Raw genomic sequence first — 57,671 nt, 5'->3', positions numbered from 1 at the left:
GTCGCTGGAACACCAGCCGAGCCTGGTTGTGCGGTAATCCACTCCGGGTAGCCATGTCCAGCGCGCGGCGGCAGTCACTCGGATCCAGCCGCACCGTCTGCTGCTCGAACTCCACCTCGACCGGCTCATCGGGCACGCGCACCCGCGACCGCACCGCGGCGGCGATCCGGTCGGCCATGTCGGCCCCGCCTTTGACCTCGGCGATCTCCGCCGGGTCCGTGCGGCCGATCCGGATGTCCGGACGGAGCAGGGCGATCGTGCCCGTCACCACGGCGTGTTCGCCCAGCCCGGGGAGCACCTGCCCGATGTGGTCCAAGAAGACTTCGCTGGGGCCGACGATCAGCACACCCCGTGTGCGCAGGTGCGGACGGGTGTACAGCAGGTAGGCCAGCCGGTGCAGTGCGACCGCCGTCTTGCCCGTCCCCGGTCCGCCCTGCACCACCAGCACTCCGGCGTATCCGTCGCGGACGATGTGGTCCTGTTCGGTCTGCAGCGTGGTCACGATGTCGCGCATCCGCCCGGTTCGATCCGCCGCCATCAACGCGGCCTCCCCGACCAAGGCGCCTTCCTCGGCGGTATCGGCCGTATCCGGAGCGAGCAGTTCGTCGTCCAGCGCGAGGACCACCCGGCCTCGGGTCGTGATGCGCCGTCGCCGTCTCACCCCGTGCGCCGCGGCCATGGTCGCGGTGTAGAACGGCTGAGCCGCCGGCGCCCGCCAATCGAGAAGCAACTGCTCGTCGTCCTCGTCGTGGAACAACCCCAGTCGGCCGACGTAGACACGGCGCCCGTCACGCAGGTCCAGCCGCCCGAAGCACAGTCCGTCCTCAACGGACTCCAGGCGAGCCAGTTCCGCCTGCCACAACGCCATCGCGTCCCGATCGGCATCCCGGGCCGCGGACAGCCGGGTCGCCGCGTGCGCGCGCAGGGTGTCCAGCCTGGCGTACAGGGCGGTCACGTACTCCTGTTCGAGGACAAGCTCGCGATCGGTCTCGTCGCTGGTCGGCACCCCTGAACTCCTCGCCGTTCGATGATCGATGACATCGAGGGTGCACGGCGATATCGCGAAGAAACAGTCTTGTTCTTCCCGGCGGCTTCAGCCGGTCGACACGAGGCTGGGCGGCCGGCAAGGGCGAGCCACGGCGCGACGGCCACGACCGACCTCGGCCGACAGGGTGTCGACCCGTATCCGCCCGCGGCTCCTGAGCGTCCGCCGCCAGCTGTGGGCGACTGACCACGACGCGAACTTCGAGTGGCGGACCGAGGCGATTCACGAAGTGTTCGTCACCGAGGACCGCGAAGCCGGTTCTTCCCCGACCTGGTTGGGCTGATCGGGCGCGCAGCTGATCAACAGCCGGGCGGTGTGCGCGATGTGGTCACGCAGCAGTTCCTGCGCGTGATCGGCGTCGCGCGCGAGAACGGCGTCGAGTAGCGCTCGATGCTCGGCGGCGACGTCGCGGCCGGGTTCGTTGCCGAGGGATACCGACCACTGCCGGTACAGCTCGGCCTCCTGTCGCAACGACCGCGCCGCGTCGAGCAGCCGCTGGTTGCGGCAGCCGGCCAGCAGCGCGTGATGGAAGGCCGCGTGCGCCTGCGACCACTCGTCGGACAGGTGGTCCGGATCGGCCGGATCGAGATACGGCGCGCGTTCCAGAAGGTGGTGCGCGGCAACGGCATCTGCCTCCCAGCGTGTGTCGCCTTCCCGCACCGACAGCCCCAACACCAGGGCCTCGATCTCCGCCCGCGCCTGCGTCAGTTCGGCCAGATCCCGATGGGACAGCGGCCGGACCAGATAACCCTGACGCGGCCTGGCCACCACCAGTCCTTCGGCGACCAGTCTCGTCAATGCCTCGCGGGTGGCTCCGACGCTCACTTGGTAGCGGTCGGCCAGGTCCGGGAACTTGAGCCGGTCGCCCGGTATCAGCCGACCGGCGAGGATGTCGGCGCGCAACGCCTGGTGGATGCCGTCGGTGCGGGTCGCTCCGCCGCTCTTGGTCATGGGTTCCAGTCTAGCACTTTACGAATCTGGGTTGAACTTTCGAAAGTTTGGGGTTAGTTTCGAATTCAGGCCGCCGGCACCGAGGTCAAGGCGGCCGAATCCCGGAAAGGGGTAGTCATGAAACTGGCCAATGTGGACGGACGCGCGGTCCTGCTGACCGCCGACGACACCGGAATCGACGTCGAAACCGCGTCGGGCGGCAAGTTCGGCCCCGGCCTCGCGTCCGTTTACGAGAACTGGGACGAGTTCCGGGCCTGGGCGCGACTGCCGCCCGCCGAACCCGGCGTCGTCTTCACCCGCGCGCAGCTGGGCTCACCCTCACCGGCCCCGCGTCAGATCGTCGCGATCGGCCTGAACTACGACGCCCACGCCGCCGAGTCCGGTTTCGAGGCGCCGGAAGGACTTCCCCCGACGTTCACCAAGTTCGTCTCCGCGCTGACCGGCCCCGACGCGGAGGTCGTGCTGCCGGCCGGTGGCGACGTGGACTGGGAGGTGGAGCTCGTCGCCGTCATCGGCCGGACCGCCACCCGGGTCGCGGAATCCGACGCGTGGGACCACGTCGCCGGGGTGACGATCGGACAGGACCTCTCCGAGCGCGTCACGCAACTGGCAGGCCCCGCCCCGCAGTTCAGCCTTGGCAAATCCTTCCCGAACTTCGCGCCGGTCGGGCCGTGGCTGGTCACGCCGGACGAGCTGGCGAACCGGGACGACCTGGCGCTCGGCTGCGCGGTCGACGGCGAGACCGTGCAGGACGGCCGCACCCGCGAACTGATCTACCCGGTCGCCAGGCTGATCTCCGCGCTGTCGCGGACCATCACCCTGTATCCGGGCGATCTCGTCTTCACCGGGACCCCGGCGGGCGTGGGCATGGGCCGCACGCCGAAGCGGTTCCTGAGGGCAGGCGAACGCCTCGTCAGCTGGATCGAAGGCATCGGTGAGATGCGCCAGACGTTCGTCGCCGCTCAGGAGGACTGACATGGGCATGCACCGCCTCACCCGGGTCACCATGGGTGTCCCGAACGTCGCGGAGACCATCGCCTACTACTCCGAGTTCGGGCTCACCCACCTCGGCGACGGGGCCTTCAGCACTCGCGACGGCGGCGAACAGCTGCGGATCCGGCACGCCGTATCCCGGCGGGTGCTCGAACTCGGAGTGGGCGTCGACGACGTCGACGACGTCGCGCGGGCCGCGTCACGGCTGGAACGACTCGGCGTGACAGGCGGCACGGACGGCACCGCGGTCACCGCGATCGAGCCGGTTTCCGGGTTCACCGTCCGCGTCGAAATCGCGCCGAGAATCGCGCAGCAGCCCGTCCCGGCCACCCCGTACAACGGGCCCGGCCGCGTCGAGCGGTTCGGCCGCGCGCCCGGAGTGCTGCGCGAGGACCCGATCCGGCCCAGGAAACTCGGCCACTGCGTGGTGGGCACGACCGATCTCGAAGCCACCATGGGGTTCTTCACCAAAGGACTCGGTTTCAAGGTCAGCGACTACATCGGGAACAAGGGCGCCTTCATGCGCTGCTCGGTCGATCACCACAACGTGCTGGCGCTCGCGGCGCCGGTGAACTTCCTGCATCACACGTCCTGGCAGGTCGACGACATCGACGACGTCGGGCGAGGCGCGGCGGCGATGCTGGCAGGCGACGCCGAGCGACATGTCTGGGGCCTCGGCAGGCACCACGCGGGATCCAACTTCTTCTGGTACCTCAAGGATCCGGCGGGGAACTTCAGCGAGTACTACGCCGACATGGACTGCATCCCCGAGGACGAGATCTGGACTCCGGAAGTCTTCGAGGGCGCCCAAGGCCTCTTCAGCTGGGGCCCGCCCCCGCCACCGTCGTTCCTGGCACCGGACGACCTCGCCGCGCTCATGACCGGTCAACACGCACCCTGATCAACAAAGGAGAAAGTCGTGCCAGTGGAATTGTACGTTCCCCAGATCCCGGACAACCTGAACATCCGATTCGTCGAAAACCGCATCGTCATCAACCGCCCGGCACAGGAGGTGTACGACTGGGTGACCACCTGGTCGAACCTGCCGAAATGGCTGCCGATGGCCCTCGGCACCGAGGTGCGACGCGGCACCGAAGGCGTCCCCGCCGAGATGGGCGACGTACTGCTCGAGACCATCCAGCCGGAGCTGAACGAGAAGCCGAAGCTCTACACCGTGGTGGCGCGGGTCCCCGGCAAGCTGTGGACAGTGGTCGGCCGGGACGTGCTCGACGACGGCTCCCTGGCCCCGGCGATGCACGCGATCGCCACCTTCACCACGTTCGACCTCGGCGACGGAACGACCCTGTTCTGCCGCCTGTTCGAACGACTGGTCCCGGACACCGAGCCGCCCGGCCCGCACCCCGTCGAGGACCCGGCACGCATCCAGCCCGGCCTGGAACTGATCAAGGCACACCTCGAAGGCACGGCTGGGTGACCTCGGTGGTTCGGGACCGCTACCTCCGGCGGTCCTGAACGGAACGCCGGTCGGCCAACGGCTCCGGGCTTCACGCTTTACGCGACGAGGACGTTCAGGGCGGGGCCGAGCAAAAGCCCGCCGTCCGCGACGAACTCCGAGCCGGTGACGAACGAGGCGTCGGCGGAGGTGAGGTAGAGGAGGAGTGCGGTGATGTCGGCCGGGGTTCCCAACCGGGGGATGGCATACGGCTCGGGGGAGTAGAAGTCGGCGATGGGCGGCTGGCCGGCGATCGGTTCGTTGATCAACGGGGTGGAGATGACGCCGGGGTGGATGGAGTTGACCCGGATGCCGTCCCGGCCCAGCTCCAGCGCGGCGGTCCTGGTCAGCCCGCGCAACGCCCACTTGCTGGCGACATACGGCGCGTAGAGCGAGGTGCCGACGTGGGCCATCGTGGAGGCGATGTTGACGATCACGCCGCCGCCGTTGCGGCGCAATGACGGGGTCACGGTCTTGATGCCGAGAAACGTGCCGGTGAGGTTGACGTCGAGAACGAGGTCCCAGACGCGCCGTTCGATCGCCTCGATCGGCACCGCGGGGTTCTGGACGCCGGCGTTGTTGACCAGAACCGCGATCGGACCGAATCGGCGTTCGGTCTCGTCGACCGCCGCCGCCCAGGCGTCTTCGTCGGTGACGTCGAGTTGGACGAACAGTGCCCGCTCACCGAGTTCGGCGGCGAGCTCCTTGCCGAGCCCTTCGGAGAGTGCGGCGATGACCACGTTCGCCCCCTCTTCGTGGTAGGCCCGGACGTGGCTGGCGCCCTGCCCGCCAGTGCCTCCGGTGACGAGAACGGTCTGCTTGTCGAAGCGTCCCATGACGCGGTCCTCCCTGCGAAACAGTGGTGAGTCGAGCGACTCACCTCGCCAACGCTACGGACTTGGCGAGTGGTGAGTCAAGTGACTCGCCTCGCGTAGGATGACGCCCATGACGAAGGAGCCCTCGCCCTACCACCGGCGCGTCGCCGAGCAGAAGCGGGCGGCCATCATCGAGGCCGCCACCCGGCTGTTCCTCGACGCCGGGTATGCCGGCGCCTCACTGGCCAAGGTCGCCGAGACGGCCGGGGTGTCGAAGGCGACTCTGTTCAAGCAGTTCCCGACCAAGGCGGCGCTGTTCGACGCGATCGTGACGGAGTCCTGGGCGGCCGAGGACGACGGCGAGCTCCACCCGCCGGCGGGTGACCTGCGGGCGGGCCTGACGGCGATCGGCCGCCGGTACGTCTCCCTCCTCGCCCGGCCCGGCATGGCGGCCCTCTTCCGCATCGTCATCGCCGAACTGCCGCGCTTCCCCGAGCTGGGGGAGTCTCACTTCGAGCGCGGGAAGATGCCTTACTTCGACTCGGTACGCCGCTATCTCGACACCGAGAACGCCCTGGGAACGGCGAAGCTGGACGATACGGAGCTGGCGGCGACCCAGTTCCTCGGGATGATCTCCAACTACGTCTTCTGGCCCCGGATGCTGCTCATCGACTGGTCTCCTGACGACGCATCGATGGCACACGTCGTGGACGAGGCCGTGCTGATGATGGAAGCCAGATATGGCGCGGCGAACACTGCCAACCGAAGCAGCCGTACGTAGCGCATGAAGGTTGATGGACGGGGCGACAACGTTGCTCCGGCCGAAGCAGGCTGGTCTACGAGGCGCGCCGTCGTCCTCTCAGGCGAGGGTGGCGCCGTAAGCGGTGAGCACGGAGCGCAGTGGCTGGAAGAAGCTGACCTTGCTGTTCCCGCCGGACAGCACCCCGTAGCCGATGCCTGCGTAGAACAGCGGGCCGCCGCTATCGCCGCTCCCGATGGGGATGTCGGTGGCGATCGTCCCGACAACCTGTTTGCCCCCGCCGAAGTTCACGGTCTGGTTGAGGCCGAGGACCTTCCCGCACGTCTTCTTCGTGGTCATCCCGCTCTTGCACACTTTCTGCCCCACTTGCGGGGTGCCCGCGCGCAGGATCAGCTGGGTGCTGCCGTCGTAGAGGTCGACCCGGCTGCGCCCGGAGCCGGAAAGGTCGCGGACGCGGCCGTAATCGGTCACCGGGAAATGGGTGTCCACGCTGGGGCCGATACCTTGCCAGTCCAGCCCGTGTTCGGTGCAGTGCCCGGCCGTGAGGATGTAGCGGACGCCCTTGACGAGGATCGCGAACCCCGCTGAGCAGTAATACGGTTCACGGCCGGGGCCCGGCGAGACCGTGTACATCGCATCACCGCCGTTCACCGTCGACTGCTGCGCCGCACCGGCCGCGGCCGGTGCGGCGGAGGCGACTGGGCAGGCCAGCAAGACGGCCGCGGCCGCGGAAATAAGCACCCCGGCCTGCTTACGGCGTGAGCTGCCGAACATGGTCAGATCCTTCCGTCCTTTGGAGACTGGATATGTGCGACCAGTCCAGTGCCGCGCGGTCCGCGACACAAACGGAGTCAGCCTGACGAGTGATCAGAAGCCGTCGGCCGCCACGATCGTGCTATCCGGCTATTTCGGTTGTCGTCCCGGCTGCTGAACGCCATGATGCGACCGTGATTCAGGTACGAGTCGGCTCCAACCAAGACTTTCTGCGGCTGACAGCCGATTCCACAGAGGACGGTCCGCCACGGTGCTTGCTTGCCGAACTGCAGCTCGACGGCTTGTCCGCGTCGGTTCTCCTCGCGCAACACTATGCGACAGGGTTCGCCGATCTCGCGGAGTTCTTTCAGGAGCACGGCGACGACTGGCGTGGCTGGGACGGGGTCCGGACCTGGGAGTCTCTCGAAAAAGAGCTGAGAATCGATGCGTCGCACCAGAGCGGCCACGTACAGTTGCGGGTCACCCTCCAGAGGTTTCGGCCCGACTGGGGAAACGACGGCTGGACCGCGACCGGTGATTTGACGATCGAACCCGGAGAACAACTCTCCCGAATCGTCCAAGACATCAAGGTACTGGTGACTGGCTCGTAGCGATTTCACCAGCACGACGGGAGATTTGAGAGCTGGCTACAGGTGATTCGCCGGGGTTTCGTAGATGATCTCCAGTCCGTCCTCGTCGTCCCATTGTTCGCCGACCCGGACGAAGCCGTACTGCGATGCCAATCGGTAAGAGGCGGTGTTGTCGGGGCTGATCGTGACCCGGACGGTGTGCACCAGCGGCTCCTTGGCGGCCCGCGCCAGCAACGATTCCAAGGCTGCTCGCGCGTAACCGCGTCGCCGGTATGCGGGGTCGACGGCGTAGCCGATCTCGACCATCCCCGCTGTGTCAGGAGGCCCGTGGTATCCGGCTGTTCCGACAGCCAGCAGCCGTTGCCGATCCCAGATTATGCCGGTGACCCAGGCCGCACTGCCGGGGTCGGACGCGACCTGTTCGGCGCGCCTGCGCCACAGCCCACGCCGGTCCGGTCCGGCCAGGTAGGCCGTCAGGGGTACCGGGCCGGCCGCGGTTGCTCCGGCCAGATCGCCGAGAGCGAGCGAGTCGAACACAGGGCCGGTCAGCTGCACGATGCGAACGTCCGGCTTCGGCATGGTCGATATCGCCGCGTGATGATCGTCTGGCATGGGGGCGAACCTGCCACGGACGAGAGCTTGACGCATCCGAAATTCCATGGCCACCGTGAACCAAACCCGGCCTGCGCGACAGCCGGGTTTGCCTTGCCCCCGACGTGGCACATCAGGGCGCACTTGGCAGGGCTCGTGCCGTACGGAACGATGACGCGGTGCTGGTTCAGGTGGAGCGGTCTTCCCAGGGGCCCGGCGATGCCGCGCCGGTCACCGTGATGACCTCGGTCGGGACCGTGCCGGCGTTTTGGGGCGGAAACCCGGAAGCGGCAGCGGGCGAGCACTACATCGAGTGGGAACTGGACGAGGAGTTCCGGTGGGAGTTCAACTGCTCGCCGGTCGCAGTCGAGGAACCGCGCCTTTTTCAGAACGAACGCGGAGTCTTCTGCCGAGGACGGCTCGGCCTCACCGGGTTCGAGGGGGCGCAGCCGTTCGCGCATCTTGAGCTGGCCGGCGCGATGATCGACCTCGGCCATATCGACGGCCTGCCTCCCGGGATGGACGGCGAATGGATCGAGATCAACCTGAGCTCTGAGAAGATCAAAATCTATCCCTACCAGCTATGACCGTCATTGCCGCCACCGCCGCTGATCGAGGTCGGGGCGTTTCAGCGCATCGTGGAGTTGGTGGACAGGGCGGGTGAACACCTTCTACCACTTGTGCTTCGTCGTCCAGGACATCGGACGGGCGACCGAGGACCTCACGTCGACCCTGGGCGTGACCTGGAGTCCGGTCCGCGCGGGCACTCTCGGGGACTGGGACTACAACATCGTGTTCTCCGTCGAGGGGCCACCGTTCTTCGAGGTGATCCAGGGCCCCGCCGGTAGTCCGTGGGACGCGACCGACGGTTCCCGCTTCGACCACATCGGCTACTGGTCCGAGGACGTCATGGCGGACAAAGAGCGTTTGGTGGATCGAGGCGCGCCGATCGAGTTCGACTCCTGCCCCTACGGTCGCTCCTTCACCTACCACCGCCTCGACAGCATCGGAGCCCGGATCGAGCTGGTGGACCTCTCGGTCCAGCCAGGGTTCCTCGAAACCTGGGCCCCGGACGCGGCGGCGATGCCCGCGCTCGACCTCGACGATCCGACCACCGGACCGGTCGCGCCGAACTATTGAGGGGCAGATGTGGCATGTCCGCGGAATGGGTCAGTGACTCCGCGTGGCACCGGAAATCGGGCGCCGACTGTGTGGATTTCGGTGCGTTGGACGCTCAGAAATCCACACAGTCCCGCGTGACTGGACCGGCCACCACGGCCAGGTGGCCCGAGAGGCTTGAGGGGGGTGTGGAGGGTTCCTTGCCGAACCGGCCACACGGGACGCCGCCACCGCCTAGGATCTGCCTGGCGTAGCCGGTCGTCCGGCGGAGAGTTCGTGGAAGGCAGGCATGACACCCCTTACGAGCACGGTCATCGAAACCATCCCGCGAGTGTTGCTGCTCGTGGTGGGGATCCTCGGCATGGTCTTTTCGATCAAAGGCCGGTCCAGGGGAGTTTCCGGCCTGATGGTGGCCGCTTTCGTCATCATGATCGTCACGACGGTGGTGAGCATCGCCTGGCAGTTCGTCGTGATGAACCTGTCGTCCTGGGCCGACGACCTCAGCGCCAGTGAGATCCGCTTGATCTTCATGGGGGTCGGCATCCCGCTCGACGCCGGCGCGGTGCTGTCCTGGCTCCTGGTCGCGGTCGGCGTCGTCAAGAGTGGCCGTTCGCTCCGGCAGCCGGGTCCCGCACCGTATCCGGCCCCCGCGGGCTACCCGATGACCGCGCAGCCGGGCTTCCCGGCCCAACAGCCCGTAAACCCCCAGCCCAGCCCGCAGCAGCCCATCCCGCCGACTCAGCAGCCGCCGACGCAGCAGCCGCCGAGCTGACGAGAGGGACAGCGCCGGTGGTCAGCGCGGCGCGCCGAACCAGCGGCCGAGCGCCGCTTCGAGGTCGTCCGGGTCACCGGCCCAGCACACGTAGCCGTCCGGGCGGATGAGCATCGGCTCGGTGTCGGCGCCCTGACCGGCGCGGTCGACCCGGTCCGGCCAGAGGTCGGCGACCTTGGCGAACCGGTCACCCGGGTCGATCAGGACGCCGCGCCCGGACCGCAGCAGTTCGTGCGCGCGGACGGGGCCGAGGTCCGCGTCCGGCGCGGCGCGGCCGACGAGCGGATGGCTCCCGGAACCCGGCATCGGGTAGGTGATGGCCATCCCGGACAGCAGGTCGCCCAGATGACGCTGAACCTCCGGAAGTCGCGTCATGGCGGCGAAAAGCTCCTTGGCGGCCAGCACTTCCGGATCGCGGGTGCCCGCCCAGTCCATCAACAGGCTTTGCGCCTGGACGTTGCGCAGCACGGCGGCTCCGACCAGATGCCGTTCCGAGTGATAGGTGTCCAGCAGGTCCCCGGGCGCCCATCCGTGCACGGCGCCACCCAGCTTCCAACCGAGGTTGAGCGCGTCCTGGATCCCGGTGTTCATGCCCTGCGCACCGAGCGGAAGGTGGACGTGCGCGGCATCGCCCGCCAGGAACACCCGTCCGTGCCGGTAGTGCTCGACTTGCCGGGCCGCGTTGGTGATGCGGCGGGCGTAGCGCAGTTCGAGCAGTTCCACCCGTGACCCGTACACCCGTCGCAGGCCGTCCCGGATCTCCTCTTCGGTGATCGGGACGTCCCGGGGCACCGAGCGGCCCGGCCCGCCGACGACCAGCCTGCGCAGCTCCCGGCCTTGCGGATCGGTACCGAGCGCGAACAGTGCCACCCAGTCCCCGTCGTCGTTCCAGGTATGCGACATCACCTGGTCGGCGCCGCTCAACCGGACGTCGGCGGCGATCACGGTGGCCGTTCCCGCTTTGCCGGGGAAACCGGCCCGCAGCAGGGATCGCACGGTGCTGTGGGCGCCGTCGGCGGCGACGAGGTAGCGGCAGCGGACGGTGGTGCCGCCCGCGAAGGTGGCGGTGACCCCGTCCTCGTCCTGGGCGAGGCCGATCAGTTCGTGGTCGCGCCGGACGTGGAGGCCCTGCGCGGCAAGGTGCCGCTCAAGGAATCCCTCGATGACCACCTGCGGCACTGATCGCCACGGCAGGCGGTGCCCGGCGTGTTCGGGAGAGAACGGGACGCCGGCGAAGTGACCGGCGCTGGTCGGGTAGTTCCCGTTGTCCAGCAACGGTTTCAGCAGGCCGCGCTGATCGAAGGCCTCCAGTGTGCGTGACTGCACACCGCCGGCTTTGGACAGATCGCTGCGCTGCGGCAGCCTGTCGGCCAGCACTGCCGGGACCCCCGCGAGAAGCAGTTCGTTCGTCAGCGTCATACCGGTCGGACCGGCGCCGACGACGAGCACCTCGGTGTCCATGGATTCTCCCTCTGGTCGTGTCGATCAGGGCGAGGACAACGTTCCGCCCGCCGAACCGGGTCAGGCCATGGATAGGCGAGAACGTGCTGATATCCGACACCGATTAGGCTCGAAGCCGTGGAATCCGACTACGACGAGCTTGATCGACGACTCGTGCACGCCCTCCAGATCAACGGCAGGGCTCCGTTCAGCACGATCGCCGAGGTTCTCGGCGTGTCGGATCGCACCATCGCCCGCCGGTACGCGCGATTGCGGTCGGCGGGGGCGGTGCGGGTGCTCGGCGGCGTCGATCCGATCGCGCTGGGCGCGGAGCTGTGGTTCCTGCGGGTGCGCTGCGCGCCCACCGCGTCGGGCGCCGTCGCCGAGGCACTGGCCCGACGTCCGGACACGTCCTGGGTGAGCCTCACCTCCGGCGGCACCGAGATCACCTGCACGGTCCGCACGGAAAGCGAGGAAGACAGCGAGACGCTGCTGCTGGCCAAGCTCCCGCGCACCCCGCGGGTGGAAGGCGTGACAGCGCATTCCGTACTGCACGCCTTCTACGGCGGCGCGGACAGCTTCGTCGCCAAGATCGGCTCGCTCGACGAGGAGGCGATCGCGCGGCTGCGTCCGCCACCGGTGCCGTATCGCCCGGGACCGGTGCGGCTCGACGACGGTGACCGGAAGCTCCTCGCCACGCTCTCCATGGACGGCCGGGCCGAGCTCGCCCAGCTGGCCGCGGTGACCGGCTGGTCGCCGACGACGGTCCGGCGACGGATGGCCGAACTGCGCGAACGCGGCGTGCTGTATCTCGACATCGACGTCGACGGGAGCCTGTTCGACGTCAGCACCCGGACCGTGCTGTGGCTCTCGGTCGCCCCCGCCTACCTGGAAGAGGCCGGTACGGCCCTGGCCGGGCATCCCGAGATCGCGTTCGCCGCGGCCACGACGGGGCCGACGAACCTGTGCGCCACCGCGGTGTGCGCGAACCAGCGGGATCTGTACCGGTACCTGACGACCCGGGTGGCCGCCTTGCCCGCCATCACGCAGATCGAGACGGCGCCGGTGATCAAGACGGTCAAGCGCGCCGCGAACCGGGCGCGGTGACCTCGCGTCAGTTCTTCCCGCTCAAGTAGGCGAGCACCGCGAGAACCCGCCGATGCCCGCTGTCCTCCGGCAATCCGAGCTTCGCGAAGATGTTCCGGATGTGCTTGTGCACCGCGCCGTCGCTCACCACCAGCAATTCGGCGATGGTCGTGTTGTTGTAGCCCTCCGCCATGAGCCCGAGCACCTCGCGCTCGCGCGCTGTCAGCCCTTCGAGCGGATCGGTGGCCCGGCGGTGTGACATCAGCTGGGTGATCACCTCGGGGTCCATGGCCGTCCCGCCCTTGACGACCCGGTCCAGCGCGTCGAGGAACTTCTCGACCTTCCCGACCCGTTCCTTGAGCAGGTATCCGACGGCGCCCTTGCCGTCGGCCAGGAGCTCCGCCGCGTACCCGGTTTCGACGTGGGCCGACAGCACGAGCACCGGCAGGCCGGGGTGCATCTTCCGTGCCTTGACGGCGGCGCGGAGGCCTTCGTCGGTGTGGGTCGGCGGCAGCCGGACGTCGGTGATCACCGCGTCGGGCCGGTCGTCGGCGACCAGTTCGAGGAACGCGTCCACATCGTCCACCGCCGCGACGACGTCGATGCCGGAGGTGTTCAGCAGCAGCACCAGGCCTTCGCGCAGCAGCGCGTCGTCCTCGACGATCACGACCCGCATGGCAACTCCACCTTCAGTACGGTCGGCCCACCGTGGGGGCTGGACAGCTTCAAGGTCCCGTCGAACGCCTCGGCGCGTTTGCGGATCCCGGACAGGCCGCTGCCGCCGGATTCGTCGGCGCCACCGTGGCCGTCGTCTCGGATCTCGATGAGGAGGGTGTCCGCGGTGCCGTCGAGCGTGATCCAGGCGTGCTCGGCCCCGGAATGCTTGGTGACGTTGGTCAGCGTCTCGGCGACGACGAAGTAGGCGGCCGCTTCGACGGCGGCGGGACGACGGCTGTCGCTGCGAACGTCCACAGTGCACGGAACGGGGCAGCGGTCGGCCAGCGCGGTGACCGCGCCGTCGAGGCCGCGGTCGGTCAGCAGCGGCGGGTGGATGCTCCGGACGACGGTCCGCAGTTCGGCCAGCGCGCCGGTCGCGGTGTCCTGAGCCTTGCTCAGCAACTCCCGGGCCTTTTCCGGATTCTTGTCGAAGATCGAGTCGGCGATCCCCAGTTGCAGCACCACCGCCGCGATCCTCGCCTGCGTCCCGTCGTGCAGGTCCCGTTCGAGACGGCGGAGTTCGTTGCCGTGCGCCTCCAGCGCGGCGGCACGGGTCGCGGCCAGTTCGACGACGCGGTCGGTCAGCACGACACCGGGCGCGGGGGCGAGCAGCTTGCGCGCGACGGAGGCCTGCCACCGCGCCACCGCGGGGGCCAGGAACACGAGCGCCATCATGCCGACACCGGTGATCGCGCTGAGCGCCGCCGTGGGCCAGGACGTCACCATGAACCCGAGTGAGCTTTCCAGCCCGCCGGGCACCGTCGGCCAGACGAACGCCGTGACGACCTGCCGGAGACCGCCGAGCGGCAGCGCTACGGCGAAGATCCCGATGACGAACCCGGTCGCGCCGTGGAAGGCGAGCCAGCCCAGGTCCCGCCGCGAGGCCGGATCGGTCACCGGGTTGCCCTCCCGGTACGGCGCGGGGATCGGCTCGTCCAGCAGGCGGGCGGCGCGCCGGCGTTCGAAGTCGACCGGACGGCGGATCAGCCGGAGCGCGACCGGCAACGCCGGGATCCCGACGCCGAACGGGCACATCAGCAGCACGAACAGCATGCCGACGAGTACGAACCAGGACACCATCGAAGAGGCCGCGCCGACAGTCAGGTACCGGATCGCGGACCAACAGGACCGCAGCCGGGTGATCACCCGGACAGTCTCCCATCCGGCGGGGACCGGCCTGAGGGTGGTGCCCGGCTTGCTCTCGCTCGCGTGAGCTGGGCCACTACGGGTACGGGCGATCGTGGAATCCCGGCTTCACCGTGACGAATACCCGATTCGTGGGCGCCGACAGCTTCGGAATTCGTCGTCGCCGGACGATCGAGACTTCGAAGATCGTTCTCAAGGTCCGTACAAGAGATGAATGATACTCCGCCGCAATCCCGTTTTCACCGTCGGCGGGGTCACGATCGGATTCGGGTACGCGATAACGGTTCGCTCGTATCGGCCGTGAATGCATCCGGAATTCAGGCTTGATTGTTTCGGCCCGAATGACATCGACGACGATGAGGCCGAGGTAAGCGGAGCGGCGACTCTTGCTCACCATGGTCGAATCCGCGATGCTTGCGTGGGGGTCACGGATCAGAGCCTGCCACTTCGGCTCGGCGGCGGAGAGCCGGTCGAGTACGCGGTCGTTTTTGGCTTGTCGTGAGCGGTGGGAGACGTGGGGACCGGGGCCTCGGACGGTGTCGGACGTCATGGGGGATGCATGATCGATTCGAATGCACGGCTGTTCCGTTCGGTGACGGCGCATGAGGAAATAGTCACGATTCCCATTCTTTCGCTGAGAGCGGGTGAGTCGCCCCGGCTGAGAGGCGAGGACAAGAGACATGTCGCGCGGCTCGCGGAAACGGACGCACCGCTGCCGCCCATCCTGGTCGACCGGCGCACGATGCGGGTCATCGACGGGATGCACCGGTTGATGGCGGCGTCGATGAGGGGGCAGGACACGATCGACGTCGAGTTCTTCGACGGCGATCCCGAGGAGGGGTTCCTGCGGGCGGTGCGGGCGAACGTGACCCATGGCCTCCCGCTGTCCCAGGCCGATCGCCGGGCCGCGACGATCCGGATCGTCGCCGCCCATCCCCGCCTGTCGGATCGGACCATCGCGGAGATCACGGGTCTCGGTGCCAGGACCGTGGCGTCGATCCGGCGGTCCACCGACTCCGTTCCGGAGGTGGCCGCGCGCATCGGCAGGGATGGCAAGGTGCGCCCGTTGAACCACGAGGAGGGGCGGCAGCGGACCGCGGAGTTCATCGCGTCGAACCCGAACGCGTCGCTGCGCGAGGTCGCCCGGGCCGCCGGTGTCTCACCCGGCACGGTACGGGCTGTCCGCAAACGGCTCGAACGCGGTGCGGAAGCCGAGTCCTCCGAGTCGCGATCGAATGGTGAGGCGGAGAAGGACGCCGCGCGACTCGAGCCCGTCGCGGGGGAGGCCGACGCGGTCACCGCCGCGAAGTTCGGCGCGGAAGTGGCCAAGTCGCCGGGCGTGGACCACGATGTGGCCCGGTACGCACTGGAGAAACTGCTGCGGGATCCCTCTTTGCGGCACAACGAGCAAGGCAGACGGCTGTTGCGGCTCATTCAGCACACCGCGGCCGAGGCCAAGGATTGGCTCGGTTCCACGGAGGCTGTTCCCCCTCACTGCCTGGCGATGATCACGAGCCTCGCCCGCCACTTTTCGGAGATCTGGCTCTCCCTCGCGGAAGAACTCGACGATCGCGCGGCGATCGCCGACCCCTGGGGCGTCCGTCCGGTGGACGACCCGAAATGACCGCCCCGGCGGCGCCGGTACGGCCGGCGCCGCCGGGTGTTCCACGGGGTGAAACCTCGCGAAGAAACGCGTGACAATCCGCCGCGTTCGGCAAAGAATGATCGGCGCACATCGCGGGCATTATCCGGTCATTCCGTTGTGTGGGATTTGGCCGGGTGCCAATTATTTCCTGTATTCGTGTTCAACTGCGCAAAAGGTGGCAGTTGAACGCCGTGGCATGAGTGCCGGGTAGGGACGAAGTTAAGGAGCTGGAAATTGCGGTTCGCACTGGGGCGCGACGATCTGCAACCGACAGAAGAAGTGGAAATTCGTTTTCTCTCCGCGGGTGACTCCCCGCGGATCGCGGGCGAGAGTATGGAACACGTGGAAATGCTGGTGGCCGCCAGCGTGCCGCTGCCGCCGATCGTGGTGCACCGGCCCTCGATGCGGGTGATCGACGGCGTGCACCGCCTTCGGGCGGCGATGCTGGCCGGCCGCAAGACGATCGCGGTGCGGTTCTTCGAAGGCACCGAGGAGGACGCGTTCATCCTGGCCGTGGAGTCCAACACCACGCACGGCCTGCCACTGTCGACGGCCGATCGCAGACAGGCGGCGGAACGCATCATCGTCACCCACAGCCGCTGGTCCGACCGGATGATCGCGTCGGTGGTCGGCATGTCCGCCAAGACGGTCGCCGCGATCCGCCGCGACAACATGGCCGGTGAGGAGAACGAGGCGGGCCGTATCGGGAGGGACGGCCGTGTCCGGTCCATCGACGTGAGCGCGGGGCGCAAGCTGGCGCACGAGATCATCGTCGGCAATCCCAGCCTGTCGCTGCGCCAGGTCGCCCGGGCAGCGGGCATCTCGGCGGAGACCGTGCGGGACGTCAAGAAGCGGATGTTGCGCGGCGACGACCCGGTCCCGCGGAAACGGCAGGCGAAGCTCGGGGAATGGGAGCCCGACGACCGGCTCTCCGGCCGTGTCGTCGCCCGGTACGAGGTGAAACCGCCGCCGGCGCTGGTGATGGCGCGGTTGCGGGAGGATCCCGCGCTGCGTCTCAACGAGAACGGCCGGGACCTGCTGCGGCTGCTGAACATCCACATGGTCCGGTCGGAGGATTGGAACAGGCTCGTCGACAGCGTGCCGCCGCACAGTACGGAAACGATCGCCGAACTGGCGCGCTATTGCGCCGAGAAATGGTCGGAGATCGCGTTCCGCATCGAACACAAAGGGTCGAAATCCGCCTGAGGGAGCTGAAAACGGCCCCTCTCGATGACCAAAGGAGGTCATCGAGAGGGGCCCGTTTTATCGCGGCAGTCAGGCGCGGGGGAGCAAGACGATCACCTTTTCGGCGTTGCGCTCGATCGCGCTGCGACTGTAGAGCAACGGGAAGTAGTCCCCGGTCCGCCAGCGCTCCAGCAGGTCGCGATAGTGCGGGCCGGTCGTGTCACCGGACTGGCCGGGGGCGCTGACCGCCTTGGAGCCGTCCCAGCGCCCGACGTCGAGCGCCATCTTGAACGAGCCGCCCACCCCCTGGCCGTAGGTGGAGGGGTCGTACTTCGAGACGTCCACCGTGTACCCGGAGCCGCCGCGCTCCACCGGGCCGACGTGCCGTCCGGTGGTGCTGAGGAAGGACGTGTGCTGGAGTGCGCCCCAGCGCCACTTGCCCGGATCGTCGCCGAGTTTCCCGCGCACGTCGGCGTAGGCGGCGCCGAGCGTGGACAGCAACAACCGGTCCCTGGCGGCCGCTCCGCCGGGCCCGAACCAACGGTCGGGATGTTCGAGCGCGTCGAGCATCAAGCCGACGTCGCCGCCGGGAATCGCCGCGAGCGACGCCGCCTCCTCGTTCAGGAACACGCGGAGGAACGCCGGGACGAGGTGGTTGGTGAACCAGGGCTCGTAGAGCGCGGTGCCCGCCGAATCGACGTGGGCGACACCGTCGTACCCGCGGAGCAGGTTCAACGCCCGCTCGGTGTCGGGATCGGTGCTCCGCAACCCGGCCAGCAGCGGCACCAGGCGGAGCGCCGGCAGCGAAAGCTGGTCGTTCTGGAGCCGTACCGAATCGTCGACGGACTGCTTGCGGCCGGCGGCGAGCACGTCGTCGATGCGCTGCTTGCGATACGGGGGTTCCCACTCGTAGCCCACCTGGAACGGATGCCCCGCCGGGACGTTGTACTCGTTGGCGGAGGCGATGAAGCCGTTCTTCGGATTGTAGGAGCGGGGCAGGGTCGCGCCGTCGTGAAAGCCGGTCCACTCGTGGCGGCCGTCCCCGGGGACCGGGAACAGCCCGTCGTAGCCGGAGCGCTTCGGAGCCAGCCCGGCCGCGACCCAGCCGATGTTCCCGCCGGTGTCGGCGTAGAGCAGGTTTTCCGCCGGCCCGCCCCACTGCCGCAGCGCGGCGGAGAAGTCGCCGAAGTTCCGTGCCCGCAGATAGCGCAGGGAGCCGAAGTACGGTGCCGTCCCGGGTTCGGTCCAGGCCGTGCGCAGCGCGTAGGCCACCTGACGCCCTGCGTCGACCCGCAGTACGGGACCGTGCCGGGAGAACTGCATTTCGATCCGCTGCGGCGGCCCGTCCTTGACCGGCACCTCCTCGGTGACGGTCCGGAAGGACTCCCAGCCGTCGCCGTAGCGGTACCGGCCGGGATCGCCCGGGTCGAGCTTATAGACGTACAGATCCTCCTGGTCGATACCGAACACGGTCAGGCCGAACGCGACCGATTCGTTGTGCCCGATGGAGACCCCGGGCTGGAACGGCTCGCCCGCCCCGATCACGTCGAGGCCCGGCGCCGAAAGATGGCTGAGGTACCGCAGCGGCGGCGCGGTGAGCGCCCGGTGCGGGTCGTTGGCCAGTATCGGGCGTCCGCTCGCGGTCCTGTCCGGCGACACCACCCAGCCGTTGCTGCCTTCGGCCATCCCGGAGGTGTAAGGAGGCTGCCCGCCGAAGGCAGGAGCGACGGGATCCAGCACGTCCGGCGGGATCGAACACGGGTCGATCCCGTCCGGGACCGCCGGGACGTGGGCGGGCTGGAGCGCATGGGAGAACTTGTCGGCCTCGATGCCGCCCGCGCAGACCAGGCGGGAGCGGAGCACCTCCGACGCCGCGTTCATCGACAGCCCGTGCTTGCGGACGCGCACCACGTCCTCCGGCCGCCATCGGCCCGGCTTGAAGCCGAACTCGGTGAACTCCGGCGGCAGGCTTTCCGGGTGCTGCTCGATCCAGTCCAGCCGGGCGTTGATGCCTTCGGTGAACCGGATCGCCGCTTGTTTCGCCTCGGGACCGTACGCCGCCCATTCGCGGTCCATGTCGCCGCGGTAGAGGAGGAGCCGGGCCGCGCGATCCTGCTTCACGAACGACGGGCCGAGGATCTCCGAGAGCAGCCCGAGACCGCTTCGCCGCCAGATGTCCATTTGGAACAGCCGATCGCGCGCGGCGTTGAATCCCTGCGCGAGGAAGAGGTCGTCCGTGTTCCGCGCGTAGATGTGCGGCACACCCCAGTGGTCCACGACCATCCGCACCGGACGGCTCAGCCCGGGGACCTGGAAGGTCTCCGGACGCGGGCCGGCGATCGCGGCCGGGGGAGTCATGCCGGACAGCAGCGCGGAGACGGCCAGCAGCACGACCGCCTTCCGGCCGCGCCGCTTCATCGGACCGGATCCGGTTCGCTCCACGACATGCCGTCGGGCGTCGCGACGAGACCCCCGTCGAAGACCGGGGCGACCTCGCCCGCTTCGTCGCCGAGCTGCGCCCGGGTCTGCACCTGCGAACCCTCCTGCATCGCCTGGCGCACCACCGACGACCGGAACAACGGCGTCATGTTCTCCTCGCGGGCCTCGACCAGTGTGTCGACGGCGTCGGCGAACTCCGCCGAGCGCTGCTTGAGGCGCAGGACCCCCGCCTCGGTGTCGGTCAGGTTGAATTCCGTGCTGGACATCCCGGCGACGAGTTCGACGAACGACTCCAGTTCCGTGTCGCTGCTCTTGGTCACCTTCTTGGCCGACCAGAAGTACGAGTCCTCGTCGATGTGCATGTCGTAGAACGAGGTCAGGAACTCGTAGAAGACGCTGTACTCGCGGCGGTACCGCGCCTCGAACTCGTCGAAGGCCCGTTGCTCGCCGACCTTCCCGTCCAGGACGCTGTTGATGGACCGGGCCGCCAGCAGCGCGCTGTAGGTGGCCAGGTGGACCCCGGAGGAGAACACCGGGTCCACGAAGCAGGCGGCGTCGCCGACGAGGACCATACCCGGCCGCCAGAAATTCGTGTGGTGGTAGGAGTAGTCCTTGCGCACCCGCAACTGGCCGTACTGGCCGGTCGTGACACGCGTCGCGCCGGCGAGGTACTCGCCGATCATCGGGCACTCGTCGATGAGAGCCCGCATCGCCTCCTCGGGGTCGCCCTGGATCCGCGCCGCGTCCTCCCGGCGCACGACGGCGCCGACGCTGGTCAGCGTGTCACTGAGCGGGATGTACCAGAACCACCCGTGGCTGAACGCGACACACAGGATGTTGCCGGAGTTCGGGGCGGGCAGGCGCTTGCCGTTCTCGAAGTAGCCGAACAGGGCGAGGCTGCGGAAGAAGTCGGAGTACTTCCGCGAACCGCCGACCCGTTTGTGCAGGCGACCGGTGTTGCCGGAGGCGTCGACGACGTAGCGGGCCGAAACCTCGTGCTCGGTGCCGTCCGGATCGGTGTACCGCAATCCGCGCACCCGGCCGTCTTCACCCTCCACGACGTCGGTCACCGTGCGGTTCTGGCGGACGTCGACCCCTTTACGAGCGGAATTGTCGAGCAGGATCTTGTCGAATTTGCTCCGTTCGACCTGATAGGCGAACGAGGTCGGCCCGGCGACCTTGGGCGAAACGGAGAAGGCGAAGTTCCACGGCGTCGGGTTGGCGCCCCACCGGAAAGTGCCGCCACGCTTGCGGAGGAAACCGGCTTCGGCGATCTCTTCGTCGACGCCGAGCAGATGACAGATGCCGTGGATGGTGGACGGCAGCAGCGATTCGCCGATCTGGTACCTGGGGAACGTCTCCTTCTCCAGAAGCAGGACGCGATGCCCTCGCATGGCCACCAGCGATGCGAGCGTCGACCCCGCCGGGCCGCCGCCGACGACCGCTACGTCGAATTCCTCGTGTCGTGCCGTACTCATTCGACCTCCTGGAACACGTTTCCGGAATCTCTCGATTTCTCGGTTCCAGGGTTTCACAACGACCGCCGGTTACCCACCTTTGACAGTTTTCCCCAACGGACACGGGAACTGTTCCAGGGTACGAGAAAAAGCGTCGCCGGAACAATTTCCGACGACGCCTTTCCCGGTGTTTCAGCTCACCCGGCGACGTATCCGTACCAGGCTGAGCGCGACGAGACCGCCGCTGAGCGCGAGATAGACCGCGGTCTCCAGCGTCTGGAAGGTCCAATAGCGACTGGCGGGCTGGTAACTGACGTCGACGTGGAGGTCGTACTTGGCGAGGCATACCGCGGCGTCGCCGAATGTGCCGCCCGCCCCGGTCTTGGGCGGGGTATTGATACACGCGCCGAACTTGCCGCCGTCGATGGTCTTGCCGTCCGGCGTGCGCAGCGGACTGGTGTCGGCGATCCAGGCGTCGGGCGCGTTCGGGACCCGCACCCCGTGGATGACCGAGCCGCCGGTGATGCTGCCCAGGTTCTGCGCTTCGTTGATGGCCTCGGCCGTCATCGGCAGCGTGGCGTGTTCGGCGGGCACGAGGTTGGGCCGCACCGTGTTGGCGAAGAAGAACTGGAAGGCGATGAAGCCGACCAGGGTCAGCGCCATCGCGGGCAGTGTCCGCCGCAGCAGGAGGCCGGCGACGGTGCCGACCGTGAACGCCAGCGCGGCGTAGCCGATCGGGGCGATGTAGCGAGCGCCGAAGACGAACGTGCTGAACTGGTTCTTGACGACCTCGTCGAACGGGGCCGCCGCCCAGGTGAGCGCCGCGCCGGCGACTCCCGTGAGGACCATGGCGCCGACGCCGACGACGAGGACCTTGACGAGCAACCAGCGCTGCCGGGTGACGCTTTGGTTCCACGCCAGCGTGTGCGTGTTTCCTTCGAGTTCCCGCGCGATCATCGGCGCGCCCCAGAACGTCCCGAGGATCGCGGGGATCAGGGCCAGACCGGCCGCGAGGAACAGCAACGTGTTCTCGTAGGCGGCGCGGAACTGGGCCGTCGCCTGCGCGCAGTCGCCCTGGCTCCGGCAGGCCGCCTGGTAGACGTCGTAGCCCTGGCGGACATCCGTGCCCACGTACACCAGGTAAGCGACGATCACGGCCAGCGCCACGAGTCCCGCGAGCGCTTGGACGCGGAACTGCCGCCAGCTCAGCCACATCATCGCTGGGTCTCCCATGCCTCGGTCCTGGCGTCCACGCCGATTTCCATTCCCGCCGCCCGGCCCATGTACGCGAGGACGAGTTCTTCGAGCGAGACCGGCTCGGGCGGGTAGGGCAGCGGCCCCGCGGCGGCGTCGATGCGGACGAGCGCGTGGCTGTAATGGCCGCGGTGTTCGGTCCGGATGACCTCGGTACCGGGGGGAAGCCGGTCGAACCCGCCACGCGGCGCGGCCATCCGGGCGTGACTGTTCAGCAGGTGGCGGACGTCGCCGGCGACCTGCACCCGCGAATCGCACAGCACGATGAGGTAGTCGCAGACCTGCTCGATGTCGTCGAGCAGATGCGAGGACAGCACCGCGCTGGCGCCGAGTTCGACCACGAACTCCATCAGGTTACGGAGAAAACCCTTGCGCGCCAGCGGATCCAGTGCCGCGGCGGGTTCGTCGAAGATCAGCAATTCCGGTCGCTTGGCGGCCGCGATGGTCAGCGCGAGCTGCGCGCGCTGACCACCGGAAAGCTGGCCCGCCTTCTGTCGCGGGTTCAGCCCGACCTGCCGGATCCGGCGCTCGGCGAGCGCCGGATCCCAGCTCGGGTTCATCTTCGCGCCGAGTGTCAGGTGCTCGGCCACACTGAACGATCCGTACACCGGGGTGTTCTGCGCGACGAACCCCACCCTCGCCAGGTGCGCGGCGTTCGAGGCCGGACGGGAGCCCAGCACGGTCAACGAGCCCTCGGTCGGCTCGATCAGCCCGCAGGCGAGGTTCAGCAGGGTCGATTTGCCCGCTCCGTTCGGGCCGACCAGACCGATCACCCGGCCGGCGGGGACGGTGAGGTTGACGTCGGCGAGTGCCTGCTTGCCGCGGCGGCCGTATCTCTTGGCCAGGCCCGTGGCGTGAAACACCGGAGGGGAGTCAGCGAGTGGCATGGTCCCATCCTGGGATTTCGCCGATCTTCCCAGCATCAGCCCAAAGCATGGTTTCCGCTTTCGGCGGTCGCACTTTTGACCGGTTCTTCGACGAAGTCCCGCTGCTGGGCGAACTGCGTCCGATACAGTTCCGCGTAGAGTCCGCCGTTGGCGAGCAGTTCCTGGTGCGTGCCGCGTTCCTGGATCCGGCCCTCGTCGATCACCAGGATCTGGTCGGCGTCGTGGATGGTGGACAGCCGGTGCGCGATGACGAGCGAGGTGCGCCCGGCGAGCGCGGTCTTCAGTGCTCGCTGGATGGCCGCCTCGGACTCGGAGTCCAGGTGGGCGGTCGCCTCGTCCAGCACCACGATCGGCGGCGACTTGATCAGGAGCCGGGCCAGCGCCAGCCGCTGCTTCTCCCCGCCGGACAAGCGGTAGCCGCGGTCGCCGACGACGGTGTCCAGACCTTCGGGCAGCTGGGCGATGGTCGGCCAGATCCGGGCCGCCTCGCACGCCTCGACGAGCTCGGTTTCGGTGGCTTCCGGCCGCGCGTAGAGCAGGTTGGCGCGGATCGTGTCGTGGAACAGGTGCGCGTCCTGGGTGACCACGCCGACGGCGTCCTGCAGCGAGTCCAGGGTCAGATCCCGGACGTCCTGGCCACCGATCCGCACCGTGCCGGACGTGGTGTCGTAGAGCCTCGGCACCAGGTTGGTGATCGTGGTCTTGCCCGCGCCGGAGGGCCCGACGAGCGCGGTGAGCCGCCCCGCCGGGGCGTGGAAGGTCACCTCGTTCAGCACCAGCGCGCTTTCCCCCTGCTCCGTGACCCGCACCGGCACCGCCTCGAGGGAGGCCAGGGACACCTCGTCGGCGGAGGGGTAGCGGAAGGCGACCTGGTCGAACTCGACGTGCGGCGCGGTGCCGTTCCCGGCTCGCGGGGCGGGGAGGGGCCGGGCGTCCGGCCGCTCGGTGATGAGCGGTTCGAGGTCCAGCACCTCGAAGACGCGGTCGAAGCTGACCAGCGCGGTGGTGATGTCCATCTGGATGGTCGTCAGCTGGTTGATGGGGTTGTAGAGCATCAGCAGCAGGCCCACCAGCGCCACGAGCGTGCCGAGTTGCAGGCCGCCGTCGACGACCAGCCAGCCGCCGAAGCCGTAGACCATCGCCGTCGTGATGGTGGTGAGCAGGGTGACCATGATGAACAGCAGCCGCCCGTGGACGGCCATCGAGATCGCGATGTCGCGGACCTTCCCCGCTTTGCTCGCGAAGTCCGCGGTCTCCTCGCGATGGCGGCCGTAGAGCTTGACCAGCATCGCGCCCGCCACGTTGAACCGCTCGGTCATCGTCGTGCCCAGTTCGGCGTCGGTCTGCATACCGGTGCGCGCCAGCCGTTCCAGCCGGGCGGCGATGATCTTCCCCGGCAGGAAGAAGATCGGGATCAGCACCAGCGCGGTGAGGGTGATGGACCACGACAGGTAGAACATCGTGCCGAGCACCAGCACCAGGGTCAGCACCGTGGACAGCGCCTGCGACAACAGGGTGGAGATCCCTTGCTCCGCGCCGACGACGTCGGTGTTCAGCCTGCTGACCAGCGAACCGGTCCGCGTGCGGGTGAAGAACGCCAGCGGCTGCCGTTGCACGTGCGCGAACACCTTGGTGCGCAGGTCGAAGATGAGGCCCTGGCCGACCCGGCCGGAGAACCAGGTCTGCGCGTAGATCGCGAAGACGTTCACCACCGCCAGCGCGACGACGAGCAGGGCCAGCGTCACCACGACGGCCATGTTCCCGGGGATGATGCCGTCGTCGATGATCCCCTTCAGGAACAGCGGCGTCGACACCAGGATGACCGCGTCGACCACGGTCGTCAGCATCACGACGAGCAGTGACCAGCGATAGCGCAGGGCGTAGGGGATGATGCGCTTCACCGTGCCGGGTTTGATCGGCTGTGGTTCGACAAGGCCTTCGACGCGCAGCCCGATCGTGCCGAGGCTCGGGTCGTCTCCGATGGTCACGAAAGTCTCTCCTCAGTTGTGGTCGAAAAACTCGGTGATCGCCGCGTTGACCGCGTCCGGACGTTCGAGACAGCCGAGATGTCCGCAGCGGGGGATCTCGACGAGGTCGCAGCGGGGGATCGCCTCGGCGACCTCGGCGCCGAGGTGCGGAGGGGTGATGAGGTCGTCGGTGAAGGTCACGACCCGGCAGGGAGCCGTGACACGGCGCAGGGCCGCGCGCCGGTCGCCGGCCAGGTCGGCCCAGACCTGCCCGGTGGCAACGGTCCCGGTGCCGGACATCTCGAACACGTCCAGCCAGCTCGCCACGGCGGCGTCGTCGTCCAATGTGGATGGTGAAAACATCTTGAACACCGTCGTGGCGGCCTCGTACACGGCGGGAAGCCGTACGCCGCTTTCCACCAGCGCGATCTCGGCTTCGGTCTGCGCGAGCCGGGCGGCGTCCACGCGGGCCCTGGTGGCGATCAGCACCGCGGACCGCACGAGTTCCGGATGGTCGATCGCGAGTTCCTGCGCGATCATCGAACCCAGTGACATGCCGACGATCCGGCACGGCGCCAGGTCGAGCGCCTCGATCAGTCCTTTGGTGTCGGCGACGAAATCCGCGAGCGAGTACTTGCCCGCCGGCGCCTCGGACGGCGGGATGCCGCGGTTGTCGAACACGACCGTGGCGTAGCCCGCGGCGTGCAGCGCGGGTGTCTGATGCGGTGTCCAGAAATGGCCCGCGGAGCCGGATCCCGCGATCAGCAGAACCGGTTCGCCGCCGCCGGAATGCTTGTACGCCAAGCGGATTCCGTTCGTGGTGACGAAATCCGTGGCGTGCCGGTAATCGGCGCCACCCATGTCTTTTCCCTCCAGCCTGATCGGCGGAGGGCGTGCGATGCCGCGTCCGTCCCGGTTCAGGAGCGGCGTCACTATGGCACGGGGCAGGTCGGCGGTACAGGTTTCGCGGACGGCCGTGATTGACAGTGGTGCCACCGTGTCCAACTGTGGGCGCGACGTCAGTTGGGCGTCAACGAACGCCTGGTCGTTCGGTTGATGCGCCACGTTTCCGTGGGCCATATTGAGCCGCCTTGAGCCCGAGGAGGCCTGTCGTGTCCGATGCCGAGCTGACCGCCACCAGCCTGACCGCCGAGAAGATCCAGTCCTGGCTCGTCGAACGCGTGGCGCATTACGCGATGATTCCCGCCGAGGAGATCGAATTCGACGTCCCGCTGGCGAACTACGGGCTGGATTCGGTGTACGCCTTCGCGTTGTGCGGCGACATCGAGGACACGCTCGGTCTTCTCGTCGAGCCCATCCTGCTCTGGGACGTCGACACCGTCGCCGCGCTGACCACCCACCTCACCGAGATGGCCGCTGCATGAGTGGTCCGGACCTTCCGCTGACCTCGGCCCAGCTCGGCGTCTGGTATTCCCAGCGGCTCGCGCCGGAGAACCCGGCGTACAACATCGCCGAGTACCTGGAGATCCACGGCGACGTGGACGTCGACCTGCTGGTCGTGGCCCTGCGCCGGGCCCTGGCGGAGGCCGAGACGTACCGGCTCCGGTTCCGGCTCGAGAACGGGACGCCCCGGCAGTACCTCGACGCTTCGATGGAGCACCGGATCCATGTGGCGGACCTCGGTGCGTCGGCGAATCCACGCGAGGCCGCCGAAAAGTGGATGGCGGCCGATCTCGACCGGCCGGTCGATCTCGTGGCGGGCCCGCCTTCCGCGCACGCGGTGTTCCGGCTCGGACCGGATCGGGTCGTCTGGTACCAGCGCGTGCACCACCTCGTCCTCGACGGGACGAGTCTTTCGGTGTTCGCGGCAAGGGTCGCGGACGTCTACACGGCACTCGCCTCCGGGCGGGAACCCGAAAACGGTGTGCTGAAGCCACTTTCGGTCCTGCTCGACGCGGATCGCGCCTACCGGGAGTCCGCCGATCCCGAACGGGACAGGCGGTTTTGGCTCGACGCGCTGGCGGGTCTGCCGGATCCCGGCGGACCGGGGCCGGACCTGCCGTCGCGCCCCGTCTTGCGGATCGAAGAGATCGATGCGGACGAAGCCGCCGGGCTGAGGGCGGCGGCACGCCGGTTGCGCACGAGCTTCGCCGGTCTGGCGCTGTCCGCCGCGGCTCTCTACCGGCAGCGCACGACGGGGGACCGCGACGTGGTGCTCGGGCTGCCGGTCGGCGGTCGGACCTCGGTGCGGGAACTCGGAATTCCCGGGATGACCTCCAATGTGGTGCCTCTCCGATTGGAGATCCCCCGGGACGGCACCGTCGGCGCGTTCGTCCGGCACACTTCGAGCGCGGTGATCGACTGCCTGCGTCACCAGCGGTACCCGTACGGGCAGATCCTCGCCGACCACGGACTCGTCGGCAGGGGTTCGCTGCGCTCCTTGAGCGTCAACGTGATGTCCCTCGGCCGTCCGCTGCGTTTCGCGGACGCCGTCGCCACCCGGTCCGGCCTGTCGAGTGGGCCTGTCGAGGATCTGGGCATCGACGTCTTCGAGCGCGCGGCGGGTGGCGGCGTCCAGTTGCTCGTGGAGCTGAATCCCGCGCTGCACGACCCGGCGGCGGGCGCGGAGATCGCCCGGAGGTTCCGCCGGGTGCTGAACCGGCTGGCGGCCGCGTCGCCCGCCGAAAGCCTGCACCGCGTCGGCGTCCTCGACGACGACGAGCGGCGACGGGTGCTCGTGGACTGGAACCGCACCGAAACGGGTGATGACGTCGCGACCGCGCTCGACCGGTTCGAGTACCACGTCGCGCACACCCCGGACGCGGTCGCGGTGGTGTGCGGCGAGGCGGAGGTGACCTACCGCGAGCTGGCCGACCGTGCGCGACGGCTCGCGGGCTCGCTGCGTGAACGCGGCGTCGGCACCGAGTCGGTGGTCGCCGTCTGCCTGCCGCGCGGCCCCGGGATGCTCACCGCGATCCTGGCGACCTGGCTGGCCGGTGCGGCGTACCTGCCGATCGATCCGGACCATCCCGCCGAGCGGGTGGAGTTCATGCGCGCCGACGGCGGTGCCACCGTGCTGATCGGGCCCGGCGGTGTGTCCGGCCGGGCGGGCGCGCGGGCGTCCGCGTCGGCGGTCGTGCCCGGCCAGCTGGCTTATGTGATGTACACGTCCGGTTCGACGGGCGTGCCGAAGGGGGTCGCGGTCACGCACGCGGGGCTGGCGAACTACCTCGCGTGGGCGGTCGAGTTCTACCGGATCGGTGCGGGGGACCGGGTTCCGCTGCACTCGTCGCTCGCGTTCGACCTGACGGTGACGAGCGCGCTGGCGCCGCTGATGTGCGGCGGCACGGTGGTGATCAGCCCGGAAGGCGGTCCCGAGGGGCTGGCCGCTCTGGCGCGGACCGGCGGGTTCGGGCTGGTCAAGGTGGTGCCGGGGCATCTGCCGCTGCTGGCGGAAACGCTGTCGGCGGGCCAGCGGGCGTCGGCGGCGCGCCGGCTGGTGGTGGGTGGCGCGGCGTTGCCCGGCGCCGATGTGCGGGCCTGGCTGGCGGACGCCCCCGGCACGGTCGTGGTCAACGAGTACGGGCCGACCGAGACGGTGGTCGGCTGTTGCGTGTTCGAGCTGACCGCGGGACGGCCGGTGGGCGACGCGGTGCCGATCGGCCGTCCGATCGCGAACACCCGCCTGTACGTGCTGGACGACGCCCTCGGGCCGGTCCCACCGGGCGTGGTGGGCGAACTGTACGTGGCCGGAGCCGGGCTGGCCCGGGGTTACGCGGGCCGTCCGGGACTCACCGCCGAACGGTTCGTGGCCTGCCCCTTCGAAGGTGCCGCCGCGGCGGGACGGATGTACCGCACGGGAGATCTGGCGCGGTGGACCGCGGACGGGAACCTGGAGTTCCTGGGCCGGGTCGACGAGCAGGTCAAGATCCGCGGCTATCGGGTCGAGCCCGGCGAGATCGAAGCGGCGCTGGCCCGGCACCCGGCGGTCGCGCGGGCTGTCGTGGTGGCCACGGACGAGCCCGGCGACCGCGCGCGGCTGGTGGCCTACGTGGTGCCCGTCGCCGGGGCCGAAGTGGACGTCCAGGAGCTGCGCCGGTTCGCCGCGCGGACGCTGCCGGAACACATGGTGCCATCGGTGATCCAGGTGCTCGCGGAGATTCCGTTGTCTCCCAGCGGAAAGGTGAACCGGCGAGCTTTGCCCGCGCCCGAGTTCGCGGCTTCGGCCCGGCCGCCCCGCACCCCGCGGGAAGCGATCCTGTGCCGCTTGTTCGCCGAGGTGCTCGGGGTGGCCAGCGTGGGCGTCGACGACGACTTCTTCGCGCTGGGCGGGCATTCGCTGGCCGTCACCAGGTTGACCGGTCGCATCCGGGCCACCCTCGGCCTGGACGTGCCGATGCGGACCGTGTTCCGGGCGCCCACGGTGGCGGACCTCGACTCCCGCCTGGACACCGGCCGCGGGGCGCGGCCCGCGTTGCGGCCGGTACGGCATCAAGACCCGGTGCCGCTGTCCTCGGCGCAGCGGCGTTTGTGGTTCCTGCACCGGATGCAGGGCCGGTCGGCGACCTACAACGCTCCACTGGCCTTGCGGATCACCGGCGCGCTGGATCGTGCGGCACTCGAGGCGGCGCTGGCCGACGTGGTGGCCAGGCACGAGCCGCTGCGCACCGTTTTCCCGGAAGTGGACGGGGTTCCCCGTCAGCGGATCCTCGCGCCCGAGGAGGCCCGCGACCGGTGGTCGGTCCACGAGGGCGGAGGGTCAGCCGCCCGCCACGAGTTCGATCTGGCCACAGAGCTGCCGCTGTGGGCCGAGCTGTCCGTGACCGGCCCGGACGAGCACCTGCTGTCCCTGGTGGTCCACCACATCGCGGGAGACGCCTGGTCGACGGGGCCGCTGGCACGGGACCTCGCCGCCGCGTACGCCGCCCGCAGCCAGGGCGAAGAGCCAAGACTGTCGGACCTGCCGGTGCGGTACGCGGACTACGCGGTGTGGCAGCACGAGCTCATGGCGCGGGCAGACGATCCGGAGAGTCCGCTCGGCCGCCAGGTGGGCTACTGGCGGGACCGGCTGGCCGGCTTGCCCGACCGGCTGCGCCTGCCCGCCGACCGGCCGCGCCCGGCCGTCGCGACCCATCGCGGCGACCTGATGCCGTTCCGGATCCCGCCCGCGCTGCACCGGGTTCTGGGGGACCTCGCCAGGGAAAACGGTGCCACCCTGTTCATGGTCGTGCACGCGGCGCTGGCCGCACTGCTGACCCGGCTCGGCGCGGGGGACGACATTCCGCTGGGAGCGCCGATCGCCGGACGTCTCGACGCGGTCCTGGACGATCTCGTCGGCTGCTTCGTCAACACGCTGGTGCTGCGGGCCGACGTCTCCGGCGACCCGACCTTCGAGGAGCTGCTCCGGCGGGTCAGGGAAACCGATCTGGCCGCGTACGACAATCAGGACGTCCCGTTCGAACACCTGGTGGAGGTGCTCAACCCGGAGCGCTCACCGGCGCGGCACCCGCTTTTCCAGGTCAGTCTCACCTTGCAGGACGCGTCGCTCGCGACCTTCGGGTTACCCGGCCTCGAAACCCGGCCGGAACCGATCGGCACCGGCACGGCCCGGTTCGACCTGATGGTCAGCCTGACCGATCGCTACGGGGAGGACGGCGCGGCCGCCGGTGTCGAAGGGACGGTGGAGTACGCGACCGATCTTTTCGACGCCGCGACGGTCCGGACGCTGCTGGATCGGCTGAACCGGCTGCTGGAGCAGGCCGCCGAGGATCCCCGGCGGCGCGTGGGTGATCTCGACCTGCTGGCTCCCGGCGAACGACGCTGGCTCCTCGACGAGGTGCACGACAAAGCCCTCGAAGCACCCTACGAGACCTTGGTGACCTTGTTCGAACGGCAGGTGGCCGCCGCGCCGGACACGATCGCCGTGACCTTCGACGGCGCCGATCTGACCTATGCGGAGGTGAACGTTCGCGCGAACCGCCTCGCTCACCGGTTGGCGGACCGGGGTGTGGGCCCGGAGTCGGTCGTCGGGGTGGTCGCGCCGCGGTCGGCCGAGCTGGTGGTGGCCTTGCTGGCGGTGCTCAAGGCGGGGGGCGCGTACTTGCCGATGGATCCGGAGTCGCCGAGGGATCGGATCGGGTTCGTGCTCTCGGACGCGGGTGCCGTCTGCGTCCTGACGACGCCGGACTGCGTTTCGCTTGTGCCGCAGGGTGTTCCGACCGTGTCGACGGATGAAGCCGGTGTGGCGCCGGACGCGGACCCGATCGTCCCGCTGCTTTCCTCGAACGCGGCGTATGTGATCTATACGTCGGGTTCGACGGGGACGCCGAAGGGTGTGGTGGTGCCGCATCGGAATGTGGTGGCGTTGTTCGCTGCCACGAAGGGATTGTTCGGATTCGGTGCCGGTGATGTGTGGTCGTGGTTCCATTCGTTCGCGTTCGATTTCTCGGTGTGGGAACTGTGGGGCGCGTTGGTGCACGGCGGCCGCGTCGTGGTGGTGCCGTTCGAGGTGTCGCGTTCGCCGCGGGAGTTCGCTGATCTGATCGCGCGGGAACGGGTCACGATGCTGAGCCAGACACCGTCGGCGTTCTACCAGTTGTTGGAGACCGCCGGTTGGGAAAGTGTGCGGACGGTGGTGTTCGGCGGGGAAGCCCTGGAGCCCGCGAGAGTGGACGTCTCCGGCCCCCGGCTGGTGAACATGTACGGGATCACCGAAACCACGGTGCACGTGACGCGTTCCGAGGTGGTCCCGGGCGGTGCCGAGAGCGTGATCGGCCGTGGTCTTCCCGGTTTGTCGGTGTACGTCCTGGACGAACGGTTGCGACCGGTTCCCGCCGGGGTCGTGGGCGAGCTGTACGTGGCCGGACCGCAGGTGGCGCGAGGCTATGCGAACCGCCCGGGTTTGACCGGTGAACGGTTCGTGGCGTGTCCCTTCGGCGCCGCGGGGATCCGGATGTACCGCACGGGCGACCGCGCCCATCGGAAACGCGACGGCGATCTGGTGTTCGCGGGACGCGTCGACGACCAGGTGCAGATCCGCGGCCACCGGGTGGAGCCGGGGGAAGTCCAGGCCGTGCTCGCCGAGCATCCGGCGGTCGTCCAGGCCGTCGTGACAGCGCGAGAAGAGGAGCCGGGCGACGTGAGGCTGGTGGCCTACGTCGTGCCCGACCGGGCGATCGAGGACAGCGCCGCGGAAATCGCCGCGAAGGTCCGCGCGCACGCCGCCTCGCGCCTCCCCGGCTACCTGCGCCCGTCCGCCGTCACGGTGCTCGACACCTTGCCGAGCACACCCAACGGCAAGCTCGACGTCGCCGCGCTGCCCGCACCGGATTACGCGTCGGCCCGCCGGGCGGGCCGTGGCCCCGCCGACGAACGCGAGGCGGCGCTGTGCGCGGCGTTCGCCGAGACCCTCGCCGTGCCCGAGGTCGGGGTGGAGGACGACTTCTTCCTCCTCGGCGGGCATTCCCTGCTCGCCACGAGGCTCGTCGCCCGGATCCGCGCCTCGACGGGGGCGGAACTGCCGATCGAAGAACTGTTCGCGACTCCCACCCCGGCCGGGCTCGCCGCCTGGCTCGCCGAGCACGACGACCGGAACGACCGCGCCAGGCCCGTGCTGCGGCGGATGCGTCAGTCAAGGAGAGGCCGATGATTCCCGCGTCTTTCGCCCAACGGCGGCTGTGGTTGCAGTGGCGGATCGAAGGAGCGGGTGCCACCTACAACACCCCGACCATCCTGCGGCTGACCGGGCCGCTGGACCGGGCGGCCCTGGCCGCCGCGCTGCGTGACGTGATCGTCCGGCACGAGGCGCTGCGCACGGTCTTCCCCGAGGTGGACGGCGAACCGCGCCAGCGGATCGTGGAGCCGGACGAGCTGGTCTGGGACCTGCCGGTGGTGCGAGTGAGCGGGACCGAGGAACCGGCGCCACACCAACGGCTTTCGGCTCTGCGGGAGCTGAAGTGGGAGCGGCCGGCGGAGCTGCCGTCGGTCGAGCCGGCCGCCGAGCCGCCCGGCGAGGAGATCGCCGCGAGCGAACTGCCGGGAGCGGTGGCACGGGTGGCCGCGTACCCGTTCGACCTGTCCGCCGAGATCCCGATGCGCGCCTGGTTGTTCGCGCGGTCGCCGGAATCGGCGGTGCTCGTGGTCGTCATCCACCACATCGCGACCGACGGCTGGTCGGCGGGGCCGCTCGCTCGGGACCTCGCTGCCGCGTACGCGGCACGCGGCGACGGCCGGGAACCGGAGTGGGCGGAGCTGCCCGTGCAGTACGCCGACTACACGTTGTGGCAGCGGGAGCTGCTCGGCTCGAAGGACGACCCGGACAGCCTGTCGTCACGGCAGATCGCCTACTGGCGTGACGCGCTGGACGGCGTCCCCGAGGAGCTGAACCTCCCGGCGGATCGCCCGCGGCCGGTGGAACCGTCCCATCGCGGACACTCGATCGCGGCCGGTGTCCCGGCGGCGGTGCACGAAAAGCTGATCGCGGTGGCCCGGCGACGTCGCGCCACCCTGCCGATGCTGCTGCAAGCCGGGCTCGCGGTGACGCTTTCCCGGCTCGGCGCGGGCAACGACATCCCCATCGGCACCCCGGCCGCCGGGCGGTCCGACGAAGCCCTGAACGATCTGATCGGTTTCTTCGTCAACACGCTCGTGATCCGGGCCGACCTGACCGGCGACCCGACCTTCGGCGACGTGATCGACCGCGTGCGCGGCGCCGCCGTGCGCGCCCTCGCCCACCAGGACTTGCCTTTCGAGCAGCTCGTCGAGGAACTCGCACCCGTCCGCGCGCTCTCCCGCCACCCCCTGTTCCAGGTCGCTCTCGCGCCGCTGGACGACGGCGCCGCGCCCGAGGTGCCCGGCCTGCGCGCCGACGTGCTCTCGATCGGCCGGACGACGGCCAAGTTCGACCTGGAAGCGACGCTGGGCGAGACCTTCGACGACGCGGGCGCCCCGGCGGGGATCCGCGGCGTGGTCACGGGATCGGCCGACCTGTTCGACGCGCGCACGGTGGAACGGATCGCGGGCTACCTGGTCCGGGTGCTGACGGCCATGGCCGCCGACCCTGGCCGGCGCGTCGGCGCGGTCGAACTCCTCGAACCCGCCGAACGCGCGCGGCTGCTGGACGACTGGAACGCGACGTCGGTGTCCCTTCCGGACCTCTCCGTGCCGGAAGCGTTCGCCGAGCGGGTGGCGGCCACCCCGGCGGCGCCGGCGGTGCGGTGGGACGGCGGTGAGCTGACCTACGAGGAGCTGGCCGTCCGTTCGGACCGGCTCGCCCGGGCGCTGATGGCCGCCGGAGCCGGGCCGGGAGCCGCGGTCGCGGTGCTGATGGAGCGGTCGAGCGAGCTGGTGGTGACGCTGCTGGCGGTGCTGAAGGCCGGAGCCGCGTTCGTGCCGCTGGACACCGGCTGGCCCGCCGCGCGGATGCGCGCGGTGCTGGACGACGTGGGCGCCGCGGTGCTCGTGGTGCACGAGGCGACGGCCGGTCGCGATCTCGGCGTCACGCCGATCCGGGCGGACGTCGAAACGGACGCCGTGGCGGAGCTGCCGGGTGGGATCCCGCCTTCCAGTGCCGCGTACGTGATGTACACGTCCGGTTCGACCGGGGTGCCGAAGGGCGTGGTGGCGACCCATCGAGACGTGGTGCGCCTGGCGAAGGATCGCTGCTGGGGCGCGACGCCGCGGGTGCTTTTCCATGCGCCGCATGCCTTCGACGCGTCGTCGTACGAGTTGTGGGTTCCGTTGTTGTCGGGCGGCACGGTGGTGGTGGCGCCGGTGGAGCGGATGGACGCGGCGGTGCTGCGTCGTCTGATCGCCGACCACGAGTTGTCCCATGTGCATGTGACGGCGGGTCTGTTCCGGGTGCTGGCGGACCGGGAACCGCGGTGTTTCGCGGGTGTGCGTGAGGTGTTGACGGGCGGGGACGTGGTTCCGGCCGGTTCGGTCCGGCGGGTGCTGGAGTCGAACCCCGGCCTGGTGGTGCGGCAGCTTTACGGGCCGACAGAGGTGACGTTGTGCGCCACGCAGCACGAGGCCGGTGATTCGCGCGAGGTCGGCGGGGTGCTGCCGATCGGGCGTCCGCTGGACGGCACCCGGGTGTACGTACTGGACGAGTGGCTGAACCCGGTTCCGGTCGGGGTAGCCGGAGAACTGTATGTGGCGGGCGCGGGGGTGGCCCGTGGCTACCTGAATCGTCCACTGTGGACGGCGGAGCGGTTCGTGGCTTGCCCGTTCGGTTCCAGTGAGCGGATGTACCGCACCGGCGACCGGGTGAAGTGGGACTCGGCGGGACGGCTGGTGTTCGCCGGACGGGCGGACGAACAGGTCAAGATCCGGGGGTTCCGGGTCGAGCCGGGCGAGGTCGAAGCGGCGCTCGCCGGGCATCCGGCGGTGGCGCAGGCCGCGGTCGTCGTCCGGGAGGACTCTTCCGGAGGGAAGCGGCTGATCGGCTACCTGGTGCCCGGGGTCCCGGGCGCCGCCATCGCCGGGCCGGTGCGCGAGTACCTGGCCGAACACCTGCCGCCCTACCTGGTGCCCTCGGCGCTGATGGAGCTCGACGCCCTGCCCCTGACCGTCAACGGCAAGGTGGATCGCGCGTCGCTCCCGGCCCCCGAATACGTCGGTGGTGACGGCCGCGCCCCCGCGAACGCGCGTGAGGAGCTGCTGTGCCAGGCGTTCGCCGAGGTGCTGGAGCTTCCCACCGTCGGCGTCGATGACGACTTCTTCGTGCTCGGCGGCCATTCGCTGCTGGCGGTCTCCCTGGTGGAGTGGTTGCGGCAGCGCGGCATCTCGGTCTCGGTACGGGCGTTGTTCGTGACGCCGACCCCGGCGTCGCTGGCGGCCGTCGCGGGACCGGAGCCGGTGACGGTGCCCGCCAACCTCGTTCCCGAAGGCGCGACGGAACTCACGCCGGACATGCTGCCCCTGGTCGAACTGACCGAAGACGAGATCGCCCGGATCGTGGCGACCGTCCCGGGTGGCGCGGCGAACGTGCAGGACGTCTACCCGCTGGCGCCGTTGCAGGAGGGGATCGTCTTCCACCACCTGATGGCCGATCGGGACGGCGAAGACGTCTACGCCATGCCGTTCACGCTGAGACTGGACACCCGCGAGCGGTTGACCGCGTTGCTCGGCGCCTTGCAGCAGGTCGTCGACCGGCACGACGTGTATCGCACGGCGATCGTCCGGGAGGGCCTGTCGGAGCCCGTCCAGGTGGTGTGGAGGCACGCCGAACTGCCGGTCACCGAGGGACCTCTCGACGACGACGGCGCGTGGATGGATCTGGGCCGGGCGCCGCTGCTGAGTGTCCGCGTCGCGCCTGAACCCACTGGCCTGGGCTGGCTCGCTTTGATCCGCATGCATCACCTGATCCAGGACCACGCCGCGCTGGAAGTGGTGCTGGCGGAGATCAAGGCGTTCATGGAAGAGCGGGCCGACGCGTTGCCGTCGCCCGTGCCGTTCCGCGAATTCGTGGCTCAGGCCCGGCTGGGCGTGCCCCGCGAGGACCACGAGCGCCACTTCACCGAGCTGCTGGGTGACGTGACCGAGGCCTGCGCTCCCTATGGGCTGTCGGACGTGCACGGCGACGGCGCCGGGATCGCCCAGGGCCGGGCGGCGGTGGACGACCGGCTGGCCGAGCGGCTGCGGGAAGTGGCGCGGTCACGCGGGGTGAGCCCGGCGACGATCTTCCACCTCGCGTGGTCGCGAGTGCTGGCGGCCGTGTCCGAGCGCTCCGATGTCGTGTTCGGCACCGTGGTGCACGGCCGGGCGAGTTCGGGAGCGGACCGCGTCCCCGGCCTGTTCATGAACACGCTGCCGGTCCGGGTCAAGACGGCGGAGCGGACGGTCGGCGAGGCGTTGATCGAACTGCGTGATCAGCTCGCGGACCTGATGGTGCACGAGCACGCGCCGTTGACCCTCGCGCAGGCCTCGGCCGGCCTGTCCGGTGGCGGGCCGTTGTTCACCTCGATCTTCAACTATCGCCACCTCCAGCGGGACGTCGAGCAGTCGGGAACCGGCATCGAAGGCGTCGAAGCCCTCCTGGCGAGGGACCCGACGAACTACCCGCTCGACATCTCCGTGAACCAGGGGCCCACCGGGTTCGAATTGGTCGTGGAAGCGGCCTCTCCGGTCGACCCGGCCGAGGTGTGCGGGTTGCTGCAGACCTGTGTCGCGAATCTTGTCGCCGCTTTGGCGGAGACCCCGGATCGCGGGCTGGCGACGGTGCCGGTGCTGGGTCCCGAGTTCACCGCCTTGCTCGACGAGGTCAACGACACCGCGGTTCCGGTGCCGGGTGGTGTGGTGCCGGATCTGGTGGCGGGGCAGGTGCTGCGTTTTCCGCGAGCGACGGCTGTCGTCGGTTCGGGTGTCGAGCTGAGCTACGCCGAGGTGGACGCCCGGGCGAATCGGCTGGCGCGGAAGTTGATCGCGGCCGGGGTGGGTCCGGAGTCGGTGGTGGCTCTGGAGCTGGAGCGGTCGCCGGACCTGGTGATCGCCATCTGGGCGGTGCTGAAGGCCGGTGGCGCGTACTTGGCCGTCGATCCGGATCTACCGCGGGAGCGCAGAGATTTCCTAGTGAAGGATTCTTCGGCGGCGCTGGTGGTGGATTCGGAGTTCCCCGGGGACCTCACCGGATATTCCGCGAGGCCGGTGTCCGACGCTGACCGGGTTTCGCCTTTGTTGCCGGGGAACGCGGCGTATGTGGTGTACACGTCGGGGTCGACTGGTGTGCCAAAGGGTGTGGTCGTCACCCATCGCGGTTTCCTGAATCTGTCGGCGAGTCATGCCCGTTTCGGGGCGGGTGTGGGTTCTCGGGTGGCGCAGTTCGCGTCGTCGGGTTTCGACATGTTCTGTGAGGAATGGCTTCTGGCGTTGGGGTCGGGGGCGGCGTTGGTGATCGTTCCGCCGGAGCGGCGCTTGGGCGCGGAACTGGCCGGGTTCCTTACCGAGTACGGGGTGACGCACGCGACGTTGCCGCCCGCCGCCGTGTCGACGTTGCCGATGGGAAGCCTTCCGGCGAAGTTCGTACTGGACGTGGGCGGCGAGGCGCTACCGGCGGAGCTGGTTTCCCAGTGGGCCGCGGACCGGGTGATGTTCAACAGTTACGGTCCGGCCGAGGCGACGGTGAACGCCGCGGTGTGGCGCTGCCGGGCGCCCGGTGACGCGGTGCCGATCGGCCGTCCGATCGCCAATACCCGGGTGTACGTGCTGGACGACGCGCTGAGCCAGGTCCCGGCCGGCGTCGGCGGCGAGTTGTACGTGGCCGGTGCCGGTGTGGCGCGGGGGTATGCCGGCCGTTCCGGGCTGACCGGTGAGCGTTTTGTGGCGTCTCCGTTCGAGCCGGGTGAGCGGATGTATCGCACGGGGGACCGGGTGCGGTGGAACGCCGACGGTGAGTTGGTGTTCTTGGGCCGTGTCGACGACCAGGTGAAGATCCGGGGTTTCCGGGTGGAGCCGGGGGAGATCGAATCCGTTCTCCTGACGCATCCCGAGGTCGACCAGGCCGCGGTGATCGCGCGGGAGGATTCTCCGGGAGATGTCCGGCTGGCCGGGTATGTGGTGGGAACCGCGCTGTCGGCCGACGAGGTGCGACGGTTCCTGATCGAGCGACTGCCGTCGTACCTGGTGCCCTCGGCGATCGTCGTCCTCGACGACTTCCCGCTGACAGCCAACGCGAAACTCGACCGCAAGGCACTTGCCGCGCCGGACTTCGCGGGTCTCGTGGGCGCCGGTCGCGCACCGGCGAACGCGCGGGAAGAGATCCTCTGCGCCGCGTTCGCGGCGGTGCTGGGCTTGGACCGCGTCGGGGTCGACGACGATTTCTTCGCGCTGGGCGGTCATTCGCTGCTCGTGGTGTCGCTGGTGGAGTGGCTGCGGCAGCGCGGTGTCTCGGTGTCGGTGCGGACGCTGTTCTCGATGCCGACGCCCGCCGGGCTGGCCTCGGTGGCGGGCCCGGAACCGGTGGTGGTGCCGCCGAACCTCATTCCGGCCGGTTCGGCCGAGCTGACCTCCGGCATGGTGACCTTGGTGGACCTGACCGAGGCCGAGATCGCCAGGGTGGTCGAGGCGGTGCCGGGCGGGGCGCCGAACATCCAGGACGTCTATCCGCTAGCTCCGTTGCAGGAGGGGATCTTCTTCCACCACCTGATGGTCGACCGGGACGGGACGGACGTCTACGTCACGCCTTCGGTGCTGCGGTTCGACTCCCGGGACCGGCTCGACGCCTTCCTCGCCGCGTTGCGGCACGTCGTGGACCGCAACGACGTCTACCGCACCGCCATCGTCTGGGAGGGGCTGCGGGAACCGGTCCAGGTGGTGCTGCGCCACGCGGAACTTCCGGTCACCGAGGACACCGCGGCCCGGGTGCTCGCGGCGGACGGCGGGCGGCTGGACCTGCGCCGCGCTCCGCTGATGGACGTGCGCGTCGCCGAGGACGACGACACCGATGGCTGGCTGGCCCTGGTGCGCGTCCACCATCTCGTGCAGGACCACACGGCGTCGGACGTGCTGCTCGACGAGGTGCGGGCGTTCATGACCGGGCGGCCGGACCGGCTGCCCGCGTCGGTCCCGTTCCGCGAGTTCGTCGCGCAGGCGCGGTTGGGGATGCCTCGCGAGGAGCACGAACGGTACTTCACCGGACTGCTCGGCGACGTCACCGAGACGACCGCGCCGTACGGCCTGACGGACGTGCTCGGCGACGGGAGCGCGACCGCGGAAAGCAGGCTGGCCGTGGACGCGGATCTGGCCGCCCGCGTGTGGGAGGTGGCGCGAGACCTCGGTGTCAGCCCGGCGACGGTGTTCCACCTGGCGTGGGCCCGCGTCCTCGGCGCGGTGTCCGGCCGGAGCGACGTCGTGTTCGGCACCGTCCTGTTCGGACGGATGAACGCCGGTGCCGCCGCGGACCGGGTGTCGGGACTGTTCATCAACACCCTCCCGGTCCGGGTGGACCTCGCGGCCCACGACGTCGGCCAGGCGCTGACCGGCCTGCGTGATCAGCTCGCCGACCTGATGGTGCACGAGCACGCGCCGCTGACCCTGGCGCAGGCGGCCGCGGGCCTGCCCGGCGGCGGGCCGTTGTTCACCTCGATCTTCAACTACCGCCACGTACAGGACGCCGTCCTCGAAGAGTCCGAAATGGACGGTATCCAGGTGCTTTCCGTGCGGGAGCACACCAATTACCCGCTGGACGTTTCGGTGGACCAGGGCACCACCGGTTTCGAACTGGTCGTGGAGGCCGTGGCGCCGGTCGATCCGGCGGAGGTGTGCGGGTTGCTGCACACGTGTGTCGCGAATCTTGTCGCCGCTTTGACGGAGACTCCGGATCGCGGACCGGCGAGGGTACCGGTGCTGGGGCCAGAGTTCACCGCCTTGCTCGGCGAGGTCAACGACACCGACGTCCCGGTGCCGGGTGGTGTGGTGCCGGATCTGCTGGCGCGTTCCTCGGGTGCGACGGCGTTGGTGTGTGGTGCCGTCGAGCTGAGTTACTCCGAGCTGGACGCGCGGGCGAATCGGCTGGCGCGGAAGTTGATCGCGGCCGGGGTGGGTCCGGAGTCGGTGGTGGCTTTGGTGTTGGAGCGTTCGCCGGAGTTGATGGTCGCTGTTTTGGCGGTGGTGAAGGCGGGCGGTGCGTATCTGGCCGTCGATCCGAGCCTTCCGCGCGAACGGGTCCGTTTTCTGGTGGAGGATTCCGGTGCGGTGCTGGTGGTGGATTCGCCGGGGTTCGTGACGGAAGTCGATGATTTCGATGCCGGTCCGGTGTCTGACGCTGACCGTGTTTCACCTCTGTTGCCCGGGAATGCGGCTTATGTGGTGTACACGTCGGGGTCGACAGGACTTCCGAAGGGCGTGGTCGTCACCCATCGCGGCTTCATGAACCTGTCGGTGAGTCATGCCCGTTTCGGGGTTGGCCCGGGGTCCCGGGTGGCGCAGTTCGCGTCTTCGGGTTTCGACATGTTCTGTGAGGAATGGATTCTGGCGTGGGCGTCGGGGGCCGCGCTCGTGATCGTTCCGCCGGAACGACGGCTGGGTGCCGAACTGGCCGGGTTCCTCACCGAGTACGGCGTGACGCACGCGTCGTTGCCGCCCGCGGTCGTCGCGACGATGCCCGACGACGCGCTGGACCCGGCGTTCGTGCTGGAGGTCGGGGGCGAGGCCTGTCCGCCCGAGCTGGTCGAACGCTGGGCGGACGGGCGGACGATGTTCAACACCTACGGCCCGAGCGAGGCGACCGTCGACGCCACCGCGTGGCGCTGCCGTACCGGTCTGGAGTCCGGCGACGCCGTGCCGATCGGCCGTCCGATCGCCAACACCCGGGTGTACGTGCTGGACGACGCGCTGGAGCCGGTCCCGGCGGGCGTCGGCGGCGAGCTGTACCTGTCCGGTACCGGCCTGGCACGGGGATACGCCGGCCGTCCCGGGCTGACCGGTGAGCGTTTCGTGGCGAGCCCCTTCGAGCCGGGTGAGCGGATGTATCGCACCGGGGACCGGGCGCGGTGGAACGCCGCCGGTGAGCTGGTGTTTCTGGGCCGTGTCGACGATCAGGTCCAGATCCGGGGTTTCCGGGTGGAGCCGGGGGAGATCGAAGCCGTTCTGCTGACGCATCCCGAGGTCGACCAGGCGGCGGTGATCGCACGGGAAGACGCTTCGGGTGACGTCCGGCTGGCCGGTTACGTCGTTCTCGCGGGCGAGGTGTCCCCTGAGGACCTGCGGGCCTTCCTGAGCGAGCGGCTGCCGTCGTACCTGGTGCCCTCGGCGATCGTCGAACTCGATGCCTTCCCCCTGACGGTCAACGCGAAACTCGACCGGTCGGCGCTTCCCGTGCCGGATTTCGCGAGCCTGTCGGGTGCCGGTCGCGCGCCGGTGAACGCGCGGGAAGAGATCCTCTGCGCCGCGTTCGCGGAGGTCCTTGGCCTGAACAGGGTCGGCGTCGACGACGACTTCTTCGCGCTGGGCGGGCATTCGCTGCTCGTGGTTTCGCTGGTGGAGTGGCTGCGGCAGCGCGGTGTCTCGGTGTCGGTGCGCGCGCTGTTCACGACCCCGACTCCGGCCGGGCTCGCCGCGGTCGCGGGGGCCGAGCAGGTCGAGGTCCCACCGAACCTGATCCCGGACGGTGCCACCGAGCTGACACCGGAAATGCTGCCGCTGGCCGAGTTGACCGAGGACGAGGTCGCGCGAGTGGTGGCCACGGTTCCCGGTGGGGTGCCGAACATCCAGGACGTGTACCCGCTGGCGCCGTTGCAGGAAGGCATCTTCTTCCACCACCAGATGACCGGGCGGGACGGCACGGACGTGTACGCGACTCCGACCGTGCTGGCCGTGGACACCCGGGAACGGGTGGACGAGCTGCTGACGGCGTTGCGATGGTCGATCGAGCGGCACGACATCTATCGCACGGCGGTCGTGTCCGAGGGGCTTCGGGAGCCGGTCCAGGTGGTCGTCCGCCGCGGCCGGTTACCGGTCGAAGAGGTGCCCTTCGACCCGCACGGCCCGGCTCCGGTCGATCAGCTCCTGTCCGCGAGCGAATCCGCCATCGACCTGACGCTGGCACCCTTGCTGCGAGTGTGGGTGCTGGCGGCGCCGGACGGCGGGTGGCTGGTCCTGCTGCGGATCCACCACCTGATCCAGGACCACACGACGTTCGACGTGCTGCTCGACGAACTGCGCGCGTTCCTCTCCGGGCGGGCGGATCGACTGCCGCCGCCGGTCCGGTTCCGTGACTTCGTCGCGCAGGCACGACTCGGAACCTCCCAGGAGGACCACGAGCGGTACTTCACCGAACTGCTCGCCGACGTCACCGAGACCACCGCGCCCTACGGCCTCACGAACGTCTACGGCGACGGCACCGACTCGGCGCAGGTCCGGTTGCCGGTCGACGCCGCGCTGACCGATCGCCTCCGAAATCTGGCGCGGACGTTCGGGGTGAGCCCGGCGACGCTGTTCCACCTGGCCTGGGCCCGTGTGCTCGGCACGCTTTCCGGCCGCGACGACGTCGTGTTCGGAACCGTCCTTTTCGGACGGATGAACGCCGGTGCGGGTACCGGCCGCACCCCGGGACTGTTCATCAACACACTCCCGTTGCGGGTCCGGCTGGCGGACCGGAGCGTGGCCGACGCCCTCGCCGGTGTGCGCCGCGGGCTCGCCGAGCTGATGGTCCACGAGCACACCCCGCTCGCCACGGCGCAACGGGCGGGCGGGGTGAGCCCCTTGTTCACCTCCCTGTTCAACTACCGCCACAACCTGCCCGTCGAAGAAGGCGCCGGGACCGGTCTCGACGGCGTGACCCCGGTGCTGGTGCGGGACTACTCGAACTACCCGATGGTCGTGTCCGTGGACGACGACGGGACCGGCTTCGAGCTGGAGATCGAGGCCACCACCGCGGTCGATCCGGCCTGGGCGGGCGAGCTTCTGGTGACCTGCGCGGAAAGCCTGGCGACCGCGTTGGAGCAGGCTCCCGAAACCCCGCTGTCCGAAGTGGACATTCTCGGGACGGCCGGGCGGGAACGGATCCTCACGGAGTGGAACGACACCGCGGCACCCGCTCCCGGCACGTCGGTACCCGAGGTGTTCGCGGCGCGCGCCGCCGCCGAACCGGACGCGATCGCCGTGGCGGGCGACGGCCGCGAACTCACCTACCGCGAGCTGGACGCGCGTTCGGACCGGCTGGCGCGAGTCCTGGTGGGCGGCGGGATCGGCCCGGAGCCGGTGGTCGCCGTACTGATGGAGCGGTCGGCGGAGCTGATCGTGGCCGCTCTCGCCGTGCTGAAAGCCGGTGGGGTGTACCTGCCGCTGGACCCGGCCTGGCCGGCGGAGCGGACGCGGGCCGTGGTGAAGGATTCCGGCGCCTGCCTGCTCGTGGTGAGTGACGCGATGGCGGGCCGGGACCTCGGAATCGCGGAGGTCCGCACGGACGCCGGGGCGGACGAAGGCTCCCTGCCGGTCGTCCGGGAATCGGCCGCGGCGTATGTGATGTACACGTCGGGCTCCACCGGGGTGCCGAAGGGCGTCGTGGCCACGCACCGGGATGTCGTGGCCTTGGCGAAGGACCGCTGCTGGGGTGTGACACCCCGGGTGCTGTTCCACGCGCCGCACGCTTTCGACGCGTCGTCGTACGAGCTGTGGGTGCCGCTGTTGTCGGGCGGCACGGTGGTGGTGGCGCCGGTCGAACGGATGGACGCGACCGCGTTGCGTCGGCTGATCGCCGAGTACGAGTTGTCCCACGTGCACGTGACGGCGGGTTTGCTCCGGATCCTCGTCGACGAGGATCCGGCTTGCCTGGCCGGTGTGCGTGAGGTGCTGACGGGTGGTGACGTGGTCCCGCCGGACGCCGTCCGGCGGACACTGGAGTCGAATCCCGGTGTGACGGTGCGGCAGCTGTACGGGCCGACCGAGGTGACGTTGTGCGCCACGCAGCACGAGTCCGGTGTTCCCGGCGAGGTGGGCGACGTACTGCCGATCGGGCGCCCGCTGGACAACACCCGGGTGTACGTGCTGGACGACGGGCTCAACGTGGTCCCGGTGGGCGTGGCGGGCGAGTTGTACGTGGCGGGCGCGGGGGTCGCCCGCGGCTACCTGAATCGTCCTTTGTGGACCGCCGAGCGGTTCGTGCCGTGTCCATTCGGCTTGGGTGAGCGGATGTACCGCACGGGCGACCGGGTGAAGTGGGACGCGGCGGGACGGCTGGTGTTCGCCGGGCGGGCGGACGGTCAGGTGAAGATCCGCGGGTTCCGGGTGGAGCCGGGGGAGGTCGAGGCCATGCTCGCCGGGCATCCGGCGGTCGCGCAGGCCACCGTCCTCGTTCGGGAGGACACCCCGGGCGACAAGCGGCTCGTCGGTTACGTGGTGCCGCGCGAGGCATCCATCACCGAGTCGTTGCGGAGCTACTCGACCGAGCGGCTGCCGGAGTATCTCGTCCCGTCGGCGTTCGTGGAACTGGAGTCCCTTCCGCTGACGGTCAACGGCAAGGTGGACCGGGCCGCGTTGCCGGCCCCCGGGTACGCGACCGGCGCGGGCCGGGCACCGGCGAACGCCACGGAAGAGCTGCTCTGCCAGGCTTTCGCGGAGACGCTGGCACTGCCGTCGGTCGGAATGGACGACGACTTCTTCGCGCTGGGCGGGCATTCGCTGCTGGCGATGCGGCTGGTGAGTCAGGTACGCCTGGCGCTGTCCGTCGAATTGCCCCTGCGGACGCTGTTCGAGGCGCCGACACCCGGACGTCTGGCTGCCCGGCTCACCGAGGTGACGGCACCGGGCCGGGTGGCGCTGGTGGCTCGGGAACGGCCGGAGCCGATGCCGTTGTCGTTCGCGCAGCGCAGATTGTGGTTCCTGGGGCAGCTGGAGGGGCCGAGCCCCACCTACAACATCCCGGTGACGCTTCGGCTGACCGGGCCCTTGGATCGGGCGGCTTTCACGGCGGCGTTGCGTGACGTGGTCGAGCGGCACGAAGTGCTGCGCACCGTGTTCAGGACCGGCGGGGGAGAGCCGTACCAGCGGGTGCTTCCGGTCGAGGAGTCGGGGTTCGCGCTGCGCGTGGTCGAGGTGGCGTCCGAGGACCTCGACGACGCGATCGCCGAAGCGGCCGGACACGCGTTCGACCTCGCCGCCGAGCCTCCGGTGCGGGCGTCGTTGTTCCCGGTCGCGCTGGACGAGCACATCCTGGTCCTGGTCGTGCATCACATCGCGGGCGACGGCTGGTCGATGGAACCCCTGGCCCGCGATGTGTCCACCGCGTACACGGCGAGGCTGGCGGGTGGGAGCCCGGCGTGGAAACCGCTCCCCGTCCAGTACGCCGATTACACCTTGTGGCAACGGGAACTGCTCAGCGAGAGCCTGACGGCGCGGCAGATCGCGTACTGGCGGGACACCCTCGCGGGAGCGCCGGAGGAACTGGAGCTGCCCGCGGACCGGCCCCGTCCCGCGGAGACCGCGCGCCTCGGGCACCTCGCGGACGTCGTGATCCCGGCGGAGCTGCACCGCGAGTTGCTTGAGCTGGCGCGCGGCGAGGGCGTGACCGTGTTCATGACGTTGCAGGCGGGGCTCGCCGTGACCCTGTCGCGGCTGGGGGCGGGCACGGACATCCCGATCGGCGTCGCGGTGGCGGGACGGACCGACCCGGCCCTGGATGATCTGGTGGGGTTCTTCGTCAACACCCTCGTCCTGCGCACCGACCTGTCCGGTGACCCCAGCCTCGCCGAGGTTCTAGGCCGGGTCCGGGAGACTTCGCTGTCCGCGTTCGCGCACCAGGACGTCCCCTTCGAACGGCTGGTGGAGGAGCTGGCCCCGGTCCGGTCCCTGGCGCGGCATCCGTTGTTCCAGGTGATGATGACCCTGCAGAACACCGGCCGGACCGGGGAACCGCCGCTGGTCCTGCCCGGTCTGCGGGCCGCCGCGCTGCCTTCCGCCGTCCGGCCGCTCGAATTCGATCTGGATCTGAGCCTCGGTGAAAGCTTCGACGCGGCGGGCGGGCCGGCGGGCATCAGCGGCTCTCTCACCGTCTCCGCGGACCTCTTCGACCGGGACACCGCCGTACGGCTGGCGGACCGGCTGGTGGGAGTGCTGCGGGCGATGACGCGGGACGCCCGCACCCCGATCGCCGAGGTGGACGTGCTCGACGCGGACGAGCGCCGCCGGATTCTGACGGAGTGGAACGAAATGCCGGTGCCCGTCCCGGAGCTGTCGGTGCCGGAAGCCTTCGCACGCCAGACGGCCGCCACTCCCGGCGCGGTCGCCGTCGTCGCCGGAGGCGTCCGGCTCGATTACGGGGAACTGGACGCGCGGGCCGGACGGCTGGCGCGGGTGCTGGTCGCCTCGGGTGTGGGCCCGGAGTCGGTCGTGGCGGTACTGCTGGAGCGGTCGGCCGACGTGATCGTGACGCTGCTGGCCGTCCTCAAGGCGGGTGGGGCGTACCTGCCGCTGGACACCGGCTGGCCCGCCGCGCGGATGCGCGCCGTCCTCGAAGACGCGGGCGCCGAAGTGCTGGTCGTGCACGAGGCGACGGCCGGTCACGAGCTCGGGGTCGCGACGGTCCGGGCCGATGCCGGGACGGACGCCGTGGCGGACCTGCCGGACGTGGTGCCCGCGGACGGTGCCGCCTATGTGATGTACACGTCGGGGTCGACAGGGGTGCCGAAGGGCGTCGTGGTCACCCATCGGGATGTCGTGCGGTTGGCGAAGGATCGTTGCTGGGGTGCGACGCCGAGGGTGTTGTTCCACGCTCCGCATGCCTTCGACGCGTCGTCCTACGAGCTGTGGGTGCCGTTGCTGTCCGGTGGCACCGTGGTGGTGGCGCCGGTCGAACGCATGGACGCGACCGGCCTGCGCGGTCTGATCACCGGGCACGAGTTGTCCCATGTGCACGTGACGGCAGGCCTGTTCCGGGTCTTGGCCGATCAGGATCCGGAGTGTTTCGCGGGTGTGCGTGAGGTGCTGACGGGTGGCGACGTCGTCCCCGCCGGTTCGGTCCGGCGGGTGCTGGAGTCGAATCCCGGTCTGGTGGTGCGGCAGCTGTATGGCCCGACCGAGGTGACGTTGTGCGCCACGCAGTACGAGGTCGGCGATTCCGCCGCCGTGGCCGGTGTCCTGCCGATCGGACGGCCCCTGGACAACACCCGGGTCTACGTGCTCGACGACGGACTCGGCGTGGTCCCGGTCGGGGTGGCCGGTGAACTGTACGTGGCGGGCGCGGGAGTGGCCCGCGGCTACCTGAACCGTCCTTTGTGGACGGCTGAGCGGTTCGTGGCGTGCCCGTTCGGTGCCGCGGGGGAACGGATGTACCGCACCGGCGACCGGGTGAAGTGGGACTCGGCCGGACGGCTGGTGTTCGTCGGACGGGCGGACGGTCAGGTGAAGATCCGCGGGTTCCGAGTGGAGCCGGGGGAGGTCGAAGCGGTGCTCGCCGGGCATCCGGCGGTCGCCCAGACCGCGGCGGTGGTCAGGGAGGACGTTCCCGGCGACAAGCGGCTCGTCGGCTACCTGGTCCCTTCCGGCACCGGGACTTCGATCGCCGAGGTGGTGCGCGCGTACGCCGCCGAGCGTCTCCCCGGCCATCTGGTGCCTTCCGCGTTCGTGGAGCTGGACGTCCTGCCGCTGACGGTCAACGGGAAGGTGGACCGCGCGGCGCTCCCCGGCCCGCGACCCGAGCCTGGCGCCGGGCGCGCTCCCGCCACCGCTCAGGAAGAGCTGGTGTGCAAGGCTTTCGCCGAGATCCTCGGTTTGCCGGCGGTCGGCGTCGACGACGATTTCTTCGCGCTCGGCGGACATTCGCTGTCGGCGGTGTCACTGGTCGAGTGGCTGCGGCAACGTGGTGTGTCGGTGTCGGTACGAGCGCTGTTCGTCACGCCGACACCGGCCGCGCTGGCGGCCGTGGTGGGCCCGGAACCGGTGACGATCCCGCCCAACCTGATCCCGCCGCACGCCGGTGAGATCACGCCCGGGATGCTGCCGTTGCTGGACCTGTCCGAAGCGGAGATCGCGCGGGTGGTCGAGGCGGTGCCGGGCGGAGCGCCGAACGTGCAGGACGTGTATCCGCTGGCGCCGTTGCAGGAAGGCATCTTCTTCCACCACCTGATGACCGAAAGCGGCGATGACGACGTCTACGCGATGCCGTTCGTCCTGCGGTTCCCGGCACGGGGGCGGCTGGACGCGTTCCTGGCCGCGCTGCGGCAGGTCGTCGACCGGCACGACGTCTACCGCACCGCGCTCGTCTCGGACGGCCTGGCCGAGCCGGTCCAGGTCGTATGGCGGCACGCCGAACTGCCGGTCACCGAGGTCACCCTCGACGAGGGCGGCGGGGACGCGGTCGGACAGCTGCTGTCCGCGGCCGGTGGGTGGATGGACCTGCGCCGGGCACCCCTGCTGACCGTGCACGTCGCGGCCGAACCCGGCGGTGACGGCTGGCTGACGCTGGTCCGGATGCATCACCTGGTCCAGGACCACACGGCGCTCGACATCGTGCTCGACGAGATCAAGGCGATCCTGGCGGGCCGGACGGGCACGTTGCCCGCTCCGGTGCCGTTCCGGGAGTTCGTGGCGCAAGCCCGGCTCGGCGTACCGGAGGAGGCGCACCGGGAGTACTTCGCCGGGCTCGTCGGCGATGTCACCGAGACCGGCGCCCCGTACGGGCTGACGGACGTGCACGGTGACGGCACGGAGACCGGGCAGACCAGGCTGACCGTGGACACCGTCCTGACGAGCCGGGTGCGGACGCTGGCGCGATCGCTCGGGATGAGCCCGGCGACGATCTTCCACCTGGCGTGGGCGCGACTGCTCGCGGCGGTGACAGGACGCGACGACGTCGTGTTCGGCACGGTGCTGCTCGGCCGCTCCAGCGTCGGCGCCGACCGCGTGCCCGGGCTGTTCATGAACACGCTCCCGGTGCGGGTCAAGCTGGCCGGACAGCCAGTGGGGACGGCGCTGACGGACCTGCGCGACCAGCTCGCCGAGCTGCTGGTGCACGAGCACGCGCCGCTGACGCTGGCGCAGAAGGCGGCCGGCCTGCCCAACGGCAGTCCCTTGTTCGCCGCGTTGTTCAACTACCGGCACGCCGGACCCGTCGTCGTGGAGCCCGGCGACGTGCTCGGGGACGTCGAGACGCTGTTCACCCAGGAGCACAACAACTATCCGCTGAGCGTGTCCGTCGACGACGACGGCGTGGAGTTCGGCATCTCCGTCGACGTCGTACGGCCGGTGGACGAGAACCGGTTCGCCACGCTGCTGCACGCCACGCTCGCGGAACTCACCACCGCGCTGGAGAAGGAGCCGGATCTTCCGCTCCTGTCGGTGAACGTGCTCGAAGTGACCGGCCGAGCCCGTCCGGGAACCGGATCCGATCGGCTCGCGCGGCGGCTGGCCGGACTCGGCGTACGCCGCGAGTCGGTGGTCGCGATCGGCATGCGGGAACCCGGTGAGCTGGCGGAGGCGCTGGCCGCGGTCGGCGAGGTGGGCGGCGAGTACGTGCTCGTCGATCCGGCGGAGCCTGCCGGGCGGACCGCCACCACGCTCACCGGCGCCGGGGCACTGGTACTGGTCACCACGGCCGAGGCGGCCGGGAACCTGCCGGACTGGCCTCGCCGCCTGCTGCTCGACGAGCCCGAGACCGCGTCCACGGGAAGTGCCGTGTTCGTGCCGGGAACGGTGACCGCGGGCACCGGCCGGGCACCGGCCACCGTGCACGAAGAGCTGCTGTGCCAGGCGTTCGCCCAGGTGCTGGGCCGGGAGTGGGTCGGCGTCGACGACGACTTCTTCGCGCTCGGCGGGAACTCGCTGCTGGCGACCCGGCTGGTGAGCCGGGTGCGCTCGGTGCTCGGCGTCGAGCTGTCGATCCGGCTGCTGTTCGAAACCCTGACCGTGGGCCGCCTCGCCGAACGGCTGGGGCAGGCTGGCGGCGGCCGGTTGCCGCTGACCGCGACGGAACGCCCGGAACGGCCGCCTGTCTCCTTCGCGCAACGCCGGCTTTGGTTCGTCGGCCAGCTCGAAGGATCGAGCGCCAGCTACAGCAACACCACCGCGCTTCGCTTGCGCGGCGACCTGGATCCGGCGGCGGTGGCCGCGGCGCTGCGAGACGTGATCGACCGGCACGAGGTGCTGCGGACGGTGCTCCCGGCCGAGAACGGCGAGCCGTACCAGCGGATCCTGACGGTCGAGGAGACCGGGTTCGCGCTGCCGGTGGCCGAGGTCGCGGCGGACCGGGTCGCGGACGAGATCGACCGCGCGGCCGGTTACGCGTTCGACTTCGCCGAGGAGATCCCGATCCGGGCGCGGTTGCTCCGCGTGGCGCCGGACGACCACGTCCTCGTGCTGGCCGTGCACCACATCGCCACCGATGGCTGGTCGACGGCGGCGCTCGCACGGGACCTTTCGGCCGCGTACGCCGCACGACGGGCGGGACACGCCCCGGGCTGGGCACCGTTGCCCGTGCAGTACGCGGATTACGCGCTCTGGCAACGTGATCTGCTGGGCGACGCGGAAGACCCGGAGAGCCTGCTCGCGCGGCAGCTGGCGTACTGGCGCGACACCCTCGCCGGGATCCCCGACGAGATACCACTGCCGTCGGACCGGCCGCGTCCGGCGGTGGCGACGCATCAGGGCGGCGAGGTGACGGTCGAGCTGTCCGCCGAACTGCACCGGCGCGTCGTGGAGCTCGCCTCGGCCGAGCAGGTCACCCTCTTCATGGTGTTCCAAGCGGCCTTCGCGGCGCTGCTGAGCAGGCTGGGCGCGGGCGGTGACATCCCGATCGGCACCGCGCTGGCGGGCCGCACCGACGACGCGCTGGACGAGCTGGTCGGTTTCTTCGTCAACATGCTGGTGCTGCGCACCGACGTGTCGGGCGACCCGAGCTTCGCGGAGCTGTTGCGGCGAGTGCGTGAGACCGACCTGGCGGCGTACGCGCATCAAGACCTGCCGTTCGACCGGGTGGTGGAAGAGTTCGTCCCGCAACGCTCGCTGTCGCGGGAGCCGCTGTTCCAAGTCGCGCTGGACGTGCGGAACGCGCCCGAGGCGGAACTGCGGCTTCCCGGTCTGGAGGTGAGCGGCGAGCCGCTCGCCCACGGCGTCGCGAGGTACGACCTCATGCTCGGCCTCGCCGAGCGACGCGACGAGCACGGCGCCCCGGACGGGATGTCGGGCGCGCTGGAGTTCGGCACCGACGTGTTCGACCGGTCGACGGCCGAGGCACTCGTCACGCGACTGGTGCGGTTGCTGGAATCCGTCGTCGCCGAGCCCTCCGCCCGGCTGAGCCGGATCGACCTCCTCGCCGGACCCGAACGCCGCCAGGTGCTCGACGACTGGAACCCGGCGGGTTCCGGGGTGCCCGAGGCGACGGTGCCCGGGCTGTTCGCCGCCCAGGTCGCGCGACGGCCGGAAGCGGTCGCGCTGGAGACACGCGACACGGGCGTCGGATACGCGGACCTGGACGCGCGCTCGGATCTGCTGGCCGGTGTCCTCGCCGCGCACGGCGCGGGTCCCGAGACGGCGGTCGCCGTCGTACTGGACCGCTCGGTCGATCTGGTGGTCGCGTTCCTCGCGGTCCTCAAGGCGGGTGCCGCCTACCTCCCGATCGACCCGGTGCTCCCGCCCGAACGGATCGAGTACGTCCTCGGCGACGCGCGGCCGGTGTGCGCGCTGACGATCGACGGGCACCGGTCGTCGATCCCGGAGGGCTCGAAGATCCCGGTGGTCGTACTCGGCGTCGACGAGTCGGCTCCGGCAGCGCCCGTCGTTCCGCCGTCGCCGGAGAATCCCGCTTACCTCATCTACACCTCGGGTTCGACGGGACGGCCGAAGGGCGTGGCTGTCCCGCACCGCGGCATCGCCGCCCTCGTGGCCACGCAAGCCGAACGGCTCGCCGTCACCGAGGAAAGCCGGGTGCTGCAATTCGCCTCCCCGGGGTTCGACGCGTCGGTCTGGGAACTGGTGATGGCGCTGTGCACCGGCGCTCGCCTGGTCGTGGCCGAGGACCTGCTCCCGGGCGCCGGCCTCGCCGCGGTCGTGGCGAGGCACGGCGTGACCCACGCGACCCTGCCGCCCGCCGTGCTCGCCGCGTCCTCGCCGGAGGATCTGGCGCCGGTCACCACACTGGTGTCGGCGGGCGAGGCGCTCAGCGGCGACCTCGTGACGCGCTGGGCTCCGGGACGCCGGTTCGTCGACGCCTACGGTCCGACCGAGACCACCGTCTGCTCGTCGATGTCTTCGCCGCTGTCGCCCGGTGAACCGCCCGATATCGGGAAAGCCGTGCTCGACAGCCGCGTCTACGTCCTCGACGACACCCTGTCCCCGGCGCCGCCCGGAGTGCGGGGGGAGTTGTACGTGGCGGGCGCGAGCCTGGCCCGTGGCTATCTCGGCAGGCCGGGGATGACCGCCGAACGGTTCGTCGCCTGCCCGTTCACGGACGGGCGGATGTACCGCACCGGGGACCGCGCCCGCTGGACCACCGACGGGCGGCTGCTCTTCGAGGGCCGCGTCGACGACCAGCTCAAGATCCGCGGGTTCCGGATCGAACCGGGCGAGATCGCGCAGGTGCTGTCCGCGCATCCGGCGGTCGCCGACGCGGCGGTCGTGGCCAGGGAGTACCGGGCGGGCGATCGGCGGCTGGTCGCCTACCTGGTCTCCGCCGGGCCCGGGACCGACAGGTCCGGCGAGACGCTCCGGGAGTACGCCGCGCGCAAGCTGCCCGCGTACATGGTGCCCGCCGCGTTCGTCGAGCTCGAAGCGTTGCCGTTGACCGTCAACGGGAAGCTCGACCGTGAAGCACTTCCCGCGCCCGGCCACGGCACGGCGGGGGCGGGCCGCGCGCCCGCCACGCGGGAGGAAGAACTCGTCTGCGAGGCGTTCGCCGAAATCCTCGAACTGCCCGGGGTCGGCCCCGAAGACCACTTTTTCGCCCTCGGCGGGCATTCCCTGCTGGCGACCCGGCTGCTCAGCAGGATCCGGGTGGCCGCGGGTGCCGAGGTACCGCTCCGGGTGCTGTTCGAGAGCCCGACCGCGGCCGAGGTGGCCGCGTGGATCGCGGCGAACGCCGGTACCGGGAAGAAAGCCAGGCCGGCCCTCCGGCCCATGCGTGAGCACGAAGAGGAGATCCGATGATTCCGTTGTCGTTCGCGCAGCGCCGGCTGTGGTTCCTGTGGCAGCTGGACGGTCCTGCCGACACTTTCAACATCCCGCTCGCGCTCCGGCTGACCGGTGAGCTGGACCGCGACGCGCTCGCCGCCGGCCTGCTGGACGTGCTCGGCCGTCACGAGGTGCTGCGCACCGTTTTCCCCGCCCAGGACGGCGAGCCCCGCCAGCGGGTGCTCCGGGTCGAGGAGACGGGCTTCGAACTCGAAATCGTCGCGACGATGGTGCTGGACGACGAGGTGGCGCGGGCGAGTGCGTACCCCTTCGATCTGGCGAACGAGATCCCGATGCGGGCCCGGTTGTTCGTGGTGGGCCCGGGCGAGCACGTGCTGGTCCTGGTGGTGCACCACATCGCGGCCGACGGCTGGTCGATGGGCCCGCTGCTGCGTGATCTCTCCACCGCGTACGCGTCACGACTGTCCGGGCGCGAGCCGGACTGGACGCCGTTGCCGGTGCAGTACGCCGACTACACGTTGTGGCAGCGAGAACTTCTCGGCGCTGAGGACGATCCGGAAAGCACGCTGACCGGACAGGTGGCGTTCTGGCGGCGGACCCTCGCCGGGGCGCCGGAGGAACTGGATCTGCCCGCCGACCGGCCGCGTCCGGCGCGGCTGGATCCTCGAGGCCACAGCGCCGAGCTCGAACTTGGCGCGGATACTCACCGGCGGCTCGCGGAGCTGGGACGGACACACGGGGCGACCCTGTTCATGGTGATGCATTCCGCGCTGGCGGTGCTGCTGTCCCGGCTGGGCGCCGGCACCGACCTCCCGATCGGCACCGTGGTCGCGGGCCGGACCGACGAGGGGCTCGACGACCTGGTCGGCTGTTTCGTCAACAACCTGGTGATCCGCGCCGATCTGTCAGGCGATCCGGCCTTCGCCGACGTGCTCGGGCGCGTGCGGAAAGCCGCGCTGAACGCCTACGAGAACCAGGACGTGCCGTTCGAAAAGCTGGTCGAGGAGCTGGCGCCGACCCGATCGCTGTCGCGGCATCCGCTGTTCCAGGTGATGGCCGCGGTGGAAAGCGCGGATCTCGTTTCCGCCGGACACGGCCGCGGGCCGTCGCTGGAGCTGCCCGGTCTGCGCGTCGACCTGATCTCCGACGACCGGCAGGCGGGCGACTTCGACCTCGATCTCGTGGTGCGCGAGGCACTCGACGCCGACGGACGCCCGGCGGGACTGGAGGGCGCGCTCATCGGCGCCGCGGACCTCTTCGACGCCGAGACGGTCGAGCGGATCGCGGCGCGGCTCGTCCAGGTCCTGGAAGCCGTCGTGGCCGACCCGTCCGTCCCCATCCGGTCCTTGCCGGTTCTCGACGAGGACGAACTGCGGCGGATCCTCCAGGCCTGGAATGACACCGCGGTTCCGGCGCCGGATGGTGTGGTGCCGGATCTGGTCGCTGGGCAGGTGTCGCGTTCACCGGAGGCGACGGCGGTCGTCGGTTCGGGTGTCGAGCTGAGCTATGCCGAGCTGGACGCGCGGGCAAACAGACTGGCGCGGAAGTTGATCGCTGCCGGGGTGGGGCCGGAGTCGGTGGTGGCTTTGGTGTTGGAGCGGTCTCCGGAGTTGATGGTCGCCGTTTTGGCGGTCTTGAAGGCCGGTGGCGCTTACCTGGCTGTCGATCCGGGGCTGCCCGCGGAACGAGTTCGTTTCCTGGTCGAGGATTCCGCAGCCGTGTTGGTGGTGGATTCGACGGGGTTTGTGGTGGATACCGGTGATTTCGACGCCGGTCCGGTGTCTGACGCTGATCGGGTTTCGCCTTTGTCGCCGGGGAATGCGGCGTATGTGGTGTATACGTCGGGGTCGACTGGTGTGCCGAAGGGTGTGGTCGTCACCCATCGTGGGTTCGTGAATCTGTCGGTGAGTCATGCCCGTTTCGGGGCGGGGCCGGGATCGCGGGTGGCGCAGTTCGCGTCTTCGGGTTTCGACATGTTCTGTGAGGAATGGCTTCTGGCGTTGGGGTCGGGGGCAACCCTCGTGATCGTGCCGCCGGAACGACGGCTGGGTGCAGAGCTGGCCGGGTTCCTCACCGAGTACGGCGTGACCCACGCGACGTTGCCGCCCGCGGCGGTGACCAGCCTTCCCCAGGACGGTTTGCCCGAGGGTTTCGTGCTGGACGTCGGTGGCGAGGCGCTGCCCGCCGATCTCGTTTCCCGGTGGGCCGCGGATCACTTGATGTTCAACAGTTACGGCCCGGCCGAGGCGACGGTGAACGCGGCGGTGTGGCGCTGCCTGCCCGGCGAGGCGGCCGTCCCGATCGGACAGCCGATCGCGAACGTCCGGGTGTACGTGCTGGACGACGCGCTGGAGCCGGTTCCGGCGGGTGTCGGCGGCGAGTTGTACGTGGCCGGTGAAGGCGTCGCTCGCGGATACGTGGGTCGCCCGGCGTTGACCGGTGAGCGTTTCGTGGCGTGTCCTTTCGAGCCAGGGCAGCGGATGTACCGCACCGGGGACCGGGTGCGATGGAACGCCGACGGCGAGCTGGTGTTCCTGGGCCGTGTCGACGACCAGGTGAAGATCCGGGGGTTCCGGGTCGAGCCCGGGGAGATCGAAGCCGTTCTGCTGACTCACGTCGACGTCGACCAGGCCGCGGTGATCGCGCGGGAAGACACTCCGGGCGACGTCCGGCTGGTGGGTTATGTGACTCTCGCGGGCGCGATGTCCGGTGAAGGGTTGCGGGCGTTCCTGGGTGAGCGGCTGCCTTCGTATCTGGTGCCCTCGGCGATCGTCGAACTCGACGTCTTCCCGTTGACCGCCAACGCCAAGCTCGACCGCAAGGCACTCCCCGCGCCGGACTTCGCGGCGGTGGCCGTCACCTCTCGCGCGCCGGAGACCGCGCGAGAGGAAGTGCTGTGCCAGGCGTTCGCGGAGGTGCTCGGCCTGGAACGAGTCGGGGTCGACGACGATTTCTTCGCGCTGGGCGGGCATTCGCTGCTCGTGGTGTCGCTCGTGGAATGGCTGCGGCGGCGCGGTGTCTCGGTGTCGGTGCGCGCGCTGTTCCTGACCCCGACCCCGGCCGGGCTGGCCGCCGTCGCGGGCCCCGCGCCGGTGGTGGTGCCGCCCAACCTGATCCCGCCGGACGCCGGGGAGATCACGCCGGAAATGGTGCCGCTGGCCGGGCTGACCGAAGCCGAGATCGCGCGCGTGGTGGCCGCGGTTCCCGGTGGGGCGCCGAACATCCAGGACGTGTATCCGCTGGCGCCGTTGCAGGAAGGCATCTTTTTCCACCACCTGATGACCGAGCACGGCGGAACCGACGTCTACGTGACGCCCACCGTCGTCGAGTTCGACTCGCGTGACCGGCTCGACGACTTCCTCGCCGGGTTGCGCTGGATGGTGGACCGGCACGACATCTACCGCACCGCCGTCGTGTCGGCGGGGCTGCGGGAGCCCGTGCAGGTCGTGGTGCGCCACGCCGAGGTGCCGGTCGAGGAGGTCGTCCTCGATCCCGCCGGACCCGACGCAGTCGAGCAGATCCTGAACGCGGCGGGCGGGCGGCTGGACCTGGACCGCGCTCCGCTGATGGACGTGCGCTTCGCCGCCGATCCGCGCGGTGGCCGATGGATCGGCTTGCTGCGCGTCCACCACCTGTTGCAGGACCACACCACGCTGGAGGTGCTGCTCGACGATCTGCGGGCGTTCCTGTCCGGGCGCACGGGGGAACTGCCAGCGCCGGTCCCGTTCCGCGAATTCGTGGCGCAGGCACGGCTCGGGGTGCCGCGTCAGGAGTACGAGCGGTACTTCTCCGGCCTCCTCGGCGACGTGACGGAGACGACCGCCCCGTACGGGCTGGTGGATCTGCACGGGGACGGCACCGGCTCGGAGCAGGCTCACCTGTGGGTGGACGACGCGCTGAGCGAACGCGTCCGCGAGGTGGCGCGGTCGTGGGGCGCGAGCCCGGCCACGGTGTTCCACCTGGCGTGGGCACGCGTACTGGGCGCGGTTTCGGGCCGAGAAGACGTCGTTTTCGGCACTGTCCTCTTCGGACGGATGAACGCCGGTACCGGCGCGGACCGGGTGCCGGGACTGTTCATCAACACCCTGCCG

General features: G+C 69.9%; 30 protein-coding genes (1 of these 30 running past the window's edge). 15 read left to right on the top strand and 15 right to left on the bottom strand.

Annotated features, from left to right (window positions below; all coding sequences use genetic code 11):
* Both CFP71_RS23085 and CFP71_RS23080 read right to left on the bottom strand, forming a co-directional pair.
* On the bottom strand, positions 1-1,006 hold the start of the coding sequence (locus CFP71_RS23085; protein WP_093936029.1) for a HelD family protein. 1,082 nt of this gene lie to the left of the window's left edge; 1,006 of the gene's 2,088 nt are visible here — the first part of the coding sequence; it begins with the start codon at positions 1,004-1,006; the stop codon falls past the left edge of the window.
* Between the two features lie 261 nt (positions 1,007-1,267).
* On the bottom strand, positions 1,268-1,996 hold the full coding sequence (locus tag CFP71_RS23080; protein ID WP_093936028.1) for a GntR family transcriptional regulator: 729 nt from the start codon (positions 1,994-1,996) through the stop codon (positions 1,268-1,270).
* 117 nt (positions 1,997-2,113) lie between these two features.
* On the opposite strand from CFP71_RS23080, the gene CFP71_RS23075 reads away from it, so the two are divergent.
* From CFP71_RS23075 to CFP71_RS23065, 3 genes are read left to right on the top strand one after another with little or no spacing between them, the layout of a single operon-like run.
* On the top strand, positions 2,114-2,971 hold the full coding sequence (locus tag CFP71_RS23075; RefSeq protein WP_093936027.1) for a fumarylacetoacetate hydrolase family protein: 858 nt from the start codon (positions 2,114-2,116) through the stop codon (positions 2,969-2,971).
* 1 nt (position 2,972) lies between these two features.
* On the top strand, positions 2,973-3,890 hold the full coding sequence (locus CFP71_RS23070; protein WP_093936026.1) for a VOC family protein: 918 nt from the start codon (positions 2,973-2,975) through the stop codon (positions 3,888-3,890).
* A gap of 18 nt (positions 3,891-3,908) precedes the next feature.
* On the top strand, positions 3,909-4,424 hold the full coding sequence (locus tag CFP71_RS23065; RefSeq protein WP_093936025.1) for an SRPBCC family protein: 516 nt from the start codon (positions 3,909-3,911) through the stop codon (positions 4,422-4,424).
* A 77-nt stretch (positions 4,425-4,501) separates the two neighbouring features.
* Here CFP71_RS23065 and CFP71_RS23060 read toward each other — a convergent pair whose 3' ends face one another.
* Positions 4,502-5,278 carry an SDR family NAD(P)-dependent oxidoreductase gene (locus CFP71_RS23060; protein ID WP_093936024.1) on the bottom strand — a complete coding sequence of 259 codons (777 nt, stop codon included), beginning with the start codon at positions 5,276-5,278 and terminating at the stop codon, positions 4,502-4,504.
* 109 nt (positions 5,279-5,387) lie between these two features.
* On the opposite strand from CFP71_RS23060, the gene CFP71_RS23055 reads away from it, so the two are divergent.
* Positions 5,388-6,038 carry a TetR/AcrR family transcriptional regulator gene (locus tag CFP71_RS23055; RefSeq protein ID WP_093936023.1) on the top strand — a complete coding sequence of 217 codons (651 nt, stop codon included), beginning with the start codon at positions 5,388-5,390 and terminating at the stop codon, positions 6,036-6,038.
* Between the two features lie 78 nt (positions 6,039-6,116).
* Here CFP71_RS23055 and CFP71_RS23050 read toward each other — a convergent pair whose 3' ends face one another.
* Positions 6,117-6,791: a S1 family peptidase gene (locus CFP71_RS23050; RefSeq protein WP_093936022.1), complete on the bottom strand. Its 675-nt coding sequence runs from the start codon at positions 6,789-6,791 to the stop codon at positions 6,117-6,119.
* Between the two features lie 173 nt (positions 6,792-6,964).
* On the opposite strand from CFP71_RS23050, the gene CFP71_RS23045 reads away from it, so the two are divergent.
* Positions 6,965-7,381: a DUF6228 family protein gene (locus tag CFP71_RS23045; RefSeq protein WP_093936021.1), complete on the top strand. Its 417-nt coding sequence runs from the start codon at positions 6,965-6,967 to the stop codon at positions 7,379-7,381.
* Between the two features lie 36 nt (positions 7,382-7,417).
* Here the strand turns inward: CFP71_RS23045 and CFP71_RS23040 are convergent, their stop codons facing one another.
* Positions 7,418-7,972 (bottom strand): GNAT family N-acetyltransferase, encoded by a 555-nt coding sequence (locus CFP71_RS23040; protein ID WP_244199796.1) that lies wholly within the window; start codon positions 7,970-7,972, stop codon positions 7,418-7,420.
* Between the two features lie 158 nt (positions 7,973-8,130).
* On the opposite strand from CFP71_RS23040, the gene CFP71_RS23035 reads away from it, so the two are divergent.
* From CFP71_RS23035 to CFP71_RS23025, 3 genes are all read left to right on the top strand, one after another.
* On the top strand, positions 8,131-8,538 hold the full coding sequence (locus CFP71_RS23035; protein WP_093936019.1) for a hypothetical protein: 408 nt from the start codon (positions 8,131-8,133) through the stop codon (positions 8,536-8,538).
* A gap of 73 nt (positions 8,539-8,611) precedes the next feature.
* Entirely contained in the window at positions 8,612-9,091 is a 480-nt protein-coding gene (locus tag CFP71_RS23030) for a VOC family protein (protein WP_093936018.1), read from the top strand.
* A gap of 268 nt (positions 9,092-9,359) precedes the next feature.
* A complete protein-coding gene (locus tag CFP71_RS23025; RefSeq protein WP_093936017.1) occupies positions 9,360-9,842 on the top strand; it encodes a hypothetical protein in 483 nt (160 codons plus the stop codon).
* Positions 9,843-9,863: 21 nt separating this feature from the next.
* Here the strand turns inward: CFP71_RS23025 and CFP71_RS23020 are convergent, their stop codons facing one another.
* Complete coding sequence (locus CFP71_RS23020) at positions 9,864-11,303, bottom strand: FAD-dependent monooxygenase (RefSeq protein ID WP_093936016.1); 1,440 nt, start codon at positions 11,301-11,303, stop codon at positions 9,864-9,866.
* A 117-nt stretch (positions 11,304-11,420) separates the two neighbouring features.
* On the opposite strand from CFP71_RS23020, the gene CFP71_RS23015 reads away from it, so the two are divergent.
* On the top strand, positions 11,421-12,389 hold the full coding sequence (locus CFP71_RS23015) for an Lrp/AsnC family transcriptional regulator (RefSeq protein WP_093936015.1): 969 nt from the start codon (positions 11,421-11,423) through the stop codon (positions 12,387-12,389).
* Between the two features lie 7 nt (positions 12,390-12,396).
* Here the strand turns inward: CFP71_RS23015 and CFP71_RS23010 are convergent, their stop codons facing one another.
* From CFP71_RS23010 to CFP71_RS43700, 3 genes are all read right to left on the bottom strand, one after another.
* Positions 12,397-13,044 carry a response regulator transcription factor gene (locus CFP71_RS23010; protein WP_093936014.1) on the bottom strand — a complete coding sequence of 216 codons (648 nt, stop codon included), beginning with the start codon at positions 13,042-13,044 and terminating at the stop codon, positions 12,397-12,399.
* Entirely contained in the window at positions 13,032-14,231 is a 1,200-nt protein-coding gene (locus tag CFP71_RS23005; RefSeq protein ID WP_093936013.1) for a sensor histidine kinase, read from the bottom strand. Before CFP71_RS23005 ends, CFP71_RS23010 begins: the two co-directional genes overlap by 13 nt.
* Before the next feature lie 76 nt (positions 14,232-14,307).
* Positions 14,308-14,781, bottom strand: coding sequence for a hypothetical protein (locus CFP71_RS43700; RefSeq protein ID WP_143267155.1), 474 nt, complete (start codon positions 14,779-14,781; stop codon positions 14,308-14,310).
* 9 nt (positions 14,782-14,790) lie between these two features.
* Here CFP71_RS43700 and CFP71_RS23000 point away from each other — a divergent pair, with 9 nt between their 5' ends.
* Both CFP71_RS23000 and CFP71_RS22995 read left to right on the top strand, forming a co-directional pair.
* Positions 14,791-15,855 carry a ParB/RepB/Spo0J family partition protein gene (locus tag CFP71_RS23000; RefSeq protein WP_244199795.1) on the top strand — a complete coding sequence of 355 codons (1,065 nt, stop codon included), beginning with the start codon at positions 14,791-14,793 and terminating at the stop codon, positions 15,853-15,855.
* Positions 15,856-16,110: 255 nt separating this feature from the next.
* Positions 16,111-17,082, top strand: coding sequence for a ParB N-terminal domain-containing protein (locus CFP71_RS22995; protein ID WP_244199794.1), 972 nt, complete (start codon positions 16,111-16,113; stop codon positions 17,080-17,082).
* A 69-nt stretch (positions 17,083-17,151) separates the two neighbouring features.
* Here CFP71_RS22995 and CFP71_RS22990 read toward each other — a convergent pair whose 3' ends face one another.
* The 6 genes from CFP71_RS22990 to CFP71_RS22965 all read right to left on the bottom strand — a co-directional run bounded on the left by CFP71_RS22990 (position 17,152) and on the right by CFP71_RS22965 (position 25,926).
* The gene (locus tag CFP71_RS22990) at positions 17,152-19,479 is read right to left on the bottom strand and encodes a penicillin acylase family protein (protein ID WP_093936056.1); all 2,328 of its coding nucleotides are present in this window, start codon (positions 19,477-19,479) and stop codon (positions 17,152-17,154) included.
* The gene (locus CFP71_RS22985; protein WP_093936012.1) at positions 19,476-20,978 is read right to left on the bottom strand and encodes a tryptophan 7-halogenase; all 1,503 of its coding nucleotides are present in this window, start codon (positions 20,976-20,978) and stop codon (positions 19,476-19,478) included. The genes CFP71_RS22990 and CFP71_RS22985 overlap by 4 nt, the downstream gene beginning before the upstream one ends.
* Before the next feature lie 171 nt (positions 20,979-21,149).
* On the bottom strand, positions 21,150-22,190 hold the full coding sequence (locus tag CFP71_RS22980) for an ABC transporter permease subunit (protein WP_208636018.1): 1,041 nt from the start codon (positions 22,188-22,190) through the stop codon (positions 21,150-21,152).
* Positions 22,172-23,098: an ABC transporter ATP-binding protein gene (locus tag CFP71_RS22975; RefSeq protein ID WP_093936010.1), complete on the bottom strand. Its 927-nt coding sequence runs from the start codon at positions 23,096-23,098 to the stop codon at positions 22,172-22,174. Before CFP71_RS22975 ends, CFP71_RS22980 begins: the two co-directional genes overlap by 19 nt.
* Before the next feature lie 35 nt (positions 23,099-23,133).
* Positions 23,134-25,086 carry an ABC transporter ATP-binding protein gene (locus tag CFP71_RS22970; RefSeq protein WP_093936009.1) on the bottom strand — a complete coding sequence of 651 codons (1,953 nt, stop codon included), beginning with the start codon at positions 25,084-25,086 and terminating at the stop codon, positions 23,134-23,136.
* 12 nt (positions 25,087-25,098) lie between these two features.
* The gene (locus CFP71_RS22965) at positions 25,099-25,926 is read right to left on the bottom strand and encodes an alpha/beta fold hydrolase (protein WP_093936008.1); all 828 of its coding nucleotides are present in this window, start codon (positions 25,924-25,926) and stop codon (positions 25,099-25,101) included.
* Between the two features lie 251 nt (positions 25,927-26,177).
* Between CFP71_RS22965 and CFP71_RS22960 the strand changes: the two genes are divergently transcribed.
* The 4 genes from CFP71_RS22960 to CFP71_RS22945 form a co-directional block, all read left to right on the top strand.
* Positions 26,178-26,450: an acyl carrier protein gene (locus CFP71_RS22960; protein WP_093936007.1), complete on the top strand. Its 273-nt coding sequence runs from the start codon at positions 26,178-26,180 to the stop codon at positions 26,448-26,450.
* Complete coding sequence (locus CFP71_RS22955) at positions 26,447-32,674, top strand: non-ribosomal peptide synthetase (RefSeq protein WP_093936006.1); 6,228 nt, start codon at positions 26,447-26,449, stop codon at positions 32,672-32,674. Before CFP71_RS22960 ends, CFP71_RS22955 begins: the two co-directional genes overlap by 4 nt.
* On the top strand, positions 32,671-53,595 hold the full coding sequence (locus tag CFP71_RS22950; RefSeq protein ID WP_093936005.1) for a non-ribosomal peptide synthetase: 20,925 nt from the start codon (positions 32,671-32,673) through the stop codon (positions 53,593-53,595). The genes CFP71_RS22955 and CFP71_RS22950 overlap by 4 nt, the downstream gene beginning before the upstream one ends.
* Positions 53,592-57,671 (top strand): non-ribosomal peptide synthetase (locus CFP71_RS22945; protein WP_143267154.1); only part of this gene is annotated, 4,080 nt, incomplete at its 3' end. The genes CFP71_RS22950 and CFP71_RS22945, both read left to right, overlap by 4 nt.

It is taken from the genome of Amycolatopsis thailandensis (genome assembly GCF_002234405.1).
GTDB lineage: Bacteria > Actinomycetota > Actinomycetes > Mycobacteriales > Pseudonocardiaceae > Amycolatopsis > Amycolatopsis thailandensis.
Note: the sequence above shows the minus strand (reverse complement) of the source record. Positions and strands in the feature narration are given on the sequence as shown.

Excerpts from the sequence above, each read along its gene's own strand:
- CFP71_RS23020 (WP_093936016.1), bottom strand. The coding sequence starts at position 11,303 with ATGGACACCGAGGTGCTCGTCGTCGGCGCCGGTCCGACCGGTATGACG.
- CFP71_RS23070 (WP_093936026.1), top strand. The coding sequence starts at position 2,973 with ATGGGCATGCACCGCCTCACCCGGGTCACCATGGGTGTCCCGAACGTC.
- CFP71_RS23055 (WP_093936023.1), top strand. The coding sequence starts at position 5,388 with ATGACGAAGGAGCCCTCGCCCTACCACCGGCGCGTCGCCGAGCAGAAG.
- CFP71_RS23080 (WP_093936028.1), bottom strand. The coding sequence starts at position 1,996 with ATGACCAAGAGCGGCGGAGCGACCCGCACCGACGGCATCCACCAGGCG.
- CFP71_RS22955 (WP_093936006.1), top strand. The coding sequence starts at position 26,447 with ATGAGTGGTCCGGACCTTCCGCTGACCTCGGCCCAGCTCGGCGTCTGG.
- CFP71_RS22965 (WP_093936008.1), bottom strand. The coding sequence starts at position 25,926 with ATGGGTGGCGCCGATTACCGGCACGCCACGGATTTCGTCACCACGAAC.
- CFP71_RS23000 (WP_244199795.1), top strand. The coding sequence starts at position 14,791 with ATGATCGATTCGAATGCACGGCTGTTCCGTTCGGTGACGGCGCATGAG.
- CFP71_RS23040 (WP_244199796.1), bottom strand. The coding sequence starts at position 7,972 with ATGCCAGACGATCATCACGCGGCGATATCGACCATGCCGAAGCCGGAC.
- CFP71_RS43700 (WP_143267155.1), bottom strand. The coding sequence starts at position 14,781 with ATGACGTCCGACACCGTCCGAGGCCCCGGTCCCCACGTCTCCCACCGC.
- CFP71_RS23075 (WP_093936027.1), top strand. The coding sequence starts at position 2,114 with ATGAAACTGGCCAATGTGGACGGACGCGCGGTCCTGCTGACCGCCGAC.
- CFP71_RS22975 (WP_093936010.1), bottom strand. The coding sequence starts at position 23,098 with ATGCCACTCGCTGACTCCCCTCCGGTGTTTCACGCCACGGGCCTGGCC.
- CFP71_RS23025 (WP_093936017.1), top strand. The coding sequence starts at position 9,360 with ATGACACCCCTTACGAGCACGGTCATCGAAACCATCCCGCGAGTGTTG.
- CFP71_RS22990 (WP_093936056.1), bottom strand. The coding sequence starts at position 19,479 with ATGAAGCGGCGCGGCCGGAAGGCGGTCGTGCTGCTGGCCGTCTCCGCG.
- CFP71_RS23050 (WP_093936022.1), bottom strand. The coding sequence starts at position 6,791 with ATGTTCGGCAGCTCACGCCGTAAGCAGGCCGGGGTGCTTATTTCCGCG.
- CFP71_RS22980 (WP_208636018.1), bottom strand. The coding sequence starts at position 22,190 with ATGGGAGACCCAGCGATGATGTGGCTGAGCTGGCGGCAGTTCCGCGTC.
- CFP71_RS22950 (WP_093936005.1), top strand. The coding sequence starts at position 32,671 with ATGATTCCCGCGTCTTTCGCCCAACGGCGGCTGTGGTTGCAGTGGCGG.
- CFP71_RS22985 (WP_093936012.1), bottom strand. The coding sequence starts at position 20,978 with ATGAGTACGGCACGACACGAGGAATTCGACGTAGCGGTCGTCGGCGGC.
- CFP71_RS23010 (WP_093936014.1), bottom strand. The coding sequence starts at position 13,044 with ATGCGGGTCGTGATCGTCGAGGACGACGCGCTGCTGCGCGAAGGCCTG.
- CFP71_RS23060 (WP_093936024.1), bottom strand. The coding sequence starts at position 5,278 with ATGGGACGCTTCGACAAGCAGACCGTTCTCGTCACCGGAGGCACTGGC.